Genomic DNA, 57,671 nt, shown 5'->3' with positions numbered 1-57,671 from the left:
GGGCCACCCCGGCAGTGCTCAATAATGATGGTCTGGACTACGTGCCGACCAACAAACACATCCTATTCGGTCACCACTTTGCGGCGATTGCCGGTGCAGGCCCGTTGGTCGGCCCGGTACTGGCGGCGCAAATGGGCTACCTGCCAGGCACCCTGTGGCTGATTGCCGGGGTGGTGCTGGCCGGTGCGGTGCAAGACTTCATGGTCCTGTTCCTGTCCACCCGTCGCAACGGCCGTTCCCTGGGGGACATGGTTCGCGAAGAGATGGGCCGCATTCCCGGAACCATCGCGCTGTTTGGCTGCTTCCTGATCATGATCATCATCCTCGCAGTGCTGGCGCTGATCGTGGTCAAGGCCCTGGCCGAGAGCCCATGGGGCATCTTCACGGTGATGGCAACTATCCCGATCGCGATGTTCATGGGCGTCTACATGCGCTACATCCGCCCGGGCCGCATTGGTGAGATCTCGGTGATCGGCGTGCTGTTGCTGCTGGGTTCGATCTGGCTGGGCGGGCAGATTGCCGCTGACCCGGTCTGGGCCAAGGCCTTCTCCTTCACCGGCATCCAGATCACCTGGATGCTGATCTGCTACGGTTTCGTTGCGGCGGTACTGCCGGTGTGGCTGATCCTGGCACCACGGGACTACCTCTCCACCTTCCTCAAAATCGGCACCATCATCGCCCTTGCGATCGGCATCCTGGTCACCATGCCCGTGTTGAAAATGCCGGCCCTGACCCAATTCATCGACGGCACCGGCCCGGTGTGGAAGGGCGGCCTGTTCCCGTTCCTGTTCATCACCATTGCCTGTGGCGCGGTCTCGGGTTTCCATGCGCTGATTTCCTCGGGCACCACGCCCAAGCTGCTGGATAACGAAGTCAACGCCCGTTACATCGGCTACGGCGCGATGCTGATGGAGTCGTTCGTTGCCATCATGGCCATGGTTGCTGCTTCGGTGATCGAGCCAGGCGTGTACTTCGCCATGAACAGCCCGGCTGCCGTGGTCGGTGCGGATGTGGTGACTGTGGCACAAACCGTCAGCAGTTGGGGCTTTGCGATTACCCCGGAAGCCTTGACGGCGGTGGCGCATGACATCGGCGAAACCACCATCCTGGCGCGTGCCGGCGGTGCGCCGACGCTTGCGGTGGGTATCGCGCAGATCCTGCACAGTGTGCTGCCGGGTGAAAACACCATGGCATTCTGGTACCACTTTGCGATCCTGTTCGAAGCCTTGTTCATCCTGACGGCGGTGGATGCCGGTACGCGTGCGGGTCGCTTCATGCTGCAAGACCTGCTCGGCTCCTTCGTGCCGTCCCTCAAGCGGACTGACTCCTGGCCGGCCAACCTGATTGCGACCGCCGGTTGCGTGGCGATGTGGGGTTACCTGCTGTACCAAGGCGTGATCGACCCGCTGGGTGGCATCAACACCTTGTGGCCGCTGTTCGGTATCTCCAACCAGATGCTGGCCGGTATCGCGCTGATGCTCGCCACCGTTGTGCTGATCAAAATGAAACGCCAACGCTACATCTGGGTGACTATGTTGCCGGCTGTCTGGCTGCTGATCTGCACCGTGACCGCAGGCTTCATCAAGCTGTTCGACGCTAACCCGGCGATCGGCTTCCTGTCGCTGGCCAAGAAGTACAGCGATGCCCTGGCCGGCGGCCAGATCCTCGCCCCGGCCAAGAACATCGACCAGATGCAGCACGTGATCTGGAACGCCTACACCAACGCAACGCTGACGGCGCTGTTCCTGTTCGTGGTGTTCAGCATCCTGTTCTATGCGCTCAAAGTCGGCGTCGCTGCTTGGGGCAACAAAGAGCGTACGGATAAAGAAGCCCCGTTCCAGGCCGTACCGGACGCGTAATCGAGGATTGCAACCATGTTCAATGACATCAGTCGCCTCGGTAAATACCTCGGTCAGGCCGCGCGCCTGATGGTCGGCATGCCCGACTACGATACGTACGTCGAGCATATGCAAACCAAGCACCCGGACAAACCGATGATGGACTACAAGGCGTTCTTCCGGGAACGCCAGGAAGCCCGTTACGGTGGCAAGGGTGGGCCCAAGTGCTGCTAACCCGGTAAGTTGGGCTTGCAGTGATCCCATGTGGGAGCGGGCTTGTGTGGGAGCTGGCTTGCCTGCGATAGCATCAGCTCGGTCTGACGGGAGGACCGAGTTGTCTGCATCGCAGGCAAGCCAGCTCCCACATAGGTCTGCTCCCACATTTGTTTTGTGTTCCTTCAGTTGTCAGGAGAACTGTCTTTGTCCTCTCCCATCCCCGTCACCATCCTCAGCGGCTTCCTCGGCGCCGGCAAAACCACCTTGCTGCGCCACCTGCTTAAAGCCGAGCACGGCCTGAAAATCGCCGTGATCGAAAACGAATTCAGTGACGCCGGTATCGATACCCAGCTGCTGGGCGCCGAACCGGTGCAAGTCATGACTCTGTCTAACGGCTGTGTGTGCTGCACCATCCACACTGACCTGACCAAAGCCCTGTACCTGCTGCTTGAACGCCTGGACAGCGGCGAGATTGCCTTCGACCGGCTGGTGATCGAGTGCACCGGCCTGGCGGACCCCGCGCCCGTGGCCCAGACCTTTTTTATCGATGAAGAACTGCGGGAGCGCTACATCCTCGACGGCATCATCACCCTGGTGGATGCGGTGCACGCCGAGCATCACCTGACCCAGACCATCGCCCAGGCCCAGATCGGTTTTGCCGACCGCTTGCTGGTGAGCAAGCGCGACCTGGTGGATGAGGCGACCTTCGATGCCCTCAGCCAACGCTTGACCCGTATCAACCGCCGAGCGCCGATTCGGGTGGTCGACCACGGCGCCATCGACCTGGCTGAGTTGCTTGATGTTCGCGGCTTCAACCTCAACGCCGGCATGAGCCTGCGCCCGGTCAGCGCTGCGCCGTCCATCGACCGCATCTCAAGCCTGGTGCTGCGCACCGACCAGCCGCTGGATATCGACCGCCTCAGCGCGTTCATGAACGAGTTGCTGGAAGACCACGGCAAGCAACTGCTGCGCTACAAGGGCGTGCTGAATATTGCCGGGGAAGACCGGCGCATGGTGTTCCAGGGCGTGCTCAAACTCTACGGTTTCGATTGGGATACCGAATGGGCCGAGGGAGAGCAGCGCGAAAGTGTGATTGTGTTTATTGCTGACGAATTGCCGGAAGACAAGATTCGCGAAGGCTTTGCCCGGGTCTATCAACCCTGACTTGAAATGCGATCAAAAAATGTGGGAGCGGGCTTGCTCGCGAATACGGTGTATCAGTTACAAATAAGCTGGCAGGTCCACCGCTTTCGCGAGCAAGCCCGCTCCCACATGTGACTGTATTGCAGGTTGAGCAAGCAGGGTTTTCAGGCATAAAAAAGCCCGGCGCAAGGCCGGGCTTTTCATTCAAGCAACTGCAATCAAGCGCCGTATACCGGCAGTTTTTTGCAGATGGCCTTGACCTTCTCACGGACCGCGTCAATCACGGCTTCGTTGTTCAGGTCAGCCAGGATGTCGCAGATCCAGCCAGCCAGTTCCTTGCACTCTGCTTCCTTGAAGCCACGAGTGGTCACCGCCGGGGTGCCGAAGCGCAGGCCGGAAGTGACGAACGGCGAACGTGGGTCGTTCGGCACGGAGTTTTTGTTCACGGTGATGAAGGCTTTGCCCAGGGCGGCGTCAGCGTCTTTACCGGAGATGTCCTGCTTGATCAGCGACAGCAGGAACAGGTGGTTTTCAGTACCGCCAGAGACAACGTCGTAGCCGCGTTCGATGAACACACCGGCCATGGCCTTGGCGTTTTTCACGACTTGCTGCTGGTAAGTCTTGAACTCAGGCCGCAGGGCTTCTTTGAAGCAGATCGCTTTAGCCGCGATCACGTGCTCCAGCGGGCCACCTTGGGCGCCTGGGAATACCGCGGAGTTCAGCTTCTTCTCGATCTCGGCGTTGGCGCGAGCCAGGATCAGGCCGCCACGTGGACCGCGCAGGGTCTTGTGCGTGGTGGTGGTCACAACGTCAGCGAAAGGCACCGGGTTCGGGTAGACGCCTGCGGCGACCAGACCGGCTACGTGAGCCATGTCGACGAACAGGTAAGCGCCGACTTTGTCAGCGATTTCGCGGAAACGCGGGAAGTCCAGGATCTGCGAGTAGGCAGAGAAACCGGCCACGATCATTTTTGGCTTGTGTTCAACTGCCAGACGCTCGACTTCGTCGTAGTCGATCAGGCCGTTGGCATCGATACCGTATTGAACGGCGTTGTACAGCTTGCCGGAGGAGGAAACGCTGGCGCCGTGGGTCAGGTGACCACCGTGGGCCAGGCTCATGCCCAGGATGGTGTCGCCGCCTTGCAGCAGGGCCAGGTACACGGCGCTGTTGGCTTGGGAGCCGGCGTGTGGCTGGACGTTGGCGTAATCGGCGCCGAACAGTTCCTTGGCGCGGTCGATGGCCAGTTGCTCAACCACGTCGACGTACTCGCAACCGCCGTAGTAGCGCTTGCCTGGGTAGCCTTCGGCGTACTTGTTGGTCAGAACCGAACCTTGAGCCTCCATAACCGCAGGGCTGGTGTAGTTTTCCGAAGCGATCAGCTCAATGTGCTCTTCCTGGCGCACGGCTTCTTGCTCCATGGCGGCAAAGAGATCGGCGTCGTACTTGGCAATAGTCAAATCACGGCTGAACATGGCGGTCCTCAAGGATCGGGGGCAGAAAAGGAGGGCATTCTAACCCAATGGGTTTTAGATGGCATATGAAAGGACATCATGTCGCGGACAAGTGGGGCTCATCTGGAGATGGGCGGTGCCATGACTGGCCTCTTCGCGAGCAAGCCCGCTCCCACACTTGACCGAGTTCCAACTTTGAAATGCGGTCGAATGTGGGAGCGGGCTTGCTCGCGAAGAGGCCATCAGCATCACTACAGGGTTTCAGTCGAACATGAACAGCGCATCATTGCTGAACTGCGCTTCAAACCGATTCGCCGGCATCGGCCGCCCGAACAAGTAGCCCTGCACCTCATCGCAGCCATGCTCACGCAGGAAGTCCAACTGCTCATGGGTTTCCACGCCCTCGGCGATCACCGCCAGGTTCAGGCTGTGGGCCATGGCGATAATGGCACGGGCGATCTGCGCGTCTTGCTCGCCGGAGGGCAGGCCGTCGACAAAGGTGCGGTCGATCTTCAGCACATCGATGGGGAATTGCTTGAGGTAGTTGAGCGACGAATAGCCGGTGCCGAAGTCGTCCACCGCAATGCTCAGGCCGAGGTTTTTCAGGCTGGCGAGGATCTGCATGGCTTCGTTGACTTCGCGCATCAGGATACTTTCAGTCAGCTCCAGCTCCAGGCACGCCGGGGGCAGGCCGGTGTCCTTGAGAATGGTGGCGATGCGTTCGCCCAGTTGGCCATCCGAGAATTGCCGCGCCGAGATGTTTACCGAGACTTTCGGCACGCGCACCTTGTTCTGGTGCCAGCTCTTGAGCTGGCGACACGCTTCGCTGATCACCCAGTCGCCCACGTCCACCACCAGCCCCAGCTCTTCCAGCACGGGAATGAAGTCCCCGGGCGGCACCAGGCCTCGGCGCGGGTGCCGCCAGCGCAGCAGGGCTTCGGCGCCGGTCAAACGTTTGCCGTCGCCGCTGAATTGCGGCTGGTAATACAGCACGAACTCGTTCTGTTCCAAGGCGTGGCGCAGGTCGCTTTCCAGCTCCAGGCGCTCCAGGGCACTGGCGTTCATATCAGCCTGGTAAAACTGGAAGTTGTTCTTGCCGCGCTCTTTGGCGTGATACATCGCGGTGTCGGCGTTTTTCATCAGTTGGCTCAGCTCGTTGCCGTCCTGCGGGCTCAAGGCGATGCCAATACTGGCGGTTACAAAGAACTCGCGGCCTTCCAGTACAAACGGCTTCACCAGGCTCGCCAGAATCTGCTCGGCCACCGAGATCGCGCGGTTCAGCGCCATCTCACGGCTGACTCGCGGTTGCAGGAGCAAGGTGAATTCGTCACCGCCCATGCGCGCCACGGTGTCGTCTTCCGCCACGCAGCCCAGCAGGCGGGTGGCCATCTCCTTGAGCATGCGGTCGCCGGCGGCGTGGCCGAGGGAGTCGTTGATCGGCTTGAAGCGATCGAGGTCGAGGAACATCAGCACCACCCAGGACTTCTGTCGCTCAGCCGACTGCAGCGCCGTGTGCAGGCGGTCCTGGAACAGGGTGCGGTTGGGCAGGTGGGTCAAGGCGTCGTAATACGCCAGGCGGTGGATGCGCTGTTCGCTGGCCTTGCGCTCGCTGATATCGCTGAAGAAACACACGTAGCTGGCCAGGTCGCCTTCATCGTCAAATACGGCGGTAATGCCCACCCAGGCCGGGTAATGCTCGCCATTGCGTCGTTTGAGCCAGACTTCGCCTTCCCAGGTGCTGTGCTGGTGCAGTTGCTTGAGCACGTAGCGCAGGTGCGCTTCCTGTTGCTCATCGACAGTGAGCATGTTTGGCAACTGGTCGAGCACGTCTGCCACGGCATAGCCGCTGACCCGGCTGAACGCCTCGTTGGCCTGCACGATATAGCCCGCCGGGTCAGTGATCAAAATGGCTGAGGTTGAGTGTTCAAATACCGTGGCCGCCATGCGCAGGTCTTTCTCTGCGCGGCGTTGCTGGCTGATATCGCGGCCCACACCGAGGATGCCTTCAAACGCGCCATGCTCATCCCACACCAGCACCAGGCGCAACTCGATTGGCACTTTGCGCCCATCGGCGCGCAGGCAGTCGAACAGGAACAACTGGGTCTGTACTTCATCGCGCAGCTTGTTCAACGCGGCCACGTCGCCCAGCGCGCGACTGACGTGTTCCACCAGGCTGTAAATGCCGCTCAGTTGTTGGGGGTTGGCAATGATCGACTGCCAGCCGTTCTTGAATACCCAGTCCACGTCATAACCCAGTACGGCGCTGACTGACGGGCTGACGTAGTTGAGGGCCAGATGGCTGTCGGTGGAGCAGATTACGTCGCTGATGCTTTCGGCCAGCATGCGGTAGCGTTGCTCGCTGTCGCGCAGGGATTCGCTGGCTTCGATCTGATCGGTAATGTCCTTGGCCACGCCGATGATCCGCGTGACCTGCGCAGATTTGTCACGGGCCAGGGCCTGCTCGCGGATATCGAAGCATCGCCATTGGTTATTGCGGTGACGAAAGCGCAGCTGACATTGCAATTGGGTGCTGTAGCCGACTTCACGTTGCCGCTGGCGCAAGTCGTGGTAATGCTCGGCGTCTTCGGGGTGCAGCAGGATTTCCCAGAAATACTCACCCATTTGCTGCAGTTCGACCTTGTTGTAGCCGAGGGTGTGGCCCAAGTGATGGTTGCTGAAAATCATGCGCTGGCTGATCACGTCCTGCACATACAGGTGATCGGGCACGGTACGCACCACGTCCGACCAGAAGCTTTCGCGCTCGACCAGCGACAGCTCGATCAACTTGCGGCTGGTGATGTCGCTGATGCTGAGAATCACGGCCTTGAAGTCGTCTTGCTGTTCCGGCAGGCGCATCACCAGCCACAGGTATTGGTCATTGCCGACGACGTCGTTGAGCTGGATTTCCAACTCCAGCTGTTTTTGCTGGGTCAGGACCGCCTCCAGCACCTGGTAACCGATGGCTGTGGCGTTGCGCGGGCAATCATCGATCAGCCGCTCCCACGCTTGCTCGCAAGAACTGACGTTCAGCAGGCGCACGGCCACCTGGTTGACCTCGGTGACGCGCAACTCCTTGAGCAGTTGTTGGCGCTCTTCGGCGTTGTTGCGCAACCAGGCCTGCAATTGTTCGCGGGTCTGCACTTTGGTCTTGTCGAAAAAAACCTTCAGGCCCGACAGGTCAAGTACGCACAGGGCCACGCCGGTGCCTTCGAAAATATCCTGATAACGCCTGCGGCCTTCATGCACCTGACGCTGACGGCGACGCATATTGAGCAACACAATCACCGGAATCAGCGAGAAGGCCAGGCCCAACAGGCATTTGCCGATAAACGCCGGCAGCAGTTGCTCCAGCACGGCGCCGCGGTCGAACAGCCCGCGCAATTGCCAGTCACTTTTGCTCAGGGGCGTGACCAACACGCTTTTATTCAGCTCATCCGGCGTCAGCGCAGACGCCCACTGTGCCGGCATGCCGGAATCGCGGCTGACCACGCGGTGGTTCAAGCGGTTCTCGATGGCCCACATCGGGCGCTGGCCCTGGCCATCCTGGCGGGTGAGGTTGCTCAGGTAGCTGGGCGCCAGGCGCAGGGCCCAGTACATTTTTGAGCCGCCACTGGGCTGTTGCAGCAACAGATATATGAGGGTGCCGTCGACATTGTTGCTCAGGTAATAAGGTTGCGAGTGGCTGCGCTGTACCATCTCTTCAAGCCAGGCGCGGTCCTGGCTGTCTTTGGCGCTGTCACTGATCAATGCGCCGCTTGGCGCCAGCAAGGCGAAACTGCGCAACTCCGGCAGCGAGCGTTGCAAGGTGCGCATCAGCGCTTGCTGTTGTTCGTCGTTGCGCGGCGGCTCGACCATCGGTAACAGGTTCAGGGCGATTTTTGCGCTCAGGGCCATGTTCAGGCTGATCTGTTCAGCCAGATCGGCGCTGTATTCAATGGTGTATTGCTGCTGGTTTTTCTGGTTTTGCTGCAATTGGTCCAGCAGTTGCCAGAACAATAACGCGAGCAACATAAGGACAAGCGTCGCCAATGCGCCTTTCAGGGTGCCGTGCAGGGGCGCTCCCGGCGCTATATGAGCGGCGCGCAGAGGAGTGGGCGGCGTGACTTTGGACAAGCTGTGATCCTGCGGTTTGGCTGGATTGGCGCGCGACGTGCACTATAAGCCGGACGCCCGGAGGGCGGCTAGCATGCCTTGAGTTGTGGCAAAGTGCCAGTCCCGCCTGGCTGGACTGCCCAAGCGCATTCAGGTAGCTTTGCCGGTTACGCGAGGGCGTTCCAGCCCCAGACTTCAGGCTTTTTTCGCACGCAGGCATTGATCACCATCAACGGCCCGCGCGGCGCATGGCCTGCACGGGCTTCGCCCGCTTAACTCATCAGTCACTGACGCTAGGTTCACCATGGCTCAATACGTCTTCACCATGCATCGGCTGGGAAAAGTTGTTCCGCCGAAGCGGGAAATCCTGAAAAACATTTCGCTGTCCTTCTTCCCAGGCGCCAAGATCGGCGTGCTCGGCCTCAACGGTTCGGGTAAGTCCACACTGCTGAAAATCATGGCCGGCGTCGACACCGAGTTCGAAGGCGAAGCCCGCCCGATGCCCGAACTGAACATCGGCTACCTACCGCAAGAGCCAATCCTGGACCCGACCAAAACCGTGCGCGAAGTGGTCGAGGAAGCGGTCAGCGTGATCAAGAACGCCCAGGCCCGCCTGGACGAGGTTTACGCCGCTTACGCCGAAGAAGATGCCGACTTCGACAAGCTGGCCGCCGAACAGGCCAAGCTCGAAGCCATCCTGCAGGCCGGCGACGGTCACAACCTGGAGCGCCAGCTGGAAGTCGCCGCCGATGCGCTGCGCCTGCCGGCGTGGGACGCCAAGGTCGAATTCCTGTCCGGTGGTGAAAAGCGTCGTGTGGCCCTGTGCCGCCTGCTGCTGTCGGCACCCGACATGCTGCTGCTCGACGAACCGACCAACCACTTGGACGCCGATTCTGTCGCCTGGCTGGAACACTTCCTTCACGACTTCCCGGGCACCGTGGTTGCGATCACGCACGACCGGTACTTCCTGGACAACGTCGCCGGCTGGATCCTCGAGCTCGACCGTGGCGCCGGTATCCCTTACGAGGGTAACTACTCCGGTTGGCTGGAAGCCAAGTCCGACCGTCTGGCCGCCGAATCCAAGCAGCAATCGGCTCACGAAAAAGCCATGAAGGAAGAACTGGAGTGGGTGCGCAAAGGCGCCAAGGCCCGCCAGTCCAAATCCAAGGCACGTCTGCAACGCTTTGAAGAAATGCAGTCGCAGGAATTCCAGAAGCGCAGCGAAACCAACGAGATCTACATCCCGGCCGGTCCGCGCCTGGGTGACAAGGTCATCGAGTTCAAAAACGTTTCCAAAGGTTATGGCGACCGCGTGTTGATCGATAACCTGTCGTTCTCGATGCCAAAAGGCGCGATCGTCGGCGTCATTGGTGGTAACGGTGCGGGTAAGTCCACGCTGTTCCGTATGCTGATGGGCAAGGAAACCCCGGATTCTGGCACCATCGAAGTCGGCGAAACCGTGCAGTTGGCCTGTGTCGACCAGAGCCGCGATGACCTGGATGGCAGCAAGACCGTGTTCCAACAGATCTCCGACGGCTCTGACCAGATCCGCATCGGCAACTATGAAATCCCGTCGCGCACCTATGTCGGCCGTTTCAACTTCAAGGGCGGCGACCAACAGAAGTTCGTCAAGGACCTGTCCGGTGGTGAGCGCGGTCGCTTGCACCTGGCCCTGACCCTGAAAGAGGGCGGCAACGTCCTGCTGCTCGACGAACCGTCCAACGACCTCGACGTTGAAACCCTGCGTTCCCTGGAAGAAGCCCTGTTGGACTTCCCGGGCGCCGCCATTGTGATCTCTCACGATCGGTGGTTCCTTGACCGCGTCGCGACCCACATCCTGGCGTACGAAGACGACTCCCAAGCAGTGTTCTTCGAAGGTAACTACACCGAGTACGAAGCGGACCGTAAAAAGCGCTTGGGCGATGCAGCTGCCCAGCCGCACCGTGTACGGCACAAAAAACTGGCCTGAGTCGGGCTGGTTTGAAAAAAGCGGAGCCTTCGGGCTCCGCTTTTTTGTGCGCGTTATTCAGGTGGACCGCGTTGAATTCATTCGCGAGCAAGCCCGCTCCCACATTCGACCGCATTCCAAAGTGGGAACCCGATCAAATGTGGGAGCGGGCTTGCTCGCGAAGGCGCTTTAACGGTTGGTGCATGCCTTGAGTTGAAATCCCTCTCATGGTGCAAAAAAGCACAATAATTTATATCCAATGCACCATTTAAATTCACAAAAGCGACATTTTGCGCTTTTCAGGTGCAACATGAATTGCTAAGGTCCGGCTCAATCTCCTTTAAAAACAATCAATTTGCCGAGACGTTTCCATGATCGAATCTGTCGAATCCTTCCTTGCCCGCCTCAAGAAACGCGACCCCGACCAGCCGGAATTCCACCAAGCCGTAGAGGAAGTCCTGCGCAGTTTGTGGCCGTTTCTTGAAGCCAACCCCCACTACCTGACCTCGGGCATCCTGGAGCGCATCTGCGAACCGGAACGTGCGATTACCTTTCGGGTGTCGTGGGTGGATGATCACGGCAAGGTGCAGGTCAATCGCGGGTTTCGCATCCAGATGAACAGCGCCATCGGTCCCTACAAAGGCGGCCTGCGCTTCCACCCGTCGGTGAACCTGGGCGTGCTCAAGTTCCTCGCTTTCGAACAGACCTTCAAAAACTCGCTGACTTCGTTGCCCATGGGCGGCGGCAAAGGCGGCTCGGACTTTGATCCCAAGGGTAAGAGCGACGCCGAAGTCATGCGTTTCTGCCAGGCGTTCATGAGCGAGTTGTACCGCCACATTGGTGCGGACGTGGACGTGCCGGCCGGTGATATCGGCGTGGGCGCCCGCGAAATCGGCTTCCTGTTTGGCCAGTACAAGCGCCTCAGCAACCAATTCACCTCTGTGCTGACCGGCAAAGGCATGACTTACGGCGGCAGCCTGATTCGCCCCGAAGCCACCGGTTTCGGCTGCGTATACTTCGCCGAAGAAATGCTCAAGCGCAGTGGTCAGCGAGTTGAAGGCAAACGCGTGGCCGTGTCCGGCTCGGGTAACGTGGCGCAATACGCGGCACGCAAGGTCATGGACCTGGGCGGCAAGGTCATTTCTCTGTCCGACTCCGAAGGTACCCTGTACGCCGAAAGCGGTTTGACCGAGGAGCAATGGTCGGCCCTGCTGGCGTTGAAAAACGTGCAGCGCGGTCGCATCAGTGAATTGGCCGAGCGTTTTGGCCTGGAGTTCCGCAAAGGCAAAGCCCCTTGGGCGTTGGCCTGCGACATCGCCCTGCCGTGCGCCACCCAGAACGAACTGGACGCCGACGCCGCCCGCACGTTGCTACGCAACGGCTGCATCTGCGTGGCCGAAGGCGCCAATATGCCGACCACGCTTGAGGCTGTGGATATCTTTATCGAGGCGGGCATTCTGTTCGCGCCGGGCAAGGCATCCAATGCCGGCGGCGTGGCCGTGAGTGGCCTGGAAATGTCGCAGAACGCCATGCGCCTGCTGTGGACGGCAGGCGAGGTGGACAGCAAGCTGCACAGCATCATGCAGTCGATCCACCATGCCTGCGTGCATTACGGTGAAGAAAACGGCCGGGTCAATTATGTGAAGGGCGCGAACATCGCAGGTTTCGTGAAGGTGGCTGACGCGATGCTGGCGCAAGGTATCGTTTAAGTCTCGGGTTCGACCTGCAGCACTTCAATCATTTGATCGCCGACGGGGCGCTTCCACAGCACCTCGTCGCCCACCTGGGCGCCCAGCAATGCGCGGCCTAAAGGTGAGCCCCAATTGATGAGGTTAGCGTGGGCATCGGCCTGGTCTTCCCCCACCAATTGAATGCGCTGCTGCTCGTCCTGCTCGTTGGCGAAGGTGACCCAACTGCCGATCTGCACCTTGTCGGTGGAGGTGGCCGGCGCCACGACTTGGGCGCTTTGCACGCGCTGGTTGAAGTAGCGCAAATCCCGCTCAAGATCCGCTTGGCGCTGCTTATCGGCTGTTTCGCCTTTGGCGGACTCCACGCTGTATTCCTGCTGTAACTGCGCGACCTTGGCCTGCAACTGCGCCAACCCTTTTGCGGTCAGGCGATTGGGTTGCTCACTGACCTGGCGCTCCACCGGCTGATCGGCCTGGGCGGCGGCGTTGTCCTCGTTAACAAAAGCTCGGCTCATGACATTCTCCCTCTATGGAGTTTGGGCCATAGTCGCCGGGCTTTAGTTTCGCTGGATGTCTGAAAGCGACCTATTGCGCGCGATAAGCCCTGCCGGCGTCGCGGTCTTTCTCTTGTTGCCAGGCACGCTCACGGTCATCCCAGTGGTTGTCCTTGTAGTCACGCAACTCTTCGTTCTCGCGCATGGCCTTGCACTGGCGAAAGCCATCTTCCCAGCCTTCGGCGTACTCGCGGTCCTTCAGATAGCGCGGAACGTTCTTGCGAAACTCCCCGCTGATCGCCCCTGCGGCCTGGCGACCGCTGCTGCAACCGTCATCAAAGCCATCGGCAAAGGCCGGTGGATAACCTTTGGCCAGCAACTCCTGGTGGGTTGATTGGCAACCCGACAACCACACTACCGCGCACAGCATTACCGCAGACCGCCACATGGCGTACTCCCTGGCCGTTTCCCGGCTGATAGGGGAAGTCTAGTCAGGGATTTGTTGGGGCGGTGTGAAAGCGAGGTGAGAAAGGTGTTGGGCTAAAGGGCCATCAACGACGATTCTCTTTAAATTGCAGGACGTTTCCTAGAGAATCCCTGGCCTATTGTGCCTTAGGGTTTGAGTGTCTAGCCTCCTCGGGTCGCTGCAAAACAGCGATTGGGTTTAGCGACCCGAGAAACGTAGGTACAACTTCCTCAACTCCTTTGGCTCGCGCTTTTGCCTGCCTTATCGTGTTATGGCGGCTGTGCGCGGGAGACCTTCGGGTCTACCGGGTTCCTAGGTTACCGGTTCGCTAACCCGCGTACAGCTGCCACCTCTCCATGTTTAGCGACGTGCTGTGGCGGTTCTTACTTATTAACCTAAGGAAAAACCATGTCTAAAGTCGTCCCCGATCCACCCCTGTCCTCAATCACCACCCTCGGCGTTGTCACCTTCGGCGACTACGGCGAAAACGCAAAACCGCTGTTCCGCGTCAATGCCGGCATGCCGATTGATGAAGCGCTGGAACACGCTTCCACTTTGCTTTTCTACTCCAAGAAACTCGCGATGGAAGCCGCCATGGATGTGCGCGGCGAACAATACGCCTGGGCTGCGCATTATCTGTGTGAGATGGGCAAGGCCGTCGTCGACGACCTGACCCAAGCGATGACCCCCGCCACCTAAAGACTGGCACTGCCATTGTGGCGAGCAGGCTTGTCGAATCGCCACAGGGGTTATGTCGCCTGGTTGATCGCCAGTGCGGCATGCTCAGCCAATTCCTGCTGGATAAACGCTGCAATCATCGCGCGATACACCTGCTCAGTGACCTCAGGGTTGGCGCCCACGGTCTGCGATAAACCCCGGACCTTGGCGATCACCTGTTCAACCCGTTGCGGCGCCTTGACGCCGTCCGAGTCTTTTTTGAAGCGAGCGGCCTGGGAAACGTAGTGGCCGCGTTCAGCCAGCAGGGTGACGATTTGCTGGTCGAGGCGGTCGATGTTTGCGCGGACTTCTTCAAGGGTGGTGCAGTTAACGGCCATGTTGATGGAGCTCCTGACTGGGCGGGAAATGCAGTGCATCTGACTATACGCGAGCCAAATGTGGGAGCGGGCTTGCTCGCGAATGCGGTGGGTCAATCAATACATCATTGCCTGAACCACCGCCATCGCGAGCAAGCCCGGCTCCCACATTTTTGAACTGCGGCGGGCACAGAATTCAGGCCTGGCACAAAACAAGTGTGGGAGCTGGCTTGCCTGCGATGGCGGTGGCTCAGTCAGACTATCTGCTGCTGATACACCGCAATCGCGGGCAAGCCCGGCTCCCACATTTTTGAACTGCGGCGGGCGCAGAATTCAGGCCCGGCACAAAACCAGTGTGGGAGCTGGCTTGGCTGCGATGGCGGTGGGTCAGTCAGCCTGGCCGTTACCGATGCACCGCATTCGCGGGCAAGCCCGGCTCCCACATTTTTGAACTGCGGCGGGCACAGAATTCAGGCCTGGCACAAAACAAGTGTGGGAGCTGGCTTGCCTGCGATGGCGGTGGGTCAGTCAGACTATCTGCTGCTGATACACCGCATTCGCGGGCAAGACCGCTCCCACATTGGGTCATCGCCGGGGCTTACAGATCAGTAGTGGTACCACTTCACTTCAAGCATCACTTCATTCACGGGTGTCGACAAGTGGCTGTATTCGCGCTGGGCGCTAAGGCGCAGGCCGAGGTTGCGCGACAATTCCCACTGCTGGTTCAGACTCACACTACGGCGCACTTCACCATTGGTGAAGAAATCCCCTTTGGCTTCCAGGCTCAAATTCCCCAGCGGATTTTTCCACAGCAGGCCCGTGTTGAAACCGGCAGCAGGGGAGATGGCCTCGCTGAAATCGTTGTTGTGTTCCACGCGCACGGTGCCGAGGGCGAAGCCGAGCATGTCGTCGCTCAGTTGCCAGGTGCCGCCGGCGCCGCCGTTGACGTGAGAGACCAGGGTTTGGTCGTCGTGTTTACCCGGCACGCGCTCCAGGCCTCCGGTGACTTGCCATGACCAAGGCTGCAACAGGGCGTTGCGCGGGGTCAGGGAGCGGATGGTGGCCAGGTCCAGTTGCTGCAGTTGCCAATGGTTGCCTTCGTACTGGCGCAGTTTCATTTGCAGGATTTCAATCTGCGCGCCCAAGGGGAAACCTTCGGCGTTGTCGTTAAGGTCGTGGTAGGCCATGCGCAGGCCGTATTCGCCGAAAGTTTTGCTGCCACGAGTGCCGACGCCGGCTTGCCAGGTGCGTGATTCATGGCCATCTTCGGGCAGGCCCGGGCGCTCGATTTTGAGGTCGGGCGCGGGGTTCTGGTTGATCGCACGCAGCAGTTCGAAGCTGCGTTGGGAGCGTTCGGTGTCGCGCTCCAGGCCGTTGGCGCGGTAGCGGCCCAGGCGATAGGCGGCGTCGATGATCAGCGCCTGGCGATCGCGGGGCAGGGCTTTGAAGGCCGGCTCCTGCAATTGCTTCTGGTCATCGCTGACTTTCAGCACCCATTGTTGCTCGTCGCCATCCAGCGGTTTGGCGCGTTCAAGCAGTTCGCGCTCACGGGACGGGCGATAGTCGATCTTCTCCACCAAACCCGCTTCTTTTACCGCCTTTACGGTATCGGTCGGGATTGCCGTCAGTGGGAATTGCTCGGTCAGGCGCAGGCTTGGGCGCGCCACTTGCAGCAGTTCCAGCAGGCGGTAGGAGCAGTTTTCGTCGAAGAAGAAGTAGTCGAACTGGATCTGCTTGAGCTCCCACACATGCCGGACCATGCGCTCGGTCTCGAGCTGGGTCAGGTTGAGGCGGTATTCCCACAGGTCACGGTTCTCGAGGCTACGGTATTCCGAGAGCTTTTCTTGGTACGGCACCAGGGCGAACAGGCCGGGATAGCCGCCCATCAGGCCTTTCCAGGCATAGAGAATGCTGTTGTCGGAGCCTTCGATATAGGCGCCGAAGTTGATCGCGTAGCTGAGCAGGGCGGTGTTGTTGCTTTGTACGTCAGCCTGGTCGATGCGCAGCAGCGTGTGGCCGAACATCGACGACGGGCTGTTGAGGTAGGCCGCCGGGAAGATCATCACCGCGCTGTGGGGCGCGACGTCCTTGAACCATTGGGTGAATTCTTTGCACTCCAGGGCAGGCAGATCGGTCAGGTGCAGCTGTTCCTTCAGCCAGCGGGTGCGTGCGGGGTAAACGCATTGGGCATGTTTTTCACCCAGGCTTGCCGGAGCATACAGCGCTTCAACGGTGGCCTTGAGCTCGGCGTCCGGGTGGTGGGCGCCATCGGGAGCGAGGAAGAATTTCTTGTCGCTGACATAGCTGCGCCAGCCTTTGAGCTTGCCGGCTTCGTAATGGCCCAAAGACAGCCAGAATGGATCGTTGGCCAATTGCTGCAAACGTTGATCATCAATATGCGGGGCCGCGTATAGCGGGGCGCAGGCGAAGAGTGCCAACCAGGCAAAGCGTTTGAGCATAGGGGCAACTTAAGTCGGAAATAGTGAGACCCAAAGGGGAGGCGGGCCCAAAAGTAAAACCCGCGCCTCGTAAGGCGCGGGCGGGTCGAGCTTAAGCCTGGGTAGCGTATTTCGCCAGGCGGGTATCGCTTTTCAGTACAGCCAGGGTGTTGTTGTGCACGTCGTCAGCGGTCACGTCAGCCTTGCTGAAGATTTGCTGGAAGTGCTCGTGGGTCACGGCAGCAAAGTGCTCGCGATCTTCCGGTGCAACGCCCAGTACCACGGCATAGGTGGTCAGCGCTTCGCCGTTGCCCTTGGCCATGTCTTCGGACAGCTCGTTCATCATGCCATTCATGGCAATCCAGGACTTGCCGCCGTAGGTCAGGGCGCTGTTGGTGCTGCAACCGTTGGTGCCCGAGGTCATGCCGAAGGTGGCGTTACCCGAGGTGCCGTTGGTGGTGGAAGCGAGGAAGTGAGCTGGCGTACCGCGCTGGCCTTCGAACAACATGTTGCCCCAACCGCAGTTCGGGCCACCTGGTGATTCAGCCATTGCATTGAGGGAGACAACGGTGAAGAGAGTACCAAGAAGGATCCGTTTCATAGCTTTGTTCTCTTTGTGTGCAAACCAATGGACAAGGGTTCAGACGCGTCGCAGCGCCCTAGGGGCCAGTTATTAGTCCAACCCGCGCAGTTTGGAGTTTAGGCACGTTCCTGGGGTTCCGTTATTTTTTATAAAACAAACCGAGTTGTCGCGATTTTTTTGTAGGAGGCCTCCCGTGTCTATGCTTTCCCAAAGGCGCGCCTTGCCAGAGCGCGTAACCGAGAGCCAGAATGCCGTCATCTGCCCCGCCTGATGTAAGGAAGCCCGATGCCTGATCCTGTTGCTGCCAGCCTGCGTCTAGCGCCTGAAGCGCTGACTCGCCCTTTCTCCGCTGAACAGTTCAGCTTCTCGACCACTAATGATTTGGAGCCCTTTCGCGGTGTGCTTGGCCAGGAACGTGCGGTTGAAGCCTTGCAGTTCGGCGTGGCCATGCCACGCCCCGGTTACAACGTGTTTGTCATGGGCGAGCCGGGTACCGGCCGCTTTTCGTTCGTCAAACGCTACCTGAAGGCCGAAGGCAAACGCCTGCAGACCCCGGCGGACTGGGTCTATGTGAATAATTTCGATGAGCCGCGCGAACCGCGTGCCCTGGAATTGCCAGGCGGCGGCGCGGCGGCGTTCATCGCCGATATCAACGGTTTGGTCGATAACCTGGTTGCCACCTTTCCGGCGGTCTTCGAACACCCGACTTATCAACAACGCAAAAGCGCCATCGACCGTGCTTTCAACCAGCGTTACGACAAGGCGTTGGACGTGATCGAACGCCTGGCCCTGGAAAAGGACGTGGCGCTGTACCGCGACAGCTCCAACATCGCCTTCACCCCGATGCTCGACGGCAAAGCGCTGGACGAAGCGGAGTTCTCGCAACTGCCAGAGGCTGATCGCGAGCGTTTCCACACGGATATTTCCGAACTGGAAGAACGCCTTAACGAAGAACTGGCCAGCCTGCCGCAGTGGAAGCGTGAATCCAATAACCAACTGCGTCAGTTCAACGAAGAAACCATTACCCTGGCCCTGCAACCTTTGCTGGCGCCGCTGTCGGAAAAGTACGCGGAAAACGCGGGTGTTTGCGGTTACCTGCAAGCCATGCAGGTGTACCTGCTCAAAACCGTGGTCGAGCAACTGGTGGACGACGCCAAGACCGACGCCCAGGCCCGCAAGCTGCTCGAAGAGCAATATTGCCCGAGCCTGGTGGTCGGCCACCCGGTCAACGGCGGTGCGCCGGTGGTGTTTGAGCCGCACCCGACCTACGACAACCTGTTCGGCCGTATCGAATACAGCACCGACCAGGGCGCGCTCTACACCACCTATCGCCAGCTGCGTCCGGGCGCTTTGCACCGTGCCAATGGCGGTTTCCTGATTCTGGAAGCCGAGAAAATGCTCAGCGAGCCGTTTGTGTGGGACGCCCTCAAGCGTTCCCTGCAGTCGCGCAAGCTGAAGATGGAATCGCCACTGGGCGAGCTGGGCCGCCTGGCCACCGTGACCCTCAACCCGCAAATGATTCCGTTGCAGGTCAAGGTCATCATTATCGGTTCGCGCCAGTTGTACTACGCGTTGCAGGATGCCGATCCGGACTTCCAGGAGATGTTCCGCGTACTGGTGGATTTCGACGAAGACATCCCGATGGTGGACGAGAGCCTGGAGCAGTTCGCCCAGTTGCTCAAAACCCGCACCTCGGAAGAAGGCATGGCGCCGCTGACGTCGGACGCCGTGGCGCGTCTGGCGACCTACAGCGCACGCCTGGCGGAACACCAGGGGCGTTTGTCGGCGCGTATCGGCGATTTGTTCCAGCTGGTGAGCGAGGCGGATTTCATTCGCCACCTGGCGGGCGATGAGATGACCGATGCCGGGCATATCGAACGGGCGCTCAAGGCCAAGGCCACGCGTACCGGGCGTGTGTCGGCGCGGATTCTCGACGACATGCTCGCCGGGGTCATCCTGATCGACACCGCCGGTGCGGCCGTCGGCAAATGCAACGGGCTGACGGTGCTGGAAGTCGGCGACTCGGCCTTCGGCGTACCGGCGCGGATTTCCGCCACGGTGTACCCGGGCGGCAGTGGCATCGTCGACATCGAGCGCGAGGTTAACCTTGGCCAGCCGATTCACTCCAAAGGCGTGATGATCCTTACCGGTTACTTGGGCAGCCGTTATGCCCAGGAATTCCCGCTGGCGATCTCGGCGAGTATCGCGCTGGAGCAGTCCTACGGTTATGTGGACGGCGACAGTGCCTCCCTGGGCGAGGCGTGCACCTTGATTTCGGCGTTGTCGAAGACGCCGCTCAAGCAATGCTTTGCCATCACCGGCTCGATCAACCAGTTTGGCGAAGTGCAGGCGGTGGGCGGGGTCAACGAGAAGATCGAAGGCTTCTTCCGCCTCTGCGAAGCGCGCGGGTTGACCGGTGAGCAAGGCGCGATCATTCCGCAGGCCAACGTCGCCACGCTGATGCTCGACGAGAAGGTGCTGCAGGCCGTGCGTGACGGGCAGTTCCACATCTATGCCGTGCGTCAGGCGGATGAGGCGTTGAGCTTGTTGGTCGGTGAGCCGGCCGGTGAGCCGGACGAAGAGGGCCAATTCCCGGAAGGCACGGTGAATGCGCGCGTGGTGGAGCGTTTGCGCGCAATTGCCGAGATGATCAGCGAGGACGACTTGAAGGAAGCGGAGAAGGAGCTGGCGCAGCAGGCGTTGGCGGAAGCCAAGCCGAGCTGATTGTCGTGACGCGGTCAGTGTGGGAGCGGGCTTGCTCGCGAAGGCGGTGGATCAGTCATTAACAATGTGTCTGACCGACCGCATTCGCGAGCAAGCCCGCTCCCACATTGGATCAGCGGAGTATTTGGAAGCGGCGATGAATTCGCCACTAAATTGACTCCATTCTCAGGGACCAACGCCCGTTGGTCCCTACAGCCTTGGTTTGTACTGGTTTTATTCTATTCTGAGCTTAAGGGATATCTACAGGAGTCGCTGGACAGAGACAGCTTCGCCACGCGCGAGGTTGAACACCGATCTACCGAGGGTCGCCGCCATGCCGCGCAACCTTTGCCTTACCCGCCAATGTTTGGGGCTGGTTACCCGTATCGAATGCTCCATTCGCCCTCTTGCGGGGGATAACGGGATGTGGACGTTGTTGTTTGCCGCTGGAATGACCGGCGAACAGCCTTCCACCATCAAGTCCCAAGGCCCGTTTCATGGGCCCTTCGTGGCAGAAACCATCCTGCAATCGATTGTTGAAAGCCTGACCCTGCACGGGTATGCGCTGGCCGATGACCCGCAGATCTGGTGCCTGCATTTGCAGGCACATCTGCGACAACTCAATGGTGGGCGAGCCCAGACGGTCAGTGATACCCATCACTGAGCATTATTTGCTTTCGGGTTTGTCCAGCTTCACTTCAAAACCGTATTGCACGGTGCCGAGGTCGGTGCGCTGGTAGCTTTCCAGCGTCGTCGGCTGGCCGTAGAAATAAAACACGTCAAACAGCGCCGTGCCGTACTCCTCGGCGCGGTGGCTCACACCGAGAATTTCCTTGAGGTAGTTGCCGCTCGCGTCCTTGGCATAGAAACGCCAGCTGTCGGCGGGGAACTCTTTTTGATCGACAATCAGCGCGTTGTCCTTCAGCGACAGGCCTTTAGGCAGCTTGCCCACGTCAATCGTGGCTTTTTCAATCGTGGCCAGGAACAGTGGTACCGAGCCCACCACAAAGGCCGGGTTTTCCGGGAACAGGTTGAGGTCGTAAGTGAGCGTGCCGCTGCCTGCATTCAACTCGAAGGCTTCGGTCGGCAACTCGATGGGCTCGCCGCGTTCGCCTTTGTCGTCCGCTGTGAAGAAGGTAATAGGCGACTCGCCGCTGTTGCGATCAGCGCCGACGAGGTCGTCATTGAACGTGAAAGGGTGGTCAAACACGATTTTCGCGGCACTGGCGTCTTCGGTCGACTGGCTGATCGTCACGCTTTTTTTCAGTTGGTCCTCGGTCATCGCGGCGTCTTTGAGCCAACTGGCGGCGCCGTCGTCATACACCGTGACCGGCATCGGCAGGGCTTGCACGGTCTTCTGCAGGCTGTTCTTGTCGAAGCGCATCACCGGCAGGTCGAGGTCCTTGCGGGTGAGCGTGGCCTTGGAGAAGTCCAGTACATCGACCTGCAGGGTGTCGATCAGGCCATTGAAATACACCTTGGCGTAGTGGCTGCCTTGTTTATGTTCGAAGGCTTTTTGCTCGTCCGTCAGTTGCTTTTCAAAGGCATCCGACCAGGTCGTCTGTTTTTGCATCTCGGCCAGTTGTTTCTCGTAGAACGCCACTTGCGCAGCATTCTCGTTGATCGAGCCCGAGCGGGTGAGAAATTGCCCGGTACTGTCACGTGCCTGTACCAGTAAGGGGTTCGGTGATTCGTCGCCGACCTCCGGTGCGAGCGGCTCGCTGTTGGTCAGTTCGATCTCGGCGTAGTTTTTCTCAAGCAGCAGCAGGTTGAGGGTGATATTGCCCTCGGTGCGTTTGTGGCCCACGTCTTTTTTCGACAAGTCGAACGTCAGCACCTTGCCTGGCGCGACCACTTCAACCGCGCCCTTGAGGCTGACGGGCTGCGGCTGGCTCTTGTTGTCGGTCTCGATACCCTCGATGAACGGGTAAGTCACGGTCAGGTCATCGGGGTTGGTCAGGTTGGAACTGCTCGGGCTCAGTTGGATGCCTGGATCGGTTTCCGACCATTCCGGCTGAAAGGGGATGACTTTATTGTTGCTCAAGGTCACCGACTGCCATTCCAGGCCGTGGGGGAAGGGGAACTGGTCCGGGGTGTTGAAGTTGAACGGGAAAACCGGCTGCAAATCCGTCAGGTAGTCGGAGTGTGACGCTTTGCGCAGCACGAACAGGCCATTGATGTAGGTGTCCACCAAGGCTTGGGGCGTGGGGTAGTGCTTGAGCAGGGCGAGGGTGTCTTCGCCGTATTCGGCTTCGATGGGCTTGTTGGCGAGTTTGACCCGCGCCCGCTCCAGCAACAGCAGCGAGCCGCCGAGGTCGGCGATGGCATCTCTGAGTTTGGGGTCTTGAATGGTGTCCAGTGACTGTTCGAATTTCGCGGTTTTTTCTTCGAGGGTGACCTGCTTCTGCTCTTCTTTGGGAGAGCAGCCGCCGGCCATCAGCAACGCCGCACACAGGCCGATTGTGGCCAAAGGGGATCGCACATCCATCATCTGAATCTTCCTGTCCGACATCATCGAGCCGAGTTAATGGACTCGACACTAGCAGAAAAATTCTCTTACAGATGCCGCCCAGGTCAGTTTTCTCGCGGTTACAGGTGTTTGGTAGCGGCTGGTATACTCGCCGCCATTTTTAGCCACGCTGTGTGAGATCCGATGGAACGCTTTATTGAAAATGCTATGTACGCCTCGCGTTGGCTGCTGGCCCCGATCTATTTCGGCCTGTCCCTGGGGTTGCTGGCGCTGGCGCTGAAATTTTTCCAGGAGGTGATTCACCTGCTGCCGAGCGTGTTCTCGATGGCCGAGTCGGAACTGATCCTGGTGCTGCTGTCGTTGATCGACATGGCGCTGGTCGGTGGCTTGTTGGTGATGGTGATGATCTCCGGCTACGAGAACTTCGTCTCGCAGCTGGATATCGATGAGGATAAGGAAAAGCTCAACTGGCTGGGCACCATGGACTCCTCGTCACTGAAGATGAAGGTGGCAGCCTCCATCGTGGCGATTTCGTCCATTCACCTGCTGCGCATCTTCATGGACGCCAAGAACGTCGATCCGCAGCATTTGATGTGGTACGTGATCATCCACATGACCTTCGTGATCTCGGCGTTCGCCATGGGTTACCTGGACAAAGTCACCAAGCACTGATGCCCGGCGCCGGCCTTACTGCTCGACGAAGTAGTAAGGCTGGCGACCGATTGCCATCTGCTTGATCACGCTGACCTTCTCAGCCAGTTGCTCGGGGCGGTCCAGCAGCGCCATGTTGCCGGGCTTGGCTGCAAGAAAACTACGCAGCTCAGCTTCGGTTTGCAGGATCGGCAAATAGCCCTGCAGATAGAACACGCTGGCCCCGGCGATGCGTTCGTTGGGCTGGAACAGCACCACCTCCTTGCCTTCGGTTTGATAAGCCTTGGCCTGACTGACCACCGGTACGAAGGACTCGCGCAAGTCAGCTTTTGGTGCAAACCAGAAGGCGGCCGTCATGTAACTGACGATCAACAGCGTGAACACACCGCTGATCACGCCGCGGTGATAACGGTACAGCGCCGGTTTATGCGCTTTGAGCCATTCCAACAGCACCCCTGCATATTCCGCTGCAAGTACGGCGGCTGCCGGTGTCAGTGCCATCAAGTAAACCACGCGCTTGCTGGATGCCAGGGTCAGCAGGGTGAATTGCGCCACCAGCCACACGCTGAAAAACAGGCGGTAGCGGTTACGTGCCAGGCTTTTGCGGAAATGCCACAGGCCCAGGTACACCAGAATGTTCCAGGGCAGGAAGGCCTCGGGCAGTTTTGCAATGTAGTAATAGAACGGCTCGTAGTGCCCAGCCTCGACAAACGAACCGCTGAAACGCCCAACGCTGTTGGTCCACAACACTTCGGCCACGGCCTGCATGCCGCCACGCTGGAACAGAAACCCCAGCCAGATCAGCAGCGGCACCAGCGCCAGCAGTGTGAACAGCCCAGGCTTGAGCCAGTCGCCGATGCGCAGGCGCTTGTCCATTACGCTGGTGCTGAGCAGGTACACAAAAATCACAATGCCCGGCATCGCCAGGCCGAGCACGCCTTTGCTCAACGTCGCGATGGCCATCCCGACGGTAAACAACGCCCACGCCCAAACACTGGAGCCTTGACGCTCGGGCCGCACGGCCTGGTAGAACGCCAGCAACGCAGTGGTCACACCGAGGCTGAGCAATGAATCCTCACCCACGCCGCGCACATTGCCCCAGTAACTGGCCATGGTTGCGAGGATCAGCGCCGCGCAGAACGCCAGGGTCTGTGGCCGCCCGAACTTGCGCAGCATTGCGTAAAACAGCATCACGCTGAACAGCCCGGCAAACGCTGACGCCAGGCGTACCGCCCACGTTGTGCCACCGAACAGGCGAATCGCTCCGGCATCCAACCAAAGGCTCAGGGGTGGTTTTTCCAGGAACGGCTCACGAAACAGGCGTGGGATAACCCAGTCATTGTCCAGGTGCATGGCCATGGCGATCCCGGCAACGCGGGCTTCGGTGGAGCCTTGCAGCTCATGACTGCCAAGGGCGAAGAAGAACAACACACCAACGAGAAGGAGCAGCAGAGAAACGGGACGCGTCATAGGTTCTGGCTACCGGGGCAAGGGGCCGTTCGGGGGAACGGCCGTGGCGATCGGCTAGTATATGTAACGGATTCTTAATATTTCGTGAATGAAAGTGGGGTTTTTGTAAGGCTCGCTGAGCCGGGTATTCAGGGTCGTTTCAAGCTTGGCAGCGCCGCTTTGCCTGGCTCGGTCAGCACCGGTTCCAATTGCGCCCAGGTGAAACTCAACGCGTTGTCGCAGCCGTCGCCCGTGGCGGGTGTTGAAAGTTGCAGGCCTTGGGTGTTGAAGCTCAGGTCGAAGGTGGAGTAGCTGGTCACCGCCGGGCAGCCTTCGTCGGTGGTGGTTTGCTTGGCCAGCCAGTCGCTGAATGGGGTGGGCAATTTCACCTGGCCGGAGTAGGCGTCGTACCATTCCTGCTGCCCGCCGAGCCACGTCCACGGGTCGACGCTGTCGCCGGTTTGCAGGTTCCAACTGTGCAGGCCCCAACTGATACCGCCGCGTCCATAGCCTGCGGTCCAGCGGTAGAACCGCACCGTGATCCATTGCGAGGACCAGTAAAACGGCTCCACCGTGATCTCACTGGTGGTCGTGCCGCCGCTCTGGTCCAGTGCATTGCGCCGCTCACGATAGAAGTCGGCCTGGCCGTCCGGGCTATCCGCTAACCGCGCGAGGTCACGGTTGATCTTCTCGATAGCCGGCCCTTCGCCTTCGAGCTTCAAGGTGACCTGCCCACCTTGGGTGTGCACTTGGTAGGCGTGCTCGCCAAAGGACCTCTTCTCGACCGTCACCTTCGGCGGCACCGCCTCGAGCGGCGTGTTATAGGCGTCGCTGGCGCAGCTTTCCGTATCCGCCCGTTTCAGCAGCAATGCCAGGCCTTTGCCTCCCGGGGCTTTGCTCCAGGTTCCTGTCAGCGTGTCGCCTTGCGGCTCATCCAGCTGCCAGAAACCCGTGTTGCCTTCTTCGGCCCACGGTTCACTGGCGTTGGCCTGAGTCAGTTGGATGGGGGTGAGGACGCGCTGGTAGTAATAACTGCCGTTGGCGCCATGGGCACCATTAAAACAGGCCGTAACGGCGGATTTACCCAAGGTGCCTTTCCACACACCTGCCAGGTCGGCAGCGTGGGTGAGCAAGGGCGCGCAGGCGAGGGCGATGACAGCGAAGGGCTTGAGCACGGGTATCGGACTTCCGGTTGTCTGATAAAGGCGGTCAGGGTAATGGGAAGTGTGGGGGGATTCCAGCGGGCGAGGCCTGTGAGGTGTCTCGCCCTGCTAATCGAAACAGGGTGGCAATTGTACGCGGGTTAGCAGACCAGGAATCAAGGAACCCAGTGCACCCGAAAGGGCCTCACGCACAGCCGCCGTAACACGGTCCAGCAGGTGCTGAGCGGATGTGGGTGGTGCAGGCCGTGATATTGCCGAGCTGGTAAACCCGGCCGCAGGTTTTACAGCGACTGGGGGAGGTGAGCCGCGTGGGTGGAGGGGAGCCGGTTCACTGACAGCGGGACATATTGAAGGAAAAATCCGAAGGCCCGCCGGCTGGACTTTCCACCCTCCAGAAACAACAAAACCCGCACTAGGCGGGTTTTGTCGATGCTTCGAATTGGTGGAGCCGGGGTGATCTGAATTAACACAGTAAGTTATTGATTGGTAATGTGAATTCAGGTTCGCATCTTAAGTTGGAGTACCGATTGGAATACTATGACAAGTATTTCTGGCCTACCGATATCCAGTTCCGTTGCCAGTGTAGCGCAGGCCTGGTCCAATCGCGTTCAATGAAGTAAATGACTACGGGATAGCATGCATAACCCTACAATATGTCAGGGTTATCCGATGTTAGCAGAATGATGACCGGAACTAGCTTGCCGAGCAGGTTGGCGCATTCGCGCAGTTGATCTCGATTGGCGGTGCAGTTTCAAGTGACACCGTCATGCATGCTCTGGTTGCGTAGGTGTAGATCCGATTGAACAACACCCCTTTAGATGTAACGCACTCGAATCGAAAACCGTTCAAGTTGACCTTCGCCCAAGGCTAGCAGGGCTTATGGCATACGTATACAGGCTTGGGACTGCGGCCGCTAGGGGCTACGCCAAGCTCAAAAGCTGGTGCATCTGGTAGCGATTCATCGCCGAAAGTCTCGGCGATGGTGGTCATCAAGTTGAACCAGCGTGATGCGACCGCTTTGGTGGGAGCAGTGCCACGGCTGATTTTCTCATGCTCCATACGGGCCGCGATGAAAGTCTCCCGCTCTCTCGCCAGCCAATAATCATGCGTCTCAATCGAGTTCATGGTGGCGACAGTCGAGCGGCTGGACAGTTGAGCTACTCGTAGTTTTGGCGACCAAAGTTGGCAATGACGCCCCGCCTCATGCCGTTTTCCTTGCACGCCTAGCCTTGGGGGCGCTGGTGCGTTGCGTCTGGATACGCGCCAGTAGTTCGCTGGCCGGTTCGTCGTTGGGGTCTTGTGGCACCAGCTCGCCACTGAAGGCCTTGGTCAGAATGCTCTGGGTCAGACAGTCGATGCGCGCCTGGGCAGCCTCGACGCGGCTTTCCAGCTGGTCGGCTAAGGCGAAAAGTTGTTCGACCAGACGAACTATCTCATCTTGCTCATCCATAGGTGGTACTGGAACAGGGCACTTGGCAAAATCAATGATCGACAGATGCTGAATTGCCATACCCTGCGCTTTATCCATCACAAATCGCTGAGTGAATTCACTGTTGGAGAGAAGTTCCAAGTAGTTTTTGTTCATTGTCGTGGACCGCAACCAGCAAACCGCGACGCTTTGATTGATACAAAAATCTTCTTTTGTTCTAACCAAGGCGGAGCGGCCGATACTTCCATCCTTGGTAATTAATAAATCGCCTTTTTGGGGGCGGTCTTTATCCGAAAGCGATGCGAAGGCTTCCGTCGTGGTTAGACCGCAATCAGCAATACCAAGCTTGAAGCGCTGGACATCTTTGGCTGTCAGTAGCTTCTTACCTGAATCCGACTTTGGCATGGGGCGAGTAAAGCCGTAAGTTATCCACTCGGAAATTTTTCCCCATGTCGTAAATGCCCAGCTATCCGGAATTTCAAAAAGATAACTTTTATCTATTTCAGATTGAATTGATGACTTTTTCTTCTTGAGCTCAGGTTTTTCCTCAAGAATAGCGTCCTTTGCCACCTGGTCATTTCTGATTATATCCAAACCTGTCGCAGATACCGCTCTTGCTCCCCGCCACTCCTCCGTCAAGCGTCCAGAAACGGCGGCGGAGAGTACGGATTGGCGGAAACCTTTGAGCAGCGCGGGTATGCCGTCGATGCGGTCTTTCAGGGTATCGACTTGGGCCAGTAGTTCTTCGAGCTTGGCGGCGATGCGGGTTTGTTCTGCGAGGGGAGGCAGAGGAATGACTAGCTCTTTGAGTTTTGAGCCGTTTACGTTTGGCTGACCGATTCCTGCACTGAACCCCGTAATTTGCCGCCAGTAATCTTGGGATCGGAAGTAAAGTGAAAGATAGCCTGCAGCCTCTGGTCGCATACAGCGCACACGAATTAAGTAAGAAGCGAAAACTGCGTCAGGAATTTCTCCCTTAATTAGAAAGCTCTTCCCAACAGTTGCCCCTGTTCTCGCAAATACAAGGTCGTTTTCTTTGAGTAAGTATTTATTCGCCTGCTCGGAGTCTATTTCGCAATAAGGAACGGAGTTCCACAACACCTCGTTTTCTTGGATATCTGTGATTCGCAGCAGGTGCGGACCGATCCTCTCTCTTGTAGATGGGGCCGTGTATCCGTAGCTAATGTCCTCGGCTAAGTCGACAAGCCGCGCTGTTGTCCAATTGTTTGGAAGCTCACTCATTTCCGGTACCTACTTCCAATCCCATCACTTGCGCCATCAATTGCTTCTGCGCCACCACTTCATCCCCCGCCCCAAGCGCCTTCATAAGCTCTTCCAGCTCATGCAGCGCCTCGGTCAGTTCAGCCATGGCCTCACCCGCTAAGACTTCCGGAGCGGGCAGGTCGGCGGCATCCAGGCTGCTGTCGTCCTTTAGCCAATTGAGGTCAAGCGAATCACCACGTTCGTTGCGGATGTGATCCCGGGTAAAGCTGCGGAAGCGGCTTTTTTCACCGATACCTTCGACGTTTTCGGCGCGTGGGCTTTCACCGTCGGCGGTGTTTCCGTAGGCTTCCTCAAACGGTTTGAGATGCGTTAGCCCGAAGGGAGTGCGCTTGCCGAAACGGGGCATATTACTGCGCAGGTCATAGATCCAAACGCGCTTGGTACAACCTTCCTCCTGACGCGCGTTTTCCACGGTGCCCTTCTGAAAGAACAGTACGTTGGTCTTCACCCCCTGTGCGTAGAAGATGCCAGTAGGCAGGCGCAGGATGGTGTGCAGGTTGCACTTGTCCATCAGGTCGCGGCGTACGTCGGTGCCGACGCCGGCTTCGAACAGCACGTTGTCCGGCAACACCACGGCGGCACGGCCACCGGGTTTGAGGCCGCGATAGATGTGTTGCAGGAATGCCAGCTGCTTATTGCTGGTTTTGTACGTCAGGTCGTCACGGGTCGGGCCGCCGCCGCCCTTGGCAGTGCCGAATGGTGGGTTGGAAAGAATTACGTCAACTTTCGGCAGGTTGGCGCCGGTTTGCCCAAGAGCGTTACCCAGGTGCACTACGCCTTCTTCATCACCTTCCATGCCGTGCAGCAAGGTATTCATCAACGCCAGGCGGCGGGTGCCAGGGACCAGTTCTACGCCGACAAAGGCTCGATTGCGCTGGAAGCTACGAGTTTTTTCGTCGAGGTTGTAGTGGTCGTCGGTCTGGCTTTTGATGTAGGCGTCAGCGGCAATCAAAAAGCCTGCGGTGCCAGCGGCTGGATCTTGGATGGTCTCCCCGGGTTGCGGCCTGATGCAGCGGATGATGCTGTCAATCAGCGGGCGAGGTGTGAAGTACTGGCCGGCCCCGGACTTGGTCTCGCTGGCGTTCTTCTCTAGCAGGCCTTCATAGAGATCGCCAAGGCCATCCTCGCGGGCACTGAACCAGTCGATGCCGTCCAGGCTTTTGATCAATTGCTCCAAGTGACGCGGCTCCTTGAGTCGTGTCTGAGCGTCGGCATAGATGGCGGCGATCAGCGGATCACTGTTCTTACCCAGGTCCAATAGCATTTGCCGGTAGTAGTCGAGCAGGTTGAGACCTGACTTACCGGCCAGGTCTGGCCAACGCGCACCCTGCGGCAGCTTGTGGCCGAAGCTGTCGTTGTTCTGTACCTGCTCGTACTCCATCTTGATGAACAGGAGAAGCACCAGTTCGGTGACGTAGTCGCTGTAGTTGATTCCGTCGTCGCGCAGCACGTCGCACAGGTTCCAGAGTTTCTGGACGATGTCGGAGTTGGTCATGATAATTCTCAAAGTCGATTTGGATACGAGCTAGCGCTGCTTGAGCAACGCCACCTGCAAGGGGATGTTGATGCCAGGTTTGGGGAAAGCCTTCTGGCTACCGCTCAATTTGTGCGTAGCTGCCGGCAACCATAGGCATGGCGGATGTTATGCAAGGGAAGTTATGCACGGCAGAACCGTTTTGCAAGCTCATTTGGACGCCGGTCCTGTGAGCGGATGGCACTGATTCTCCGCTCGACAGTGACTCGGATGGATACCTGTTGCATGATCCCGAATTGAAGAGATCTCATCCAGCCGCCGACCACAAATTATCGTTCAAAGCTTCCAGCACTAGATCCAGCTTACCACCGAGGTTTCGGTCCAGGCCTCTGAAGCCACCGTCGACCCGGAATGCGTCATTCACTTGCTGCGTATCGATCACCACTTCATGCACCAACTGCCTGGCAAGGCGATCCAGCCAGCGGCGCTGCACTGGTGTCCAAGCCTGCATGGCATAAATGCGTTTCATGGCTTCTGCCACGCGTTGATCGAACGGCAACAGTGCCTCGCCAATTGCAGCCTGGCGAATATAGCCGAGGATGCTGGCAGCGATTTCCTGGTTGGTCTCGTTGCGCCAGGCGCTTTTCAGTCTGGCTTCGCTGAAACCGTTCTGATCGAGCAGCAACCGTACTTCACGCAAGTGCTCGCGTGTTAGATCCTTGGGGCGATTGACTACGACGCCCAGTGCGGCGGACTGGTTTAGCTGGTGGTGAATGAACTGGTGGAAGCTTTCCAGGAAGTCAGCTGGCTTCTGATACTTGCCGTAGTTTTGCTCACGTATTACTAGTTCGTCTTTGTGCGTGGAGATGATCGGATAACGCTCCGAACCGAGAAGGACACTGACAGCAGACAGCTGGTTGATCAATTGGCTATGTTGGCGAACGAAGTGGGCGGCTTGCTGTGGTCCGAGCTCATGCAAATGGGTGTGCAGTTTGCCAGGGGCGACTCCCCAGGCATCCTGCAACTCGTCGAGCTTCTGTTTGATGGCCGGGTTGCTTTCGGCTTTGTGCTCGGCTTTGCGCAGAATGCGCATGACCCTTTGGGTCAATTGGTCGAGGACGTCATGGGCGTGGCTGCTGTCTTCCTGGCTGCCGGGCGCGTCGTGGCTGGCGTCGTCAGTAAGTTCGCCCACCAATTGTTCCAGGGAGATATTCGGGTTCTTGACCAACGGCTTCATGGTGTCGACTTCCTCCAGGCTGGCATAGAGGTCGACGGGGTCATAGATGCGAAATACCGTCTTACCTATTTCGTCACAGCGGCGGGTAGCTCGGCCTTTCATCTGCTCATATAGGATGCGCGAGCGCACACGGCGCAGGAACACCAGATTGCAGATGGTCGGCACGTCGATGCCGGTGGTCAGCAGGTCAACAGTGATGGCGATACTCGGGTGCGGTTCGTTTTTGTAGCGACGAATAAGTTGCTCGACCTTGTCACTCTGGCCAGTGATGATGCGTACTGTCGCTTCGTTGTACTGCTCCCCGTAAGCGGCCTTGAAGGCATCATCCAGCAGGTTTTTCACGCGCTCCGCGTGGGCCTGATTGACGCAGAAGATCATGGTCTTCTCTTCACCGAAGGGGTCCAGTTCCTTGGCCAGTTCATCGCAGATGACCTTGTCGAAGGCAGGTGTAATGACGCGACGGTTGAACGATTCAATATTGAAGTTGAGCTCGTCGTCCAGTTCCGCTGTATCGACTTCACCTGTCTGGGTATTGATGACGCTGACAGACTCGCCCTTTTCAAAGCGGATGCCGCGCTGAGTAAGCTGGGTTTCGTAGCGGATCGGTGGCTCGTGGTCGATCAGCCAGTCGTCGGCCACGGCCTCCCGGTAGCTGTAAGTGAACACCGGCTTGCCAAAAATTTCGCTGGTCTGTTTCGCAGGTGTAGCCGTGAGGCCGATACGGCAAGCATCGAAATAATCGAGCACGCGACGGTACTGCGAGAGGTATTGGCTGGCATCTCGCACAACCAGTTCGCCATCGGTCATCTCCTGGTCGAGAGTGTACCCTCGGTGGGCCTCGTCGACGATGATGCAGTCGAACTCGCCTACGGCCGGTGGGTTGTCAGAGCGGAAAATCCGGCTGACCATGGCTTGCACAGTGGCCACCTGAACACGGGTTTCCGCTTCGGCAGCCATGTCGCCCAGCGCTTTGATGTCGTAGATCTGGGCCAGTGTGTGGTTCTGCTCAAGCGTGGTGTCGTTGAACGAATCAATAGCCTGCTGGCCAAGGGCACTACGGTCGACCAGGAACAGAATGCGCTTGAAGCGCTCGGCTTTGAGAAAGCGGTACATCAGGCCAATGATGGTGCGGGTTTTGCCCGTGCCTGTCGCCATCGCCAGCAGGCAGTTGCGCTGATTGCCTGCCAGCGCCTGCTCTACGGCCTTGATGGCTTTTTCCTGGTAGTCGCGCAACTTCAGATAGCCAAAGCCTTCGTTTGCCAGCTTTTCCTCCGCCTCTGCCTTGCTGCGTTTAAGCAGGTCGAGGAGGTCACCAGGCGTGTGGAAGTCTTGCAGTGGTCGTCGGGTGTTGGCAGGGCTCCGCAAATCGCGGAACCAGGTACCGGATTGTTCTGCAAGTTGCTTGATATAGGGGCGCCCATTGCAGGCAAAGGCAAAGGGAACCTGGAAGTGACCGCTGCTGCCGTCATTCCAGGGCTGGGATTGACCCGTCAATGGCCAAGGCTGCAGATGTTCAGCGCTAAGCCTGAATTCGCGGGCGTACCGCTCGGCTTGGGTAATCCGGTCGGCAACATTGATGCTTTGACGTTTTGCTTCGACAATTGCGACGGGTACTAGGCCGGCGAATAGAACGTAGTCCGCGCAGGCTTTCGGGCCACTGGTGGGCCATTCTGCGATAGCCTTGTTTTTGCCTTTCTCCGGGCGCGTACCTTTGCTGTAGGTGAGCTCCAAAGAGTCCGCCTCCCAGCCTGCGTCGTTCAACTGTTGGTCGATGAGGATACGAGTAAGGTCCTCCGACAGTTGGAACTTGCTGCTGGCCTTTTTGGTTTTCTCTGCGACTTGCTTGCTGGCTTGCGGCTGCGCGGCGAGCTGCTTCTGCAGTGCCTTGAGGCTTCGCTCATGTTCTGCGCGCAACTTGGTCAAAGCCGCTTCGTGTTCTGCTGCCAATTGTTTGTGGTTCTGCGACTCGGCATCCATCTGCTCGGCGAGGACTGCATATTCCTCTGCTTCACGCTTGAGCAGGGTGGCGAGTTGCTGGTTGCTTTCCAACTGCTGGCTGGACTCGCTGAGCTGCGCCTTGAGCTGTTCGATCTGGCTTTGCAGGTCGCGTAGCGAAGTACTGGGGTCACTCGGTGTGACGAAGGGTCCGGGTTTGAATGAAGCGGTGTTCTTGCCAAATGATTGGTGGAACCAGATGGCCAAAGCGCGCCCCACCTTGAGCCCATCCATAGCCTCGCGGTGCTGCGTGCGAAACTCGTGAGTGGCTTTGTTTCCTTCCACGCGCAAGGTGTGAAACAGGTTACGAATATTTTGATCCAGCTGGATCTCACGGCTGAGTTTGTACAGCAGATCGGACTGGGTGGTGTGAGCATCGAACTCGATACCGGCACGGCTGGCCAGGTCCTGGGCCAAGGCTTCGCCAAGCTGGCGCAGTTTGATCAGAGTGGTGTTTGGATCACTGGCGAATGCCTGCTCGGCCGTACGCGCAAGCTGAAGGAAAACGGGATCGTGTTCCTGGAGGAAAGCGAAATTGTTGCTGGCTGCCATGGTCGTTCCTTCGTTTGCTTGCTCACTCATTGCGTACATCCCGCAGTGTGGATGCGTAAGTAGCGGTAGCTTAACCAAGGTGAGGCGGTTTTGACCATGGCAGAGGGCCAGTCATTGAGCTTGCAACAGGCTTACGCCAGCCCCGCTAATAAAAACCGTCTCCATCGCCATCACGGCGCTCGCTGTAAAACGTAAACAAAACCAACTCTTCCTCTGGCTCGTAAAACATCATGATCAGATCTGCGCCCCAGCTTTGGTAATGATGCGCAGGAACACTGGCTACATGATGAAACGGACGGCCAGCGGGACTTATGGGGTATCCAGCAGTGATATTGCCATTTTCGACCGGCGCATAGCCGAGCGTAAGGCTGGAAATGGGGAATTTCGAGAAATCGGCCACGCCACCGATTTGCTCAACAAACGCCATTCGATCGAGGTTGTACAGAGGGTAATTCTCTGCCAGTTCTGATGGTGAGAAAAGCCGCCCTGACTCTTCATACATTTTTTTGGCCGCCGCGTAAGCAGCTTTTTGATCCGCATAAAGCGCTTCAAGGCGCTCGCGAGCTTCTACATATGGGTCTTCCAGATGCTCATTGTCCTTATGAAGGAAAAAATAGCGTGGGTCACCCATCAGGCGGTATCGCCCTTCCTCTACCTTGAAGCCAATCCAGTTGGTGTGCAAAAGAATGGAGTGGTAATCAGTATCCTCGGTCGCTTCACCAACTTTCTCGTGTTCTGTCGGCTCGAGCGGCCCCAGCATGGTCAAATATCCATGCCAATCCTGGTTTACCACGTTGAGATCGATGCCGAAAAAGGGTTGGAAATGCTCGCTAAGCTCGGCCTGATCTGGGACGAAGATGGCGTCAGGATCCGGAAACGGGTATATCCCGTGGGGCGCATTCATGTAGTCCGGCCAGTGCTCCTCGATTTCAGCAATCACTTCCTTGGCTTCCCGGTTCCTTTCAAACTCGGCCTTGAACATGCCTATTAAGGCTTGCGCTGCTTCAAAGTGTTCTGGGCTGAGTTCACTCAGGTCGGCTGCCGTCACCGCATACCTATAAGGGCTGACCATCGACAGAACGATTGACCGCAGGCATTTGGCGGAGGCGCTGTGGTCGTTGACGAGCACGTCCTTGTATCTGAGGAAAGGGGATTCGCTCATATCTGATCTTCCGTGGGCTTGATTCAGGAAGCACTGCACATTGTTAGTGGTGCTTGTGGAGGGACTTTACGTCTCTTGAGATCGCGGCGGCAACCACGAGCATCTTGGTGGGTCATTTTTCCTGCGTCCAGATGGCACTGGGGTACGGTCCTGGATGCCCTGCTCCTCCGGAAGGGCGCCAGAGGCTTTTGGGTTAGCGCTTTAATACGGCTGCGCTCAACAGGACAGAGTAGTGAGATCAAATTGCTGATCTCAATGCCCTTGCCTAACCTATTCATACCCATGACTTTCCTAAGCGACGAGCGAGCAGTCGCAAGGTTAGGAGGTAGTAATACCGCGTTGCGTTGCTGCGTCGAGCTAGGCGCTTCTCGAGGAACCAAGTCACATGCTTCCTCTGCCAAACCCAGGGCGTTTCTCGCTGCCAGCGCTCTGCAATCTCAGCCTGGATGATTTTCGCCTGTCGCACATGGCGTTGCCGAGTTGCGTGTGAGCCCTTCAGCACCGCAGCCAAGAACAGCTCCATATCGAATACCTTATTCATCTGCGACCTCCTACGTAGGCAGCGACCACATCTATCCGACCGTGCCCCAGCTCATAGCTAATTTGCCGTCGGGCCTCACGATCAAGGTTCCTATCTACCTGGCGACACTGGCCACCGTTGATAGGTGCGCGGTGTTGGGTGATTTGCTCATAGCGCTCACACGCGTACGCCGCTCGTAGCTCATGGAAGCCCTTGAGGTTGTGTGCATGCAGGATGGCCCGCGTAGGGCGAATGATTTGCAGAAGATTCAGGTAACTTTCGTGTGGCGCAATCAGGTTGCGGCTACCTGCAGGCGACACCTTCCGTGCAAACCCAAGTGCACCTCGAACATGGTCGTCCACCGCAATCCAACGTGGCGCCGAGGCGCCGGCACGGCCGCCTTTGGTGCCGTCCTGAATGTTAATCCTGCCTAGATCGCAAGCCTCACGGCTTAGCCGTGGCAGGTCAGCCAAAATGGCCTCACGCAAGCGCATGCCGGTGGCTCGCGCCAACAGAACAATCGCGGCGGCCCGTAGCTGATGTTGGCTGCAAAGCGCATCGGCGATCTGTTTAACCTGATCGCGGTCTTGGCCCTGCGGCACCGACTGTCGAACCCCGGTGCGCTGCATACCCAGCGCCTTGCTCGGACTTGGCAACTTCACGTACTGATCACCGCGAAGCGCCGCCATGGTCCTGTTAGCGCTGGATAGCCGGTTTTGTGCAGTGCTGACGGCGAGCTCGCCGCGCCTAACCAGGTCGCGCAGGTATGCCGCATAATCGGCCAGTACCTTCCGATCAATCTGCCGCGCATCATTGATACCTGGTCCCTGTTCGGAACGGCACCATTTGACAAATGCCTGCCACCGAACACAGTGCGCTTTGACCGTGCCGTAATGACCGCCGCCGAACATTTCTTTCAGTGCCTGCGGCCCTGCATAGTTCAATTGCCTGCCGTAGCCAAAATTACGGCCGTCACGCCTACCCACCAATGCCATGTCGATCACCTCATCGCCCGTTCTCCAGACCTCGCCCCACGTCATCCCGCCAAGAATGCTGAGTGTTATCAGGGATCAAGGCCCCTGCGACCTGTGGGGAATGTCCACTACGTGGGACTGACGGCTCCTTACGACCGGGAGCAAGGGCATCTCATGATCTGGCCTCCTTAACACCGTTGCCGGTGGGCGGGTGGAGGCAGTGCTGGCTGACTAAACCAGCGCCTGAAGATCCTGAGCCAGGTGAACGCAGCAATGCGATGACCGGGACATGCCTGACTGTCAGTCAGGTGCAGTCCATTCCGTGGCCTGCGGCACCATCATCTACAGCGCTGTTGCTGGTGACATGGGCGTTTGTCACGCCGATTGTCACGAGGAGGAATGCCGCAAAGCCTTGTGCGATGAGGGCTGCAGCAGTGGTAGAAGTGCCCGTCTCTTCCCAGAAGAAAGAGACGGGCGCAGGTTGGCGCAAGATTCGGCCAAGCGGATAGGTTGCTGCAGGGCAGCGACGTAGGAAGTGTTGTCTGGCGCACGAGGGCCATGATCTGAAGTAGGCATCCATCACCGGAGAGGTGACCGGGCGAGCTGCCGGACGCTAATCGCCATTTGGGGGGAGAACCACCGCGAGAGCGGCGTGACCTTCAAGGTTCGGGCCACCTGGGTTGCTGTCATCGACAGCGCTTGCACAGCCAGTTCTACGCCTGTGGATACACCCGGTCAAGGTTCGAAAATCAGCGCCACTTTGGACTTGAAGAACGGTTATCCACCGGTGGAATTCCGTGGTAAATCCTGGACGACGTGGTCGCTTTGTGCTCTTCAAAGTAAGGTCCATCCAAACAGGGCGGCTTTGCAGCCCTGTTTGGATGGACCCGCGTTTAGAAGCGGATAAGCGAGGCTGCTTGCCCCGAATCTTGAACGTTCAGTTGTTGTTTCTGCAGTTCTTGCGCCTGTACAGCGCTAGCGAATCGGCACCACGGTCTTGTCTCTGACTTGGCCGTACGCTGAGGCGAGCAGGCTGCCGGTGGCGGCTTTCTGGATGTACTCACTCCACCAGGCCATCATCGGGCGACGGCGCTCAATGTAGTCGGCTCGGTTGTAGGCGCTGCGCACCTCGTCCTTGTCGACATGCGCCAGTGCGACCTCAATGAGCTCCGGGTCCCAGCCATGCTCATTCAAAATGGTGCTGGCCATCGAGCGCATGCCGTGGCTGACCAACCGATCCTGGAACCCCATGCGTTTCAACGCCATGTTGGCGGTCTGACTATTGGCGTGGGTGCGCGGATTTCTGTCTGCCGGGAAGACATATTCGCGATGGCCGCTGTGAGACTTGAGTGATTCTAACAGTGCGAGAGCGTGATCACTCATCGGGATGCTGTGAACCCGGCGCTTCTTCATCCGCTCCGGTGGGATAGTCCAGACACGCCTTTCAAAGTCGATGTCTGCCCAGCGAGTAGTCGCCGCCTCGGCGGGGCGGGTCATCGTGTGCAACTGCCATTCGATCAGGCAGCGGGTCGTTCGTTTGATACTGGCGTTCGCGATCTCCAGCATGAGCTCGGGGAGCTCTTCGGGCGGCAGCGCAGCCATGTTCTCTTTCTTGGGCTTCTTGAAGACCGCCCTGATCCCGCTGAGCGGGTTGGCGAAGATCAGGCCGGAGTTTACGCCGTAGGTCATGATCTCGTTTAGCCGCTGGCTAAGACGCTTGACCGTCTCCAGGCTGCCTTTCGCTTCGATAGGGCGAAGTAATCCAATCACCATCGGCGCGGTGATTTTCACCAGTGGTGTCGTACTCAGGTCGGGGAACACATGCAATGTAAGCGACCGCCAGATGTCCTCGGCGTAGGCCGGGGTGACCGAGTCTTTCTTGAGCTCGAACCAGGCAGTGGCCACGTTCTCGAAGGTGTGTTCCGTTTCTGCGCGCTTGGCTTCATTCAGCGTATTGCGCTGCACCTTCGGATCAATGCCCTGTGCAAGCAGCTCGCGCGCATCGACTGCCATCTTTCGTGCGTTCGCCAGTGACAGTTCGGGGTAGGTCCCGAAGCCGATGTTGATGCGCTTCTTGGTCACCGGTTCGCGGTAGTTGAAATTCCACAGCAACGAGCCGTTGCTGCGTACACGGAGCTGCAAACCGTCACCGTCGGTGAGGACATAATCCTTGGACGCGGGTTTGACTCCCTTGAGCTGCCGATCGGAGAGGCGGAGGGTTTGAGCAGGCATGAGATTTTCCTCAGGCTCTGATTTGGTATTCCAAAGATTAGCACCGGTTGGCCTGGAATACCGTTTGGAATACCCGAATGGCTGGAACTCAAAAAATCTCAGAGGACCGCAAAAGCGCTGGAAGCCGCGTGTTTACTGGGTTTCAGGCACAAAAAAAGACGTCCGTGGACGTCTTTAGATGATGAAGTGGTGGAGCCGGGGGGATTTGAACCCCCGTCCGCCAGTACTCCGCTGTCGGTACTACATGCGTAGCCGTTTCTATTAAGTTAACCCTCAGCGACCCGAAGGGCAGGGTGCTTTGGGCGAGTTGTGTAAGTTTTAGCCGCTTCGTCCACAACGTACTGCACGGCGATTCTGTTCTATATGACAATCACTTTGGGTTTACAGACATCCCCTGGTGATTGCTGGACCCGAAGGTACCAGAAGCTCAGGGCTAAGGCTGCTTACGCAGCGAGAGCGAATTCCTGGCCGTAGTTTTCGTCATTGGCAACTATAAGAAGTTGCAACAGTGGATTTACGAGTTCTGTTACCAACTCGGCATGCACCTAAAGTTTCGCGACCGGCGTCGAATCCTAAACGGCCCCGTGCTTGTAACTCGTTGTTTCTTAGTGAGTGACAAGCCTGTGCAGTGTACGCCAAACGCTCACAGAAGGCCAACCCGAAGGTTGGCCGCGACCGAGTGAAGCGCTTATTGGCCGCCTTTTTCGCTGTTCTGCAGATCTTGCAGTGCTTTGGACGTGATCTCGATGCACTTCTTGTCATCACCGGCTGCGTGGGCTGCCTTGGCTTGGGAGACGGCGGTGTCGATTTCGCCGCTTTTGCCGCTGGTGTCGGTGGCTAGCAATGCTTTGCCGTTGTTGATTTTGTCCAGATTGATTCTGCACAGGTCAGGCTCACCTGCAGCGAAAACAGGGGAGGCCATGATCGCAGCGGTAACGAACAAACCAGCAAGAGCGGAACGCTTCATAGGGTATCTCCTTGCGAAAAAGGGCTCGACGCTGCTGGCGTTCAACGGCTGCCAGCGACATCACTGATGAGCCTCGTTCGCCGAGGCCTATGCAGATGACTACGCCGGCGCGCAGGGGTTCTGTTTTTTTGCAGGTTTAATGTGCGCGGGCCTGGGTGACCCGGTCCACGAGATACACCAACCCGTGGTAATCGATGCCGCCATGCTGGCTCAAGCCTATCTCGCAGGTTCGGCTGGTGGAGATGCCCTCGCTGCAATATTGCACCGCGTCCTTGAGTGATCGCAGTGAGTGGGCGTTGAGTTCCGGCGTGGTGAAGCCTTTGTCGCCGGCAAATCCGCAGCAGTGGATGCCTTCCGGAATCACCACGGTTTTGGCGCAGCGCCGCGCGAGATCAATCAATGCCTGGCTCTCGCCCAGGTGTTGAGTGCTACAGGTGACGTGCACGGCGATGGGTGCTTCCTGAGGCGTGAAGTCGAGGCGGTCCATCAGGTGGGTGCGGATAAAGCGCACCGGGTCGTAGAGGTCCAGGCGCGTTTCGCCGAGGTCTTGTACCAGCCTCAGGGTGCAGGGGCTGGTGTCGCAATAGATCGGGTCGAGGCCGCCGCGGCTGGCATGGAGCAGGGCACCGATCAGTTCCTGGCGCTTGTGCTCGGCCTGTTCGGCGTAGCCTTTGGAGGCAAAGGGCTGGCCGCAGCACAGGCTGTCCTGGTTGTCGGGGAAGACCACTTGGTAACCGGCTTTTTCCAGTAGACCCCGGGTTTTGTCGTACAGCGACATCTGCTCTTTATCACCCGCTGCCGGGCCCATGGCGCGTGAGACACAGGCCGCCAGGTAGACCACGCGCGGGCGCGGGTCTGTCACGGCCGGGCTGAAGCGAATGGCTTTTTCCGGCTGCGGCATGGCGTTGCTCCACTGCGGGATCTGCCCTTTGGACAGTCTGGTCAGTGTGGCCGACAGCTTGGCCAGGCGTGGCGCGCCCAAGAGCATCCGTGCACCGTTGGCGACGTGCAGGGTGAAGCGCGCACCTTGCATGGCCGTGGCGAAATGGCTGGCGAGCCAATCGGCGGTCTTCGTACGGTCGGCATCGCGTGCGCGGAGTTTTTTCACCAGGTCGCCGGTATTGATGCCTACAGGGCAGCGTTGGGCGCATAACCCGGTGGCGGCACAGGTGTCGATGCCTTGATAGTGATAGGCCGCTTCCAGTTCGGTGGTATCGACGCCCGCACGTTTCTTCGCCTGAATGTCACGCCAGATCACAATGCGCTGGCGTGGGCTCAACGTCAGGCCCTTCGATGGGCACACCGGCTCGCAGAAGCCACATTCGATGCACTTATCCACAAGCTCGTCGGCGGCGGGCAGGGGTTTGAGGTGCTTGAGGTGGATTTGCGGGTCTTCGCTGAGCACCACGTCGGGGTTGAGAATGCCGTTCGGGTCGAGCAGGCGTTTGAGCTGCCACATTAACTGATACGCATCGCTGCCCCACTCCAGCTCAACGAACGGCGCCATGTTGCGGCCGGTGCCGTGTTCGGCTTTCAGCGAGCCGCCAAACTCCACGGCTACCAGTTGTGCGACGTCGTCCATGAACGCTTGATAGCGTGCGACTTCTTCGCTGCTATTGAAGCCTTGGGTGAACACAAAGTGCAGATTGCCTTCCAGGGCATGTCCGAAAAGGATGGCTTCATCGTAGTGATGTTTGTCGAACAGCGCGATCAAGCGGTTCACGCCGATGGCCAGTTGCTCGACCGGGAAGGTCACGTCTTCGATGATGACCGTGGTGCCGGTTTTACGCACCGCGCCAACGGCCGGGAAGGTGTCTTTGCGGATAGCCCACAGGCGGGCGTTTTCTACGGGGTCTTCGGTGAAGTCGACTTGTTTTTCCACAGGGAATGCAGCCAGGGACGCCATGATCAGCCCCAGTTGCTCATGCAGCAACGCCGGCGACGCGGCGCGGGATTCAATCAGCAGTGCGCAGGCATTTTCCGATAGCTGCTGTACGAAAGCGGGCATGCCCGGTTTGTCCTGTACCGAGCGCATGCTGCGCCGGTCCAGCAACTCGACGGCCGACACCGGTTGAGTTTTGAGCACCGTTACCGCGTTGCAGCAGGTCTCGACATCCGAGAACACAATCAGCGCCGATGCTTTGTTCGGGTGATCAATGACGGTGTCGTAAGTCACTGCGCTGATAAAACCGAGGGTGCCTTCGGAACCCACCAGCAGATGGCTGAGGATATCCAGTGGCTCGTCGAAATCCACCAGAGCATTGAGTGACAGGCCTGTGGTGTTTTTCAGACGGTATTTGTGGCGGATTTTTGCAGCCAGTGCAGCGTTTGCCCGCGTCTCGCGCCCCAGATTCGCCAGGCGCTCCAGCAGTGCGCCGTGCTGTTCGCGAAATGCAGCAACGCTGGCTGCATCTTCGGTATCCAGACGGCTGCCGTCCGCCAGTACCAGGCGGATACCTGCCAGGGTGTGATAGGTGTTTTGCGCGGTGCCGCAGCACATGCCGCTGGCATTGTTGGCAACAATGCCGCCAATTTTGCAGGCATTGATCGACGCCGGGTCCGGCCCGATCTTGCGCCCGAACGGTGCCAGCCAGGCATTGGCTTGCGCGCCGATCACGCCGGGTTGCAGGCGGATTTGCGTGCCTTGCCCGCGAATCTCGCGGCCATTCCAATTGTCACCCAGCACGATCAGCACCGAGTCGCTGATGGCTTGGCCGGACAAGCTGGTGCCCGCTGCACGGAAGGTCACGGGGACACGGTCACGCCGGGCGAGTTGCAGCAGTGCCACCACTTCCTCTTCCGATTCCACGCGAATCACCAGCTGTGGGATCAGTCGGTAAAAGCTGGCGTCGGTGCCGAAGGCGAGGGTGGAAAGTGGATCGTCGAAGCGGCGATCTTTTGGGATCAGTTGTGCGGCGTCGCTCAGAAAAGCAGCAGGCAGGCTCATCGGTCCTCCAGAAATAGCAGACGCCGGAACCGTGTTCCGGCGTCGATTCTTACCCTATTGCGTGCAGGTCTCAGTGCACCAGCATACCGGTGAACCAGTAGGCCTGCGCCAGGGTGATCAGCCCGACGATGGTGGCGAAAAACAGGCTGTGCTTGAGGGTAAAGCGGAACAGGTCGGATTCCTTGCCTACCAGGCCGGTGGCGGCGCACGCCACGGCGATCGATTGCGGCGAGATCATTTTGCCGGTCACGCCGCCGCTGGTATTGGCGGCGACCAGCAGCACATCATTAACGCCAATCTGGTGCGCGGTGGTGGCTTGCAGCGAGCTGAACAGGGCGTTGGACGAAGTGTCGGAGCCTGTCAGGAAAACCCCCAGCCAGCCAAGGAAAGGCGAGAAGAACGGGAAGGCTGCACCCGTGGCTGCCAGCACAAGCGCCATGGTCGAGGACATGCCCGAGTAGTTAGTGACGAAGGCGAAGGCCAGCACCATGCCGATGGACAGGATGGGCCAGCGCAATTCGTAGAAGGTTTCTTTTAAAGTGGTCAGACCAGTTTTTACATCGATCTTGAGCACCAGCATCGAGATTAGCGCGGAGAAGAAAATCGCGGTGCCCGTTGCAGAGATCGGGTCCAGCTTGAACACAGCGGGAATCGCCGTCGGGTTAGCGACAATTGGGGCGACCTTGACGACCAGTTGATCCAGGTGCGGGATCGCGAAGTTGAAGACCCAGCTGTACATCGCGCCACCTGCAGCGAACATCGCTTTGAATGGCTTGAGGGTCCAAATGGTGACCAGTACGGTCAGGATCAGGAACGGCGACCAGGCCTTGAATATTTGCCCCAGGCCGTAGGGCGAAGCGACCGTTTGGCGCGGCTGACCGAAGCCGCCGATGCTGGCGGTGACCGCAGCCCCGGAGGTGGCCCCCGCAATCTGTGCGCCCGCGGCACGCTTGGGTTGCCAGACTTTCAAAAACAGGGTCAGGGCTACCAGGCTGACGAGGGCCGAGGTGATATCCGGCAGCTCCGGGCCGATGAAGTTGGACGTGAAATATTGGGTGACGGCAAAGCTCAAGCCTGCCACCAGCGCCGCCGGCCAGGTTTCGCGAACGCCGCGCAGGCCGTCCATCATGAACACCAGCCAGAACGGTACAAACAGCGACAGCAACGGCAGTTGGCGGCCGGCCATGGCGCCGATTTTAAAGGAATCAATGCCGGTTACTTGGCCGGCGACGATGATCGGAATGCCCAGCGCGCCAAAGGCTACAGGCGCGGTGTTGGCGATCAGGCACAAGCCGGCGGCATACAGCGGGTTGAAACCCAGGCCGACCAGCAGTGCGGCGGTAATCGCCACGGGGGCGCCGAAACCGGCCGCACCTTCGAGGAACGCGCCGAAGCAGAAACCGATCAACAGCACCTGAAGGCGCTGGTCGTCGGTGATCGACAGGACCGAGCTGCGGATGATTTCAAATTGGCCGCTCTTGACGGTCAGTTTGTAGAGGAAAACGGCGGCGACGATGATCCATGCGATGGGCCACAGGCCGTAGGCAAAACCATAACCGGCGGCGGCCAGCGCCATGTCGACCGGCATCTTGAAGGCGAAGATTGCCACCAGGATCGACAATGCCAGCGTAATACTCCCGGCGACGTGGCCTTTGAGGCGAAACACGGCCAGGGCGAGGAAGAAGAATACGATCGGAATAACGGCGGCCAGTGCGGACAGGCCGAGGCTGCCGAGCGGGCTGTAGAGCTGTTGCCAGGTTTGCATGTGGGGTGGCCCCTAATTGTTGTTGGTCAGGCACTGTTTAGTCAGCTTGGATAATTGGTAAGACCAATTTACAGCCGCTGTTGGCTAGAGTAAAAGTGTTGGCGTGGCTGTGTCAATTTGCCGCTGACGAAACTTTGGTCGTAGCGACGTAGCCGAGGTGTCCTGCTCGGGTCTATCGAAGGCGTTCTGATAGGTGCCGCAAGCGCGGCGATAGGCCAGAATAGAGGCCCCGGCGAGTGGTCGGGATTGTGGAGAGTGAGTTATGGGGTTTGATCAGGTGCGTCAGCGCCGTTTGTCTGACGATATTGTCGAGCAGCTTGAGGGCATGATCCTCGAGGGCACGCTGAAGTCGGGCGAGCGCTTGCCGGCCGAGCGCGCTTTGGCTGAGCAGTTTGGCGTGTCGCGCCCTTCGTTGCGTGAGGCGATTCAGAAGCTGGCGGCCAAGGGGCTGTTGGTCAGTCGTCAGGGTGGCGGTAACTATGTCGCGGATTCTCTGGGGTCTACTTTCAGTGATCCGCTGCTGCACCTCTTGGAAAATAACCCGGAGGCTCAGCGTGATCTGCTCGAGTTTCGTCAGACTCTAGAAGCGTCCTGTGCCTATTACGCGGCGTTGCGGGCTACCGAGGTCGACCGTGAGCGGCTGACGTCGGCTTTTGAAGCGTTACAGGATTGCTATACGCGTGTGGATGAGGTCAGCCGGGTGGAAGAGGGCGCGGCGGATGCGCGGTTTCACTTGGCCATCGCTGAGGCCAGTCATAACGCGGTGTTGCTGCACACCATTCGCGGACTGTTTGATCTGCTCAAGCGGAACGTGGTGACCAACATCGGCGGCATGTACCAGCAGCGTACGGAGACCCGTGACATGCTGATCAGTCAGCACCGGGATTTGTACCTGGCAATTATCGAGGGGCGTGCCGAGCAGGCGCGGGAAGTCTCAACGCGTCACCTGTTGTATGTGCAGGAAGTGTTAGAAGAGGTGCGTCAGGAAGTTCAGCGCGTGGCGCGGGCGGAGCGGCGTAAAGGCATGTAGCCCGGGGTGAGTCACCCGAGGCTACAGTGTCACAAGGATTACTCTTCCTTGCCCTTGTTGCGCACGGCGCGGTGCAGCTCACGATTGGAGTCGCGTTCGCGCTCGGTGTCGCGCTTGTCGTATTCCTTTTTGCCCTTGCCGAGCGCGATCTCGCACTTGACCAGGTGCTTGCTCCAGTACCAGGACAGGCAGATGCAGGCATAGCCTTTCTGCTGTACGGCGGCAGCGAGCTTTTCCAGTTCGCGCGCGTTGAGCAATAGCTTGCGCGTGCGCACCGGGTCGGCGATTACGTGGGTGCTCGCGGTTGTCAGCGGGGTGATATGACTGCCCAGCAGCCATGCCTCGCCATCCTTGAGCAATACGTAGCTGTCGACCAGTTGCAGCTTGCTGGCACGCAGACTCTTTACTTCCCAGCCGGCCAGGACCAGACCAGCCTCGAACCGATGTTCGATGAAGTAATCGTGTCGCGCCTTTTTATTTTGCGCGATGGTCCCTGTAGGGTGTTTCTTTTGTTTAGCCATAGGGGCGGCATTATAGGGAGTTGCGAGCGTGTAGGCTACGGTCAACCTGCGTGCTTGAGCGTGTTGGACGAATCCCGGACAATACGGGCAGTTCTTAGGTTTTTTTCTCTCGCGGATCGGGCTGTTCTTTCGCGATGTTTGCTTCAGCAGTGGAAATAACGCTCACATGACGACGCATATTCAACGTTCGGCCTTACTGCCTTATCCGGCGCAGGCGCTCTATGACCTGGTCAACGACGTTGCGCGTTACCCGGAATTCCTGCCTTGGTGCTCCACTGCCGAGGTACTGGAAGGCAGTGATGAGCACATGGTTGCCAGTGTTGGGGTGGCCAAGGGCGGTCTTAGCCAGCACTTTGTTACGCGCAACGTGCTGGTGCCTGGGAAATCCATTGAAATGAATCTGCAGGAAGGGCCATTCACCCAGTTGCATGGGGTGTGGGTGTTCAAGGCACTGACCGACAAGGCCTGCAAGATCAGCCTCGACCTGTCATTTGATTATGCGGGCCCAATTGTGCGCGCGACGTTGGGGCCATTGTTTAACCAGGCAGCTAATACGCTGGTCGATGCATTCTGTCAGCGGGCCAAGCAACTGCATGGTTGAGATTGAAGTGGTGTATGCCTCCGAGGATCGCCAGGTTTTGTTGGCGGTGACGGTGCCTGCGGGCACAAGCCTGAGGGTGGCGGTGCAGGCATCGGGCATTGCAGGGCAATTTCCGGGGCTGGTATTGGCTGATTGCCCTTTGGGGATTTTTGGCAAGGTGGTTGCGGACGCGGATGTGCGTGCTGTGCAGTCGGGTGATCGAATTGAGATTTACCGGCCGTTGCTGGCAGACCCCAAGGAAGTGCGCAGGCTGCGCGCGGCCAAGGCCGCGATGGCCAGGCAACAACCTTCATAACACTGCCAATCGACAGGCAACAAAAAGCCCGGCATGCCGGGCTTTTTGTTGCGCGCCGCAAAATTATTGCGGGGCGGTGTCCAGAGGCTGTGGCGTCGGGACCGGAACGGTTTGCACGCCATCCACGTCCTTCTGGATCTGATCCAGCAACGAGCCTGGCTTGGCCGGTACCTCGGACTTCGGCTTCTCTGCTTCCTGCGCGGGCGCAGTCACATTGGTGCCGTTGTCCTTGCCCAGCAAGGCTTCATCACGGCTTACACCGGGCATGAAGTCACCGGACAGGCTGACAAGCTGGTCATTGCCATTGAAGATGACGCTGACGCGTTCCTGCTGGCGCTCACCGCCACCTGGCTGGATGCTGTAGAGATAATCCCAGCGATCGGCATGAAAAGTGTCGGTCAGCAGGGGGTTGCCCATGATAAACCGTACTTGCCGTCGGGTCATTCCCGGACGTAACTGGTCTATCATGTCCTGCGTGACGACATTGCCCTGCTGGATGTCGATTTTGTAAACCCCGGGGAATGAACAACCGGCGAGTGCGAGCAGTCCCACAAGGGTGAAACTGGTTAGCAAGAGCTTGGTGTTTTGCATCGGTGGGCGACTTCCACTATCTTGGCTGGGACAACGTAAACGCCGATCATACCCGTATTAAGAGAAGCTGCGAAGCAGCATCCGCGAGAAAGCTAACCATGGTTGAAAATAGCGAACTACGCAAAGCCGGTCTTAAAGTGACTCTGCCACGAGTCAAGATTCTACAAATGCTCGATTCTGCTGAGCAGCGCCACATGAGTGCCGAAGATGTTTACAAGGCGCTGATGGAGTCTAACGAGGACGTTGGCCTGGCCACGGTTTACCGTGTGCTGACCCAGTTTGAAGCCGCAGGGCTGGTGGTTCGTCATAATTTCGACGGCGGTCATGCAGTGTTCGAATTGGCTGACGGCGGTCATCACGACCACATGGTTGACCTGGATACCAATGAGGTTATCGAGTTCACCAGTCCGGAAATCGAGAAGCTCCAGCACACTATCGCTGAGCAGCATGGGTTCGATTTGGTGGACCATAATCTGGTGCTGTACATCCGTAAGAAAAAGTAAAAATCGACGCAGATTTGCTCTGCGAAACGATAGAAGGCGACCCTAGGGTCGCCTTCGTGCTTTCTATAGTAGAGAAAAGAGAGCGAAAAATGCTCGGTTCAGGCCTTGGTAGCCACGACCATTTTCTTCGCGTGGGCCAGGGACTCCTTGGTCAGGTCGATACCGCCCAGCATCCGCGCCACTTCTTCTACGCGTTCCGACTTGTTCAGCTTGGACACGGCCGTGTGCGTCGCATCGCTGCCCCTTACTTTATGCACAAACAAATGCTGATGCCCTTGAGCCGCCACTTGCGGTAAGTGAGTCACCGTCAGTACCTGGCCACGATCCCCTAGTCGGCGCAACAATTGGCCAACAATCTCTGCGGTCGGCCCGCCAATACCAACGTCCACTTCATCGAATACCAGCGTGGGTACCCGTGATGTCTGGGCGGTAATCACCTGGATCGCCAGGCTGATCCGCGACAGTTCGCCACCGGACGCCACTTTCGCCAGCGCCTTGAGCGGCTGCCCAGGGTTGGCGCTCACCAGCAGTTCCACCTGTTCCAGGCCGTGAGGTTGTAGTTCATTGCTGGTGTTGGTGCGCAGTTCGATGGTAAACCGCCCGCCAGGCATGCCAAGGCGCTGAATTTCCTGCTCTACGGCGCTGGCCAGGCTTGTGGCTGCTTGCTGGCGCAGGTCGCTCAGCTCGCGAGCCTTTTCTTGGTAATGTCGGGCGAAAGAGGCGAGTTCATCGCCCAGTCGCTCAATGGATTCGTCGTTGGCGTTAAGGGTTTCGATTTCATCCAGCAGTTTTTGCTGCATCGTCGCCACTTCGGTCGGCTGAATGCGATGTTTGCGCGCCAGGGTGTAGATGGTATCCAGGCGCTCCTCTATTTCCTGCAGGCGGGCTGGATCGGCATCGAAGTGGTCGAGAAAGCGGTTGAGTTCTCCCACGGCTTCTTCAACCTGGATCTGTGCGCTGGTCAGTAACGTTGTGGCTTCGTTCAGCGAGCCGGATGCATTGTTCACGCTGGACAGGCGATTGAGGCTGGCGGTCAGTGCATTGAGCACGTTGCCGGAATCGCTTTCGCTGCATTGCTCCACCACTTGCCGGCAGATACCCAGCAGGGTTTCGGCGTTGGTCAGGTTCTTGTGTTCCTGTTCCAACTGCTCCAGCTCGGTTTCGCCCAGGCCCAGGCTTTCGAGCTCTTCGAGCTGATAGCTGAGCAGCTGGTGACGAGCGCGTTGTTCGTCGCCGGAGTTGGAGAGCCGCTCCAGCTCCTGGCGCGTCTGTCTCCAGCGCTGGGCGGCAAGTTGTACTTGTCGGGCCAGATCGGTGGCACCGGCGTACTCATCGAGCAAACGACGATGGGTGTCGGTTTTCAGCAGGGATTGGTGTTCATGCTGGCTGTGGATATCGATCAGCAATTCGCCGAGGGCTTTCAAGTCGCCAAGGGGGCAAGGCGTGCCGTTGATGTAGCCGCGTGAGCGTCCTTCTGCGGTGATGACTCGGCGCAGGATGCATGGGCCTTCATTATTAAGGTCGCGCTCGGCCAGCCAGGCTTCGGCTTCGGGAATGTCTGCCAGGTCAAAGGTGGCCAGGATATCGGCCTTGTCCGCGCCTGGGCGCACCACGCCGCTATCGGCACGGTCGCCAAGGGTCAGGCCCAAGGCGTCGAGCATGATCGATTTACCGGCGCCGGTTTCGCCTGTGATTACGCTCATCCCGCGATCCAGTTCGAGATCCAGATGTTCAACGATGGCGTAGTTATGTACAGACAGGTGCACGAGCATGACGGCCGCTCCCAGGCGTTAGGTCTGGTTATTTATACAGTGTTTTGTTTGGGGCTGACAATCCTGGCGCTTAGCTCAATTTGCTTGATCGAATGACTTTATTAGCGCAATTGGGAATGACTGCTCAGAAATTGATCTGGCGCAAGTGAAAGGCTTATGGAAGCGCCTGCGCCCTTGAACCTGGAAATTGTGGCCCCATATACCGGAACAGAAGCGCGAGTTTAGTTCGCGCATGATTTTGAAAGGAGAAATCTATGGCTGACGAACAGACGCAGGATACGCAAACTCCAGACGCCAATTCGGCTGCCGGTGATGAACTGGCAACTCGTGTGCAAGTGCTCGAAGAGCAATTGGCCGCTGCGCAGGATCAGTCTTTGCGTGTTGCTGCCGATCTGCAGAACGTCCGCCGCCGCGCCGAGCAGGATGTCGAAAAGGCTCACAAATTCGCGTTGGAAAAATTCGCCAATGACCTGCTGCCGATTATCGACAGCCTGGAACGTGGCCTTGAATTGTCCAACCCGGCCGACGAAAACATTCGCCCGATGCGCGAAGGGATCGAGCTGACCCTGAAAATGTTCCAGGACACCCTGAAGCGTTATCAGTTGGAGGCCATCGATCCGCAAGGCGGCGAGCCGTTCAATGCAGAGCATCACCAGGCTATGGCCATGCAGGAAAGCCATGACCTTGAGCCGAACAGCGTATTGAAAGTGTTCCAGAAGGGTTATCAGCTCAACGGTCGCTTGCTGCGCCCGGCAATGGTGGTGGTGAGCAAGGCTCCTGCACCTGTTGCACCTTCTATTGATGAGCAGGCTTGAAATCCGCCGCAAGGCCCCCATTTATAAGTCAAGCGTTTAAGTGCTACCGCAGTTAGCCACCACTGCTGCGGCAACCAAATTCATGTTTCGGGAGAGTAAATCATGGGCAAAATTATCGGTATCGACCTGGGGACTACCAACTCCTGCGTCTCCGTGCTGGAAAACGGCGTTGCAAAAGTTATCGAAAACGCCGAAGGCGCGCGTACCACGCCGTCGATCATTGCTTACGCCAACGACGGTGAAATCCTCGTCGGTCAGTCGGCCAAGCGTCAGGCTGTGACCAATCCGCACAACACCCTGTACGCGGTGAAGCGTCTGATCGGTCGTAAGTTCGACGAAGAAGTCGTACAGAAAGACATCAAGATGGTCCCTTACAAAATCGCCAAGGCTGACAACGGTGACGCCTGGGTTGAAGTAAACGGCCAGAAAATGTCGCCGCCGCAAATCTCGGCTGAAATCTTGAAAAAGATGAAGAAAACCGCCGAAGACTACCTCGGTGAAGCAGTAACTGAGGCGGTGATTACCGTTCCGGCCTACTTCAACGACAGCCAGCGTCAGGCGACCAAAGACGCCGGCCGCATCGCGGGTCTGGACGTTAAACGTATCATCAACGAACCGACCGCAGCTGCTCTGGCTTACGGTATGGACAAGGCCAAGGGCGACCACACCGTGATCGTTTACGACCTGGGTGGCGGTACGTTTGACGTCTCCGTGATCGAGATCGCTGAAGTTGACGGCGAGCACCAGTTCGAAGTGTTGGCCACCAACGGTGACACTTTCCTGGGTGGTGAAGACTTTGACATTCGTCTGATCGACTACCTCGTTGACGAATTCAAGAAAGAAAGCGGCATGAACCTCAAGGGTGACCCGCTGGCGATGCAGCGCCTGAAAGAAGCTGCCGAGAAAGCCAAGATCGAGTTGTCTTCCGCTCAGTCGACCGACGTGAATCTGCCGTACATCACTGCAGACGCTACCGGTCCTAAGCACTTGAACGTGAAGATCTCGCGCTCCAAGCTGGAAGCGCTGGTTGAAGACCTGGTTCAACGCACCATCGAGCCTTGCCGCATCGCGCTGAAAGACTCGGGTATCGACGTTGGTTCGATCAACGACGTGATCCTGGTAGGCGGTCAGACCCGTATGCCACTGGTTCAGAAGCTGGTCACCGAGTTCTTCGGTAAAGAAGCACGTAAAGACGTGAACCCGGACGAAGCCGTTGCCATGGGTGCTGCTATCCAGGGTGCGGTACTGGCCGGCGACGTGAAAGACGTGCTGCTGCTGGACGTCAGCCCGCTGACCCTGGGTATCGAAACCATGGGTGGCGTGATGACCGCGCTGATCGAGAAAAACACCACGATTCCTACCAAGAAATCGCAAGTGTTCTCGACTGCCGACGACAACCAGGGCGCCGTGACCATTCACGTACTGCAAGGTGAGCGTAAGCAAGCCGCTCAGAACAAGTCCTTGGGCAAGTTCGACCTGGCTGAGATTCCACCAGCACCACGTGGCGTGCCACAAATTGAAGTGACCTTCGACATCGACGCCAACGGCATCTTGCACGTAGGTGCTAAAGACAAGGCCACTGGCAAAGAGCAGAAGATCACCATCAAGGCCAACTCCGGTCTGTCTGATGAAGAAATTCAACAGATGATTCGTGATGCTGAAACCAATGCCGAGGCTGACAAGAAGTTTGAAGAGCTGGCCGGTGCCCGTAACCAGGGTGATGCATTGGTTCACTCGACGCGCAAAATGATCGCTGAAGCTGGCGATAAAGTGACTGCCGAAGAGAAAACTGCAATCGAAGCCGCTTTGGTTGCCCTGGAAGCCGCTGTTAAAGGCGACGACAAGGCTGCCATTGAAGCCAAGGTTGAGGAGCTGTCGAAGGTCTCCGCGCCAGTTGCTCAGAAAATGTACGCCGAACAAGGCCAGCCGGCAGAAGGTGCTGCTCAACACGCAGAGCCTGAAGCCAAGCACGACGACGTTGTCGATGCCGAGTTCGAAGAAGTCAAAGACCACAAGTAAGTTGGTCGCCCGGTTGACCGCTATCAAGCGGTGACTGGTAGGATGTCGCCGCGCGGGAGCTTGCTCCCGCGTTGGCGTGTCTGGGGTATGCGAATTTTTACAACATGCGACAAGGGTCGGATGTTGGCGGTGTGACTGGGAATGCTCCTGCTTCCCGGGCGAAAGTCACCGCGTTTTTGGCCGGGTCCCTGGCTAAAAGCAGTAATGACCAGGATCGTTGAATTGACGTGAGTTGGGTCCGGGCCTGTATTGGGGCTCAACGAGTTTGGCAAGGCTCAGGAGGGTCTGGCCGAACGTCCTTAAGAGTGCAAAGACTTATGGCAAAGCGTGACTATTACGAAGTATTGGGTGTTGAGCGCGGTTCCAGCGAGGCGGACCTGAAAAAGGCTTACCGTCGCCTGGCGATGAAGCACCACCCGGACCGTAATCCGGATAGCAAAGAATCCGAAGAGATGTTCAAAGAGGCCAACGAGGCCTACGAATGCCTGTCTGATCCCAACAAGCGTGCGGCCTACGACCAGTATGGTCATGCCGGCGTCGACCCAAGCATGGGTGGCGGCGGTGCCGGTTTTGGTGGTCAGAACTTTTCCGATATTTTCGGTGATGTATTCAGCGACTTCTTCGGTGGTGGCCGTGGCGGCCAACGCGGCGGTGCCCAGCGTGGCAGCGACTTGCGTTACACCCTGGAGCTGAATCTGGAGGAGGCCGTACGCGGCACCACCGTCAATATCCGTGTGCCGACGCTGGTCAATTGCAAGCCATGCGACGGTTCGGGCGCCAAGAAAGGCTCCTCTCCGATCACTTGCCCAACCTGCGGCGGTATCGGCCAGGTGCGTATGCAGCAGGGCTTCTTCTCGGTGCAGCAGACCTGCCCGCGTTGCCATGGCCAGGGCAAGATCATTTCCGATCCGTGCGATTCCTGCCACGGCGAAGGCCGTGTCGAAGAGTACAAGACCCTCTCGGTGAAAGTGCCGGCGGGTGTGGACACAGGTGATCGCATTCGTCTGTCGGGCGAAGGCGAGGCGGGGACTCAGGGTGGTCCTACAGGCGACCTGTATGTGGTGATCAATGTGCGCGAGCACTCGATTTTCCAGCGTGATGGCAAGCACCTGTTCTGCGAAGTGCCGATCAGCTTTGTCGACGCTGCATTGGGTGGTGAGCTGGAGATCCCGACGCTTGATGGTCGAGTCAAGCTCAAGATTCCTGAGGGGACGCAGACCGGCAAGCAGTTCCGTATCCGTGGCAAAGGCGTTGCGCCGGTGCGCGGTGGCGGTGCTGGTGACCTGATGTGCCGTGTAGCGGTGGAGACTCCGGTTAATCTGGGCCGTCGTCAGCGTGAATTGCTTGAAGAGTTCCGCAGCTCGTTGGAAGGTGATGACTCCCATTCGCCGAAAACCACGGGCTTTTTCGATGGCGTGAAGCGCTTCTTCGGCGACCTGTAAGGAAGTGAATATGCGACGTATAGCCGTAATGGGCGCTGCCGGGCGCATGGGCAAGACGCTGGTCGAGGCGGTGCAGCAGCGCTCACCGGCTTGCGGGTTGACCGCGGCGATTGTTCGTCCCGGCAGCACGTTGACGGGTGCGGATGCCGGTGAGCTGGCCTCGTTAGGGCGCATTGGCGTTTCGTTGTCGGGCAATCTGGAGAAGGTAGCTGACGATTTCGACGTGCTCATCGACTTCACTCTGCCCGAGGTCATGCTGAAAAACCTGGCGTTCTGCCGCAAGGCGGGTAAGGCCATGGTAATCGGCACTACGGGCCTGAGTGCCGAGCAGAAGCAGTTGTTGGTCGAGGCGGGCAAAGATATCCCGGTGGTCTTCGCTGCCAACTTCAGTGTCGGTGTGAACCTGTCGCTCAAGCTGCTCGATATGGCGGCTCGTGTGCTCGGTGAGGATGCGGATATCGAGATTATCGAGACGCATCACCGCCACAAGATCGATGCGCCGTCTGGCACCGCGCTGCGCATGGGTGAGGCTATCGCCGATGCGCTGGGGCGTGACCTGTCGAAAGTTGCTGTTTACGGGCGTGAAGGCCATACCGGTGCGCGTGCGCGTGACACCATTGGCTTTGCCACCGTTCGCGGTGGCGATGTGGTTGGCGATCACACCGTACTGTTCGCTACCGAAGGCGAGCGCTTGGAGATTACACACAAAGCGTCCAGTCGCATGACGTTTGCCAAGGGCGCGGTACGTGCCGCGCTCTGGCTGGAAGGCCGCGAGCCTGGTCTGTATGACATGCGCGATGTGCTGGATCTGCACTAATCAGTAGCTAAAACGGGGCCTCAGGATTATCCTGAGGCCCCGTTTTTAACCGCTAAGCGACGTCCTGTCGCATTCCCCTGCCTTTAAGGCTCATTAGCGGTGGACCAAAAAAGCCTTTTTCTGTAAGCTACAGCTTTAGTGTGTCCACTAAAAGCGCGCAGAATAATTCAGTGAAGAAGCGGGGTGACGTGTCCATACGTCACTCCGCTTTTTTACAACCTGCGATCGCCCTTTCAGGCTTTATTTACGGGAGGTCTTCTTGACTAAGCCAGCCATACTCGCCCTTGCTGATGGCAGCATTTTTCGCGGCGAAGCCATTGGAGCCGACGGTCAAACCGTTGGAGAGGTGGTGTTTAACACTGCCATGACCGGCTATCAGGAAATCCTTACCGATCCTTCCTACGCCCAACAGATCGTTACCCTGACCTATCCGCACATCGGCAACACCGGTACTACACCGGAAGACGTCGAGTCTGATCGTGTCTGGTCGGCCGGTCTGGTGATTCGTGACCTTCCACTGGTTGCGAGCAACTGGCGTAACACGATGTCGCTGTCCGATTACCTGAAAGCCAATAACGTTGTGGCGATCGCCGGTATCGATACGCGCCGCCTGACACGCATCTTGCGTGAAAAAGGCTCGCAGAACGGCTGCATCATGGCGGGTGACAATATTTCCGAAGCGGCGGCGATCGCTGCAGCGCAAGGCTTCCCTGGCCTGAAAGGCATGGACCTGGCGAAAGAAGTCAGCACCAAAAAGCAGTATGAGTGGCGCTCCACTGTCTGGGACTTGAAGACCGACAGCCACGAGACCATCGCTGCTGCTGACCTGCAATACCACGTAGTCGCCTACGACTACGGCATCAAGTACAACATCCTGCGCATGCTGGTCGAGCGCGGTTGCCGCGTAACCGTGGTGCCGGCGCAAACCCCGGCCAGCGACGTGCTGGCCCTGCAGCCGGACGGTGTGTTTCTGTCCAACGGCCCGGGTGACCCTGAGCCTTGCGACTACGCCATCAAGGCGATCAAGGAAGTGCTGGAAACCGAGATTCCGGTGTTCGGTATCTGCCTCGGCCACCAATTGCTGGCCCTGGCCTCCGGCGCCAAGACCCTCAAAATGGGTCACGGCCACCACGGTGCCAACCACCCTGTGCAAGACCTGGACACTGGCGTTGTAATGATCACCAGCCAGAACCACGGCTTTGCGGTGGATGAAGCGACCTTGCCGGGCAATGTCCGTGCGATTCACAAGTCGCTGTTCGACGGCTCTCTCCAAGGCATCGAGCGCACCGACAAGAGCGCGTTCAGCTTCCAGGGCCACCCTGAAGCAAGCCCGGGCCCGAACGACGTAGCGCCGCTGTTCGACCGTTTCATCAATGAAATGGCCAAGCGACGCTGACGGACTGGCTTGCGGGCGGCCCCGAACCTCGGTGGCCCCCGCAGGCTCTTCAAAGAGTGTTCAAGACGGCTTGCCGACTGACCTGCGGATTTGAGTGACAAACCCATGCCAAAACGTACAGACATAAAAAGCATCCTGATTCTCGGCGCTGGCCCGATCGTGATCGGCCAGGCCTGTGAATTCGACTACTCCGGTGCCCAGGCCTGTAAAGCCCTGCGCGAAGAGGGCTACCGCGTCATCCTGGTGAACTCCAACCCGGCCACCATCATGACCGACCCGGACATGGCCGACGCCACCTACATCGAGCCGATCAAGTGGCAGACCGTTGCCAAGATCATCGAAAAAGAGCGTCCAGATGCACTGCTGCCAACCATGGGCGGCCAGACTGCACTGAACTGCGCCCTGGACCTGGAGCGCGAGGGCGTCCTGGAAAAGTTCGGCGTAGAGATGATCGGCGCGAATGCCGACACCATCGACAAGGCTGAAGACCGCTCGCGTTTCGACAAGGCCATGAAGTCCATCGGCCTTGACTGCCCGCGTTCCGGTATCGCCCACAGCATGGAAGAGGCCAACGCGGTACTCGAAAAGCTGGGCTTCCCGTGCATCATTCGTCCATCCTTCACCATGGGTGGCACCGGTGGCGGTATTGCTTACAACCGTGAAGAGTTCGAAGAAATCTGCGCGCGTGGCCTGGACCTGTCGCCGACTAAAGAACTGCTGATCGACGAATCCCTGATCGGCTGGAAAGAGTACGAAATGGAGGTTGTCCGCGATAAGAAGGACAACTGCATCATCGTCTGCTCCATCGAAAACTTCGACCCGATGGGCGTGCACACGGGTGACTCGATCACCGTAGCTCCGGCACAGACCCTGACGGACAAGGAATACCAGATCATGCGTAACGCCTCGTTGGCGGTATTGCGTGAGATCGGCGTTGAAACCGGCGGTTCCAACGTTCAGTTCGGTATCTGCCCGGACACCGGTCGTATGGTTGTGATCGAGATGAACCCGCGTGTATCGCGTTCTTCGGCGCTGGCATCGAAAGCTACCGGCTTCCCGATTGCGCGTATCGCTGCCAAGCTGGCGATCGGTTACACCTTGGACGAGCTGCAAAACGAAATCACTGGCGGCGCTACACCGGCGTCCTTTGAGCCGTCCATTGACTACGTTGTGACCAAGCTGCCGCGCTTTGCATTCGAGAAATTCCCGAAAGCCGACGCACGGCTGACCACTCAGATGAAGTCGGTTGGTGAAGTCATGGCCATCGGCCGGACCTTCCAGGAATCCCTGCAGAAAGCCCTGCGTGGCCTGGAAGTAGGCGTTTGCGGCCTGGACGAAAAGCTCGACCTGAGCAATCCGGAAAGCATGAGCGTGCTCAAGCGCGAGCTGACCGTACCTGGCGCTGAGCGCATCTGGTACGTCGCTGACGCATTCCGTGCCGGCATGACCGTCGAAGATATCTTCGGCATGAACATGATCGACCCGTGGTTCCTGGTACAGATCG

42 protein-coding genes and 1 other RNA gene (2 of these 43 cut by a window edge) are annotated in these 57,671 nt (G+C 58.4%); 19 read left to right on the top strand and 24 right to left on the bottom strand.

Translation table 11 applies throughout. The features are described from left to right. The 3 genes from ACLBW8_RS19375 to yjiA all read left to right on the top strand — a co-directional run. Positions 1-1,859, top strand: partial view of a carbon starvation CstA family protein gene (locus ACLBW8_RS19375; protein ID WP_064454217.1) — the 3' portion only. 208 nt of this gene lie to the left of the window's left edge; the window shows 1,859 of its 2,067 coding nt (coding positions 209-2,067); the start codon falls outside the window, past its left edge; its stop codon occupies positions 1,857-1,859. Between the two features lie 15 nt (positions 1,860-1,874). Continuing rightward, positions 1,875-2,072, top strand: a complete 198-nt coding sequence (locus ACLBW8_RS19370) for a YbdD/YjiX family protein (RefSeq protein WP_003176208.1) — start codon at positions 1,875-1,877, stop codon at positions 2,070-2,072. A gap of 186 nt (positions 2,073-2,258) precedes the next feature. Continuing rightward, positions 2,259-3,218 carry a GTPase gene (yjiA, locus tag ACLBW8_RS19365; RefSeq protein ID WP_447806100.1) on the top strand — a complete coding sequence of 320 codons (960 nt, stop codon included), beginning with the start codon at positions 2,259-2,261 and terminating at the stop codon, positions 3,216-3,218. Positions 3,219-3,415: 197 nt separating this feature from the next. Here the strand turns inward: yjiA and glyA are convergent, their stop codons facing one another. Further along, positions 3,416-4,669: a serine hydroxymethyltransferase gene (gene glyA, locus ACLBW8_RS19360; protein ID WP_447806099.1), complete on the bottom strand. Its 1,254-nt coding sequence runs from the start codon at positions 4,667-4,669 to the stop codon at positions 3,416-3,418. Positions 4,670-4,909: 240 nt separating this feature from the next. Continuing rightward, positions 4,910-8,761: a sensor domain-containing protein gene (locus ACLBW8_RS19355; protein ID WP_447806098.1), complete on the bottom strand. Its 3,852-nt coding sequence runs from the start codon at positions 8,759-8,761 to the stop codon at positions 4,910-4,912. A gap of 283 nt (positions 8,762-9,044) precedes the next feature. Between ACLBW8_RS19355 and ettA the strand changes: the two genes are divergently transcribed. Further along, positions 9,045-10,709: an energy-dependent translational throttle protein EttA gene (gene ettA, locus ACLBW8_RS19350; protein ID WP_447806097.1), complete on the top strand. Its 1,665-nt coding sequence runs from the start codon at positions 9,045-9,047 to the stop codon at positions 10,707-10,709. A 350-nt stretch (positions 10,710-11,059) separates the two neighbouring features. Then, entirely contained in the window at positions 11,060-12,397 is a 1,338-nt protein-coding gene (gene gdhA / locus ACLBW8_RS19345) for an NADP-specific glutamate dehydrogenase (protein ID WP_447806096.1), read from the top strand. On the opposite strand, the gene ACLBW8_RS19340 is transcribed toward gdhA, so the two are convergent. Then, a complete protein-coding gene (locus tag ACLBW8_RS19340; RefSeq protein ID WP_064454211.1) occupies positions 12,394-12,891 on the bottom strand; it encodes a GreA/GreB family elongation factor in 498 nt (165 codons plus the stop codon). The genes gdhA and ACLBW8_RS19340 overlap by 4 nt on opposite strands. Before the next feature lie 70 nt (positions 12,892-12,961). Continuing rightward, complete coding sequence (locus ACLBW8_RS19335) at positions 12,962-13,318, bottom strand: hypothetical protein (RefSeq protein WP_447806095.1); 357 nt, start codon at positions 13,316-13,318, stop codon at positions 12,962-12,964. A gap of 426 nt (positions 13,319-13,744) precedes the next feature. Here ACLBW8_RS19335 and ACLBW8_RS19330 point away from each other — a divergent pair, with 426 nt between their 5' ends. Further along, positions 13,745-14,035, top strand: a complete 291-nt coding sequence (locus ACLBW8_RS19330; protein ID WP_064454209.1) for a DUF3077 domain-containing protein — start codon at positions 13,745-13,747, stop codon at positions 14,033-14,035. A gap of 50 nt (positions 14,036-14,085) precedes the next feature. On the opposite strand, the gene ACLBW8_RS19325 is transcribed toward ACLBW8_RS19330, so the two are convergent. The 3 genes from ACLBW8_RS19325 to ACLBW8_RS19315 form a co-directional block, all read right to left on the bottom strand. Then, entirely contained in the window at positions 14,086-14,391 is a 306-nt protein-coding gene (locus ACLBW8_RS19325) for a chorismate mutase (RefSeq protein WP_447806094.1), read from the bottom strand. 584 nt (positions 14,392-14,975) lie between these two features. Further along, positions 14,976-16,829 (bottom strand): Lnb N-terminal periplasmic domain-containing protein, encoded by a 1,854-nt coding sequence (locus ACLBW8_RS19320; protein WP_447806093.1) that lies wholly within the window; start codon positions 16,827-16,829, stop codon positions 14,976-14,978. A 91-nt stretch (positions 16,830-16,920) separates the two neighbouring features. Then, positions 16,921-17,409, bottom strand: coding sequence for a DUF3015 domain-containing protein (locus ACLBW8_RS19315; RefSeq protein WP_017139294.1), 489 nt, complete (start codon positions 17,407-17,409; stop codon positions 16,921-16,923). 267 nt (positions 17,410-17,676) lie between these two features. Here ACLBW8_RS19315 and ACLBW8_RS19310 point away from each other — a divergent pair, with 267 nt between their 5' ends. Together ACLBW8_RS19310 and ACLBW8_RS19305 are read left to right on the top strand one after the other, a co-directional pair. Then, positions 17,677-20,115 (top strand): Lon protease family protein, encoded by a 2,439-nt coding sequence (locus ACLBW8_RS19310; protein ID WP_447806092.1) that lies wholly within the window; start codon positions 17,677-17,679, stop codon positions 20,113-20,115. Between the two features lie 313 nt (positions 20,116-20,428). Then, on the top strand, positions 20,429-20,758 hold the full coding sequence (locus ACLBW8_RS19305) for a PA4575 family protein (protein WP_262666305.1): 330 nt from the start codon (positions 20,429-20,431) through the stop codon (positions 20,756-20,758). 3 nt (positions 20,759-20,761) lie between these two features. On the opposite strand, the gene ACLBW8_RS19300 is transcribed toward ACLBW8_RS19305, so the two are convergent. Beyond that, positions 20,762-22,585, bottom strand: a complete 1,824-nt coding sequence (locus ACLBW8_RS19300) for a hypothetical protein (RefSeq protein WP_262666304.1) — start codon at positions 22,583-22,585, stop codon at positions 20,762-20,764. Positions 22,586-22,747: 162 nt separating this feature from the next. Between ACLBW8_RS19300 and ACLBW8_RS19295 the strand changes: the two genes are divergently transcribed. Next, a complete protein-coding gene (locus ACLBW8_RS19295) occupies positions 22,748-23,236 on the top strand; it encodes a TIGR00645 family protein (RefSeq protein ID WP_064454204.1) in 489 nt (162 codons plus the stop codon). A 15-nt stretch (positions 23,237-23,251) separates the two neighbouring features. Here ACLBW8_RS19295 and ACLBW8_RS19290 read toward each other — a convergent pair whose 3' ends face one another. From ACLBW8_RS19290 to ACLBW8_RS19230, 13 genes are all read right to left on the bottom strand, one after another. After that, entirely contained in the window at positions 23,252-24,685 is a 1,434-nt protein-coding gene (locus ACLBW8_RS19290; RefSeq protein ID WP_447806091.1) for an ArnT family glycosyltransferase, read from the bottom strand. 128 nt (positions 24,686-24,813) lie between these two features. After that, positions 24,814-25,839, bottom strand: coding sequence for a hypothetical protein (locus tag ACLBW8_RS19285; RefSeq protein WP_447806090.1), 1,026 nt, complete (start codon positions 25,837-25,839; stop codon positions 24,814-24,816). 1,189 nt (positions 25,840-27,028) lie between these two features. After that, positions 27,029-28,498 (bottom strand): restriction endonuclease subunit S, encoded by a 1,470-nt coding sequence (locus ACLBW8_RS19280; RefSeq protein WP_447806089.1) that lies wholly within the window; start codon positions 28,496-28,498, stop codon positions 27,029-27,031. After that, complete coding sequence (locus tag ACLBW8_RS19275; RefSeq protein ID WP_447806088.1) at positions 28,491-30,035, bottom strand: N-6 DNA methylase; 1,545 nt, start codon at positions 30,033-30,035, stop codon at positions 28,491-28,493. The genes ACLBW8_RS19280 and ACLBW8_RS19275 overlap by 8 nt, the downstream gene beginning before the upstream one ends. Before the next feature lie 286 nt (positions 30,036-30,321). Beyond that, on the bottom strand, positions 30,322-33,798 hold the full coding sequence (gene hsdR, locus ACLBW8_RS19270; protein ID WP_447806087.1) for a type I restriction-modification system endonuclease: 3,477 nt from the start codon (positions 33,796-33,798) through the stop codon (positions 30,322-30,324). A gap of 145 nt (positions 33,799-33,943) precedes the next feature. Continuing rightward, positions 33,944-34,960, bottom strand: coding sequence for a hypothetical protein (locus ACLBW8_RS19265; protein ID WP_447806086.1), 1,017 nt, complete (start codon positions 34,958-34,960; stop codon positions 33,944-33,946). Positions 34,961-35,234: 274 nt separating this feature from the next. After that, positions 35,235-35,501: a hypothetical protein gene (locus ACLBW8_RS19260; protein ID WP_447806085.1), complete on the bottom strand. Its 267-nt coding sequence runs from the start codon at positions 35,499-35,501 to the stop codon at positions 35,235-35,237. Next, positions 35,498-36,475 carry an integrase domain-containing protein gene (locus tag ACLBW8_RS19255; RefSeq protein ID WP_447806182.1) on the bottom strand — a complete coding sequence of 326 codons (978 nt, stop codon included), beginning with the start codon at positions 36,473-36,475 and terminating at the stop codon, positions 35,498-35,500. Before ACLBW8_RS19255 ends, ACLBW8_RS19260 begins: the two co-directional genes overlap by 4 nt. 954 nt (positions 36,476-37,429) lie before the next feature. Next, a complete protein-coding gene (locus ACLBW8_RS19250; RefSeq protein ID WP_447806084.1) occupies positions 37,430-38,686 on the bottom strand; it encodes an integrase domain-containing protein in 1,257 nt (418 codons plus the stop codon). A gap of 187 nt (positions 38,687-38,873) precedes the next feature. Continuing rightward, positions 38,874-39,270: a transfer-messenger RNA gene (ssrA, locus tag ACLBW8_RS19245) on the bottom strand. Between the two features lie 104 nt (positions 39,271-39,374). Continuing rightward, positions 39,375-39,653: a hypothetical protein gene (locus ACLBW8_RS19240; protein ID WP_262666291.1), complete on the bottom strand. Its 279-nt coding sequence runs from the start codon at positions 39,651-39,653 to the stop codon at positions 39,375-39,377. Between the two features lie 136 nt (positions 39,654-39,789). Next, complete coding sequence (locus ACLBW8_RS19235) at positions 39,790-42,600, bottom strand: FAD-binding and (Fe-S)-binding domain-containing protein (RefSeq protein WP_447806083.1); 2,811 nt, start codon at positions 42,598-42,600, stop codon at positions 39,790-39,792. 70 nt (positions 42,601-42,670) lie between these two features. Then, entirely contained in the window at positions 42,671-44,365 is a 1,695-nt protein-coding gene (locus tag ACLBW8_RS19230) for a lactate permease LctP family transporter (RefSeq protein WP_407017098.1), read from the bottom strand. Between the two features lie 262 nt (positions 44,366-44,627). On the opposite strand from ACLBW8_RS19230, the gene ACLBW8_RS19225 reads away from it, so the two are divergent. Continuing rightward, complete coding sequence (locus tag ACLBW8_RS19225; protein ID WP_053258089.1) at positions 44,628-45,395, top strand: GntR family transcriptional regulator; 768 nt, start codon at positions 44,628-44,630, stop codon at positions 45,393-45,395. A 38-nt stretch (positions 45,396-45,433) separates the two neighbouring features. Here the strand turns inward: ACLBW8_RS19225 and smpB are convergent, their stop codons facing one another. Continuing rightward, on the bottom strand, positions 45,434-45,916 hold the full coding sequence (gene smpB, locus ACLBW8_RS19220) for an SsrA-binding protein SmpB (RefSeq protein ID WP_003176160.1): 483 nt from the start codon (positions 45,914-45,916) through the stop codon (positions 45,434-45,436). Positions 45,917-46,082: 166 nt separating this feature from the next. Between smpB and ACLBW8_RS19215 the strand changes: the two genes are divergently transcribed. Both ACLBW8_RS19215 and ACLBW8_RS19210 read left to right on the top strand, forming a co-directional pair. After that, positions 46,083-46,517, top strand: a complete 435-nt coding sequence (locus ACLBW8_RS19215) for a type II toxin-antitoxin system RatA family toxin (RefSeq protein WP_049711477.1) — start codon at positions 46,083-46,085, stop codon at positions 46,515-46,517. After that, complete coding sequence (locus ACLBW8_RS19210) at positions 46,510-46,812, top strand: RnfH family protein (RefSeq protein WP_447806082.1); 303 nt, start codon at positions 46,510-46,512, stop codon at positions 46,810-46,812. The genes ACLBW8_RS19215 and ACLBW8_RS19210 overlap by 8 nt, the downstream gene beginning before the upstream one ends. Positions 46,813-46,875: 63 nt before the next feature. On the opposite strand, the gene ACLBW8_RS19205 is transcribed toward ACLBW8_RS19210, so the two are convergent. Further along, the gene (locus tag ACLBW8_RS19205) at positions 46,876-47,403 is read right to left on the bottom strand and encodes an outer membrane protein assembly factor BamE (RefSeq protein ID WP_053258086.1); all 528 of its coding nucleotides are present in this window, start codon (positions 47,401-47,403) and stop codon (positions 46,876-46,878) included. Between the two features lie 98 nt (positions 47,404-47,501). Between ACLBW8_RS19205 and fur the strand changes: the two genes are divergently transcribed. Beyond that, positions 47,502-47,906 (top strand): ferric iron uptake transcriptional regulator, encoded by a 405-nt coding sequence (fur, locus tag ACLBW8_RS19200; RefSeq protein WP_053258085.1) that lies wholly within the window; start codon positions 47,502-47,504, stop codon positions 47,904-47,906. Between the two features lie 98 nt (positions 47,907-48,004). Here fur and recN read toward each other — a convergent pair whose 3' ends face one another. Next, the gene (gene recN / locus ACLBW8_RS19195) at positions 48,005-49,678 is read right to left on the bottom strand and encodes a DNA repair protein RecN (RefSeq protein WP_064454184.1); all 1,674 of its coding nucleotides are present in this window, start codon (positions 49,676-49,678) and stop codon (positions 48,005-48,007) included. Positions 49,679-49,932: 254 nt separating this feature from the next. Between recN and grpE the strand changes: the two genes are divergently transcribed. From grpE to carB, 6 genes are all read left to right on the top strand, one after another. After that, positions 49,933-50,493 (top strand): nucleotide exchange factor GrpE, encoded by a 561-nt coding sequence (grpE, locus tag ACLBW8_RS19190; RefSeq protein ID WP_053258083.1) that lies wholly within the window; start codon positions 49,933-49,935, stop codon positions 50,491-50,493. Positions 50,494-50,595: 102 nt separating this feature from the next. Then, entirely contained in the window at positions 50,596-52,512 is a 1,917-nt protein-coding gene (gene dnaK / locus ACLBW8_RS19185) for a molecular chaperone DnaK (protein WP_064454182.1), read from the top strand. 317 nt (positions 52,513-52,829) lie between these two features. Then, positions 52,830-53,954: a molecular chaperone DnaJ gene (gene dnaJ, locus ACLBW8_RS19180; RefSeq protein ID WP_053258081.1), complete on the top strand. Its 1,125-nt coding sequence runs from the start codon at positions 52,830-52,832 to the stop codon at positions 53,952-53,954. Between the two features lie 10 nt (positions 53,955-53,964). Further along, positions 53,965-54,771 (top strand): 4-hydroxy-tetrahydrodipicolinate reductase, encoded by an 807-nt coding sequence (gene dapB / locus ACLBW8_RS19175; protein WP_064454181.1) that lies wholly within the window; start codon positions 53,965-53,967, stop codon positions 54,769-54,771. Between the two features lie 259 nt (positions 54,772-55,030). Further along, on the top strand, positions 55,031-56,167 hold the full coding sequence (gene carA, locus ACLBW8_RS19170) for a glutamine-hydrolyzing carbamoyl-phosphate synthase small subunit (RefSeq protein WP_064454180.1): 1,137 nt from the start codon (positions 55,031-55,033) through the stop codon (positions 56,165-56,167). A 105-nt stretch (positions 56,168-56,272) separates the two neighbouring features. After that, a protein-coding gene (carB, locus tag ACLBW8_RS19165; RefSeq protein ID WP_064454179.1) for a carbamoyl-phosphate synthase large subunit crosses the window boundary here: on the top strand, positions 56,273-57,671 show its 5' end (the start). The gene runs 1,823 nt beyond the window's last position; only the first 1,399 of its 3,222 coding nucleotides appear in the window; the start codon lies at positions 56,273-56,275; its stop codon lies beyond the right edge, outside the window.

The sequence above is a fragment of the Pseudomonas sp. M5A4_2d genome, assembly GCF_053345295.1.
The sequence above is the reverse complement of the archived record's forward strand: the minus strand, read 5'-3'. Positions and strand labels throughout refer to the sequence as shown.

Bases quoted from the DNA above. Each gene is read 5' to 3' on its own strand.
- ACLBW8_RS19370 (WP_003176208.1), top strand. From the start codon at position 1,875: ATGTTCAATGACATCAGTCGCCTCGGTAAATACCTCGGTCAGGCCGCG.
- glyA (WP_447806099.1), bottom strand. From the start codon at position 4,669: ATGTTCAGCCGTGATTTGACTATTGCCAAGTACGACGCCGATCTCTTT.
- ettA (WP_447806097.1), top strand. From the start codon at position 9,045: ATGGCTCAATACGTCTTCACCATGCATCGGCTGGGAAAAGTTGTTCCG.
- gdhA (WP_447806096.1), top strand. From the start codon at position 11,060: ATGATCGAATCTGTCGAATCCTTCCTTGCCCGCCTCAAGAAACGCGAC.
- ACLBW8_RS19340 (WP_064454211.1), bottom strand. From the start codon at position 12,891: ATGAGCCGAGCTTTTGTTAACGAGGACAACGCCGCCGCCCAGGCCGAT.
- ACLBW8_RS19335 (WP_447806095.1), bottom strand. From the start codon at position 13,318: ATGTGGCGGTCTGCGGTAATGCTGTGCGCGGTAGTGTGGTTGTCGGGT.
- ACLBW8_RS19330 (WP_064454209.1), top strand. From the start codon at position 13,745: ATGTCTAAAGTCGTCCCCGATCCACCCCTGTCCTCAATCACCACCCTC.
- ACLBW8_RS19325 (WP_447806094.1), bottom strand. From the start codon at position 14,391: ATGGCCGTTAACTGCACCACCCTTGAAGAAGTCCGCGCAAACATCGAC.
- ACLBW8_RS19320 (WP_447806093.1), bottom strand. From the start codon at position 16,829: ATGCTCAAACGCTTTGCCTGGTTGGCACTCTTCGCCTGCGCCCCGCTA.
- ACLBW8_RS19315 (WP_017139294.1), bottom strand. From the start codon at position 17,409: ATGAAACGGATCCTTCTTGGTACTCTCTTCACCGTTGTCTCCCTCAAT.
- ACLBW8_RS19310 (WP_447806092.1), top strand. From the start codon at position 17,677: ATGCCTGATCCTGTTGCTGCCAGCCTGCGTCTAGCGCCTGAAGCGCTG.
- ACLBW8_RS19305 (WP_262666305.1), top strand. From the start codon at position 20,429: ATGCCGCGCAACCTTTGCCTTACCCGCCAATGTTTGGGGCTGGTTACC.
- ACLBW8_RS19300 (WP_262666304.1), bottom strand. From the start codon at position 22,585: ATGATGGATGTGCGATCCCCTTTGGCCACAATCGGCCTGTGTGCGGCG.
- ACLBW8_RS19295 (WP_064454204.1), top strand. From the start codon at position 22,748: ATGGAACGCTTTATTGAAAATGCTATGTACGCCTCGCGTTGGCTGCTG.
- ACLBW8_RS19290 (WP_447806091.1), bottom strand. From the start codon at position 24,685: ATGACGCGTCCCGTTTCTCTGCTGCTCCTTCTCGTTGGTGTGTTGTTC.
- ACLBW8_RS19280 (WP_447806089.1), bottom strand. From the start codon at position 28,498: ATGAGTGAGCTTCCAAACAATTGGACAACAGCGCGGCTTGTCGACTTA.
- ACLBW8_RS19275 (WP_447806088.1), bottom strand. From the start codon at position 30,035: ATGACCAACTCCGACATCGTCCAGAAACTCTGGAACCTGTGCGACGTG.
- hsdR (WP_447806087.1), bottom strand. From the start codon at position 33,798: ATGGCAGCCAGCAACAATTTCGCTTTCCTCCAGGAACACGATCCCGTT.
- ACLBW8_RS19265 (WP_447806086.1), bottom strand. From the start codon at position 34,960: ATGAGCGAATCCCCTTTCCTCAGATACAAGGACGTGCTCGTCAACGAC.
- ACLBW8_RS19260 (WP_447806085.1), bottom strand. From the start codon at position 35,501: ATGAATAAGGTATTCGATATGGAGCTGTTCTTGGCTGCGGTGCTGAAG.
- ACLBW8_RS19255 (WP_447806182.1), bottom strand. From the start codon at position 36,475: ATGGCATTGGTGGGTAGGCGTGACGGCCGTAATTTTGGCTACGGCAGG.
- ACLBW8_RS19250 (WP_447806084.1), bottom strand. From the start codon at position 38,686: ATGCCTGCTCAAACCCTCCGCCTCTCCGATCGGCAGCTCAAGGGAGTC.
- ACLBW8_RS19240 (WP_262666291.1), bottom strand. From the start codon at position 39,653: ATGAAGCGTTCCGCTCTTGCTGGTTTGTTCGTTACCGCTGCGATCATG.
- ACLBW8_RS19235 (WP_447806083.1), bottom strand. From the start codon at position 42,600: ATGAGCCTGCCTGCTGCTTTTCTGAGCGACGCCGCACAACTGATCCCA.
- ACLBW8_RS19230 (WP_407017098.1), bottom strand. From the start codon at position 44,365: ATGCAAACCTGGCAACAGCTCTACAGCCCGCTCGGCAGCCTCGGCCTG.
- ACLBW8_RS19225 (WP_053258089.1), top strand. From the start codon at position 44,628: ATGGGGTTTGATCAGGTGCGTCAGCGCCGTTTGTCTGACGATATTGTC.
- smpB (WP_003176160.1), bottom strand. From the start codon at position 45,916: ATGGCTAAACAAAAGAAACACCCTACAGGGACCATCGCGCAAAATAAA.
- ACLBW8_RS19215 (WP_049711477.1), top strand. From the start codon at position 46,083: ATGACGACGCATATTCAACGTTCGGCCTTACTGCCTTATCCGGCGCAG.
- ACLBW8_RS19210 (WP_447806082.1), top strand. From the start codon at position 46,510: ATGGTTGAGATTGAAGTGGTGTATGCCTCCGAGGATCGCCAGGTTTTG.
- ACLBW8_RS19205 (WP_053258086.1), bottom strand. From the start codon at position 47,403: ATGCAAAACACCAAGCTCTTGCTAACCAGTTTCACCCTTGTGGGACTG.
- fur (WP_053258085.1), top strand. From the start codon at position 47,502: ATGGTTGAAAATAGCGAACTACGCAAAGCCGGTCTTAAAGTGACTCTG.
- recN (WP_064454184.1), bottom strand. From the start codon at position 49,678: ATGCTCGTGCACCTGTCTGTACATAACTACGCCATCGTTGAACATCTG.
- grpE (WP_053258083.1), top strand. From the start codon at position 49,933: ATGGCTGACGAACAGACGCAGGATACGCAAACTCCAGACGCCAATTCG.
- dnaK (WP_064454182.1), top strand. From the start codon at position 50,596: ATGGGCAAAATTATCGGTATCGACCTGGGGACTACCAACTCCTGCGTC.
- dnaJ (WP_053258081.1), top strand. From the start codon at position 52,830: ATGGCAAAGCGTGACTATTACGAAGTATTGGGTGTTGAGCGCGGTTCC.
- dapB (WP_064454181.1), top strand. From the start codon at position 53,965: ATGCGACGTATAGCCGTAATGGGCGCTGCCGGGCGCATGGGCAAGACG.